Origin of the sequence: Chryseobacterium sp. ISL-6 (assembly GCF_018613715.1) — a bacterium.
GTDB classification, from domain to species: Bacteria; Bacteroidota; Bacteroidia; order Flavobacteriales; family Weeksellaceae; genus Chryseobacterium; species Chryseobacterium paludis.
Genome location: NZ_JAGGPT010000006.1, coordinates 865,074 through 922,744 on the forward strand (window position 1 = coordinate 865,074; position 57,671 = coordinate 922,744).

The window sequence follows — 57,671 nt, forward strand, 5'->3', positions numbered from 1 at the left end:
GATTCTTTCTCTCATGCATTGAGAAAAGGAACTGAAATCTTCCATAGTTTAAAATCTATTCTTCATTCAAGAGGTTTATCTACTGCAGTAGGTGATGAAGGAGGTTTTGCGCCTACTTTCAAAGGAACTGAAGATGCTCTGGACACATTGCTTCAGGCTATTGAAAAAGCTGGATATAAGCCTGGTGATGACATTATGTTAGCTTTAGACTGTGCCGCTTCAGAATTCTATAAAGATGGAATTTATGATTATAGAAAATTCCAGACTCCTGATGCAGCTCAGTTTACAAGCAGTGAGCAGGTTTCTTACTTAGCAGAATTGGCTGCTAAATATCCGATTATCTCTATTGAAGATGGTATGCAGGAAAATGACTGGGATGGTTGGAAAATGCTAACAGATAAAATAGGAGACAGAGTTCAGTTGGTTGGAGATGATTTATTCGTAACCAATGTTGAAAGATTAGCAAGAGGTGTTAAAGAAGGAATAGCAAATTCAATCCTTGTAAAAGTAAACCAGATCGGTTCTCTTTCTGAAACAATGGATGCTGTACAAATGGCTCAGCACAATAAATTCACTTCTGTAATGTCTCACAGATCAGGAGAGACAGAAGATTCTACAATTGCTGACTTAGCTGTGGCAATGAATTGCGGACAGATCAAAACTGGTTCAGCTTCAAGATCGGATAGAATGGCTAAATACAATCAGTTATTAAGAATTGAAGAAGCATTAGGTGAAACTGCTATTTTCCCAGGATTAGAAGCATTTAAAATCAAAAGATAATTGAAAATATAAATAACGGCGAACGATAATTTGTTTGCTGTTTTTTTATGGAATTTTAGTAAATTTAAAAAAAAATAAATAATGTCAGACAACAAAGTTATATTGAATTACGACGGTAATTCATATGAATATCCCATCGTGGATAGTACTATCGGAGACAGAGGGATAGATATTTCAAAATTAAGAGACCAAACCGGTCTAATAACCCTGGATTTAGGTTATAAAAATACTGGAGCTACAATTAGCGACATCACTTACTTAGACGGAGATCAAGGAGAATTGCTTTACAGAGGATATCCAATTGAACAGATTGCTGAAAAATCCAATTTTACTGAAGTAATGTACCTTTTATTACATGGTGAATTACCTAATAAAGATCAATACGGTTCTTTCGAAAATAATATTAAAAAATATAACTTCATCGCAGATGAAATGAAAAAGATCATTGATGTTTTTCCTCGTTCTGCTCATCCTATGGGAGTTTTATCTTCTTTAACTTCTGCATTAACTGCCTTTAACCCTAAAGCTGTTAACGTAAATTCTAAAGAAGAAATGGATCATGCTGCTGAATTGATGATCGCCAAATTCTCTCACCTTTGTGCCTGGACTTATAGAAAGACTCAAGGGTTATCTATTAATCATGGTGACAATAGCTTAAACTATGTAGAAAACTTCTACAAAATGGCTTTCAGATTACCAAACGAAGACTTTGAAGTAGATCCGGTAGTTGTGGGTGCTTTAGATAAATTATTAATTCTTCACGCAGATCACGAACAAAACTGTTCTACATCTACAGTAAGAATGGTAGGTTCTGCACATACAGGTCTTTTTGCTTCTATTTCTGCAGGTGTTTCTGCGCTTTGGGGACCACTTCACGGTGGAGCTAACCAGGCAGTAATTGAAATGCTTGAATTAATTGAAAAAGATGGTGGTGATGTATCTAAGTATGTTGCTAAAGCTAAAGATAAAAATGATAACTTCCGTCTAATGGGATTCGGACACAGAGTTTACAAAAACTTCGACCCAAGAGCAAAAATCATTAAGAAAGCAGCTGATGATATTCTTAATGCGTTAGGAATTCAGGATAAAGCTTTAGATATTGCAATGCAGTTAGAAAGAGTAGCTCTTGAAGATGAATACTTCATCGAAAGAAAGCTATATCCAAACGTAGATTTCTATTCAGGTATTATCTACAGAGCTTTAGGAATTCCTACAGAAATGTTTACAGTAATGTTTGCATTAGGAAGACTTCCAGGATGGATTTCTCAATGGAAAGAAATGAGATTGAAAGGAGATCCGATCGGAAGACCAAGACAGGTATATCAAGGAGCTCAACAAAGAGACTATATCGATATGGTAAACAGATAATATCTGTTTAAATAATAAATTAAATCCCAAAGCTTGCTTTGGGATTTTTTATTTTCTGACTAGATCGTTGGAATTGTACCACCATCAATTACATATTCTGTTCCTGTTAAGTAACTTGCTCTTGGAGATACCAGGAAACCGACAAATTCTGCAATATCTTCTGGTTGCGCAGGTCTTCCAATAGAAATGCCACCTAAAGCGTCCATTACACTCTGGGTTGCTTGTTCGATTGTAGTGTTTGAACTTTCTGCTATTCGTTCCATCATTCGCGTTGCGGAAGTGGTCATAATCCATCCCGGAGAAACTGTAAGAACACGTACACCTTTTGATGAAACTTCTTTTGAAAGACCCTTACTGTAATTTATTAAGCCAGCTTTAGCAGCAGCATAAGGTAATGTAGAATCATACAAAGGTAATCTCCCCTGTATAGAGGCAATATGAATAATGACGCCGGATTTTTGTTTTATCATTTGAGGCAAAAGTCCCCTGTCTAAACGAACTGGAGCTAATAAATTAGTTTGTAAAGTAGTTTCCCAATCCTGATCTGTAAGCACCGAAAAACCACCACCCGGGGTTTCCGATCCACCAAGTGTATTCACTAAAATGTCGAGCTTATTAAAGGTTTCCAACACTTCACTTACCACTTTTTGTGTTCCTTCAGAGGTGCTTAAATCTGCAGAAATGAAATGTAGATTTTCATCTGCAAATTCAGGTTTATTTCTTGCCGTGACAATAACTGTAGCACCAGCATTCAATAGTCTTTCTGTAATTGCTTTACCCGCTCCTTTTGTACCTCCGGTGACTAAAGCGATCTTACCAGATAATTCGTTGTTGAAATTGAATTGTTGTATCATATTTTATTTTTATACAAATTTCAGACGTATGATACATTCATACAAGTAGGGAAATACGATTCATATAGGGATTAATTAATCCCCTATTGTAATTTTTATAACATTGAGTAATTTTGTTGAATGTATGAAAGAAAAATTCCTCCTAATTTAAATTGTGGACTGGATCTTATAGCTGAAGTCCTGTATGGCAAATGGAAAATCCGTTTGCTATGGTTCATCAAAGAAGGCTGTAAAAGGCCAAGTGAATTGCAACGGAAGATACCAGATGCTTCCAGAAGAGTTTTGAATGTTCATTTGAAAGAGCTCGAAGAACATGAATTAATTACCAAAAAGATTTATCCTGTAGTACCTCCTAAAGTTGAATATAGTCTTACAGATTTTGGTGAGACTTTAATACCCGTAATTTCTGCTTTAGGACAGTGGGGTGATAAGAATGAAGAACGTTTACGAGCTTCTATTTTAAGTAGATTAAATCAAAAGATAAATGAATAGTTCTTACTTAAATTAATTATATGGTCTTCATCTATCGAATTGAATTTTAATGTTATTAATATAACACGGAATATGATAATTTCATTAAATTTACGGATATAAAAAACTAATTTACAATGACTTTCGGACAACAGTTATTATTCTTCTTTAGTGCAGTGGGAGCTTTTAATGGGCTTTTACTGGGAATTTACCTGCTGTTTGTTAAAAAACTTAAATACATCCCAGATTTCTTTTTAGGATTAATTTTATTGACATTAAGCATTAGGGTCGGAATATCTGTATGCATTTATTTTTATCCTGATCTACCCAGAATTATTCCTCACCTGGGATTATCAGCACTTTTTTTTACCGGACCTGCCTTGTATTATTACATTCGGTCCTCTTTTTTACAAAAACAATTTGTTCTTAAAGACTGTCGAAAACCTTTTGGTATTTTGACAATGATTTTAGGAATCGTTGGTCTTTTGTATTTATTTTTCCCTATTACCTGGGACAGTTATTTTGGAACTTTTATTTATTCTGTCTGGACAATTTTTGTTCTTTTATCTGTGTATGAATATTATATTTTGTCAGGGAAGAGTTCAAAAGAACCGCATAAATTTATCCTTCCTGTTTTATTGAGTAATGTGATTATATTTTTAACCTATCAGTTAATTTCTACAGGATGGGTTCAAATATATTGTGCAGGAGGAAGTATTGTATTTTCATTTGTTTTGTATGCAAACTTTCTGATTCTATTTAATAAAAAATATCAGTCGATTGAAGTAAAAGAATCGAACAGATATTCCAATAAAAAGATATCCGATGAACGAGCAGATAACTTTGTTTCAAAACTAGAGAGACTGATGAATTCTGAAGAATTGTATAAAAACCCCAATTTGAAATTGAATGACTTAGCAATGAAAATGAATATTTCAGCGCATCAGCTCTCACAATTATTGAATGATAATCTGGAGAAAAGTTTCTCAACATACATCAATGAATACAGAATTAATGAAGCTTGTGAAATAATCGAAAATGGCTCTTATCTAAAAATTGAAGAGATAGGATATGAAGTAGGATTTAATTCTAAATCAACATTTTTCTCAACATTTAAAAAGATAAAAAATACAACACCACTTTTGTATCGACAATCTCAAACACCTTCTGTAAAAGAGCTCCAAGGTTCAAATTTATAATTCCGCACTTCGGAATTTAAACTTCAAAACTCTATTTTTATTCGGGAATTCTACTTTTGGCCCATAAAATATAAAATTTATGAGCCTCAGATTGTGGACTTTAATTATGCTGTTGTTTTTATCATTCTTTGCCAATGCCCAGAAAGTTGTCAACGGAAAAATATTGGATTCGGAAACGAAGGAAAATCTTTATAGGGTAGAGGTCTCCCTCCTAAATAAGTTAAGTAATCAACCTGTCGATAAAAAAATAACCGATTCTTTAGGACGTTTTCAGTTTGAAAAGGTTGAAGATGACTATTATTTTATTGCACAAAAAGCGGGTTATGAAACCAAAATAGTAGATAAGGCCAGCGAGGTTTTTATCATTGAAATGATTCCCGTCAGTAATACCATAGCTGAAGTAGTCATACAGTCTCCATCCCGTAATATAAAATTGAATGATGGAAATATGGTAATGAATGTTGCCAATAATAAAGACTTTAAGACTTCGACCCATGTCCTGGAAGTATTAAGGAAAACACCAGGCGTCACCGTTGATCAGGAGGATGGTATTTTCATTGGCGGAAGAATAAGCCCGGCCATTTTTATTGATGGAAAACCTCTTGTTATGAGTGCTCAGGAAATTCAGGCTTACCTAAGGTCCTTGTCCCCTGAAATAGTTGAATCTATAGAGGTCAATACCAATCCTTCTTCTAAATACGATGCAGAATTCAAAGGTATTATTGATATCAGACTAAAAAGAAATGGAAACCTTGGTTGGAAAGGAACCTATAACGGAAGCATTTCCATTAATAAGTTTAATTATAGAGAAAACACTTTCAATACTTCATACAACACTGAAAAAGTTGCCTACCAAATACAATTTGGATATAACGAAGGGATTTCAACATATCGATATAATGCATTACAACGGCTCGCTAATACTAATGTAATGAGAACTGGTACCTATCAAAAAGATGAGGCAAGAATTCTTACGGTTCAAACAGGAATTGATTATCGGTTAAATGATAAAAACAGATTAGGATTTACTTTAAGAGGTAATTTCAGAAATAGCGATCGTATGCGAACAGGCTCATTATATACCACTAATAAAAATGAGACGCAATTGGTCTTTGATACCGGAAGTGAAAACCCTATTGATTATATTCAGGATAATTATGGGATGACGGCTGATTATACTTTCACTGGCAAAAATTTCAAACTTAATTTCCTTGGAAATTACCTTTCAGTAAGTAATAAACAAAAGGATGATTTTATCAGTAAAGATTTACCAACCTCAGAACTTTTGTCCTATTGGAAATCGGATCTACTCAATACCATAAATATCTATACTGCTCAGATTGATGTTACTCAAAAAGTAAAAAATGCCAATTTTGAAACCGGAATAAAATATAGTGATACCAATACCAACAACAATATCAGATATGATACTTTATCAGTTAATAACCAATTTACTTTTGACCCGACACGCAGCAATAAGTTCTCATATAAAGAACAGGTACTGGCAGGATATTTAGCTTACAGTCAGAAATTTGACAAGCTTCAGATCAATGCGGGAATAAGGTTTGAAAATACAAAAAGCATTTCTAATGCATTTAGTTCAGACTCTATTGTTGCAAGAAGTTATTTAAAGTGGCTGCCTTCTTTAAGTGTAAATTACAATTTTAATAAATCGAACGAGCTATCTATTTCCTATAGCCGTAAAATTACTCGGCCGGCTTTTTCACAACTCAATCCTTTCAGGTTTTATTTCAGTCCACTGAATTACTGGATTGGGAATCCTTATTTACAACCATCATTTACCAGCCAGGTTAAAGCAACTTACCGTTCTAAAAACTGGATAACAAGCTTAAGTATAGGAAAAGAAACCGATGTGATGGTTCGGTATCCACGATATGATCCTAAAACCAATGTTTTAGAATATTTAGGAACAAATTTGCCTTATCGTAATTTTGCTAATTTGGAAGTTAGTTTCCCTTTGAAAATTGCCAGATGGTGGAATATAAATGCACAAATCACAGGTTTTTACAATTATGAGTTTCGACCTTATCTGGATGAAGTATTCGCATTGAAAATTTATAATTATGAGTTAAGGCTTAATCAAGTATTTTCTTTACCAAAAGGATATACAGTAAATCTTTTTGCTAATTATGAATCAAAAACTGGGAATAGCCTTTACATTATAAAACCAAGATATACGGTAGATCTTTCTGTTCAAAAATCATGGTTTGAAAATAAACTAAACACAAAGATCAGCTATAATAATATTTTTGATTCTTATGACCAGCGTGTAGAATTTAGGCATAAACAAATTATGGATAACAGATTTATCCATTGGTGGGATAGTCAGAGATTACTGATTGCGATAAGTTATAATTTCGGGAGTTCCAAATATCAAGGTAAAGAAATTCAGAGATCTGATGAAGAAAATAGGACAAGATAAAAACAAACCTGCTATAAAATTAGCAGGTTTTTGTTTTTAAATATTATGGGCATACGCAGTTTCCGCACGTCCAGATTCTGCAGCTTCCGTCGTCATTCCATTCACAGCAGTATCTTGGCTTAGTTGGGCCAGCACCTCCAATAATTGATTTTTGTTGATCTCTTCCAAGTTTTTGTGCATTTCTTAGCACTGGATTTGTCTTGTTCATGATTTTGATGTTTGATGTTAATAATAAAGTTTTAATTTTTCATGAAAATTATATCACTAATATAGGAAGTTATTTTTAAATAGCATACTCTTTTTTGAGTCGAATATAGATGATAAACAGTCGTTTATAGACTTTATTCTACGCAACTTAGTCATTAGGAGATATTGCTGATGATACCATATTTTAATATAAAACAAATTCTCGGTAGAAACTAAATCAAAAGTTTTCCAGGTAGAGACCTTTACCTATATTTGTATATTGCATAAATCTTTATGAAACTAAATATTAAAAACGAAACGGGGAGGTTAAAATCAGTTGTTCTGGGCCAACCTAATTCTTTGGGACCCGTTCCCACCCTTGAGGAAAGTTATGATGCCAAATCATATTACTCAATCGAACACAACATATATCCTAAAGAATCGGATATTATTGATGAAATGAATGCTTTTGAAGCAGTATTGAAAAAATATGATGTAGAGGTATTGCGTCCAAGCATTATCAATGACTACAATCAGGTTTTTGCAAGAGATGTAGCTTTTGTGATTGACGATAAAATGATTATTTCAAACGTAATTGCAGACAGAGCTGATGAACAGGAAGCTTATAAAAAAGTTTTTGAAAAAGTGGCTTGGAGAAAAATCATTAATCTTCCGGAAACAGCTCATATTGAAGGCGGAGATGTTATTGTTTGGGATGACTTTCTATTTATAGGCACTTGTTTCAGTGAAGATTACAGAAACTATAAGACAGCAAGAACCAACGAATACGCTATAGAAATTCTAAAAGAATATTTTCCAAAAAAAAGGATCATTGATTTAGAGCTAAAGAAAAATGATAAAATTCCGTTCGAGGGAATCCTGCATTTGGATTGTACATTTAATCCCATTGGAAAAGATAAATGTCTTATTTATAAAAATGGTTTCGTAGATGAGAGTGATTATCGTTTGATCATAGATATTTTTGGAGAAGAGAATTGCTTCCACCTTACGGATGAAGAAATGTTTGAAATGTTTCCTAATATCTTCTCTATTTCTCCTGAAATAGTAGTTTCTGATCAGACATTCACAAGAATGAATAACCATTTGAGAAACGAATGGGGAATGACTGTAGAAGAAATCCCATATCGTGAAATTTCAAAAATGGGTGGTCTTCTACGTTGCTCTACAATGCCTTTGATTAGGGAATAGTAATTAATAAGAGAGTGAGGGTAAATGATTTTTCTGATCTTTAAATCTCTCAATCTTTTAATTTTTAAATCTAAAAAACAATGCAAACAACAGATACCGTATTAATGATAGAGCCGATCGCTTTCGGCTATAATGCAGAAACTGCAGAAAACAATTATTTTCAGGTTGAACAGAAAGATTCAGATGTTCAGGCTAAAGCCCTTGGGGAATTCAATATTTTTGCTGAGAAGTTAAGAAACAAAGGAATCAATGTGATCACTATAAAAGATACATTGGATCCCCACACTCCGGATTCTATCTTCCCCAATAACTGGGTAAGTTTCCATAATGATGGAAAAGTAGTTTTATACCCTATGTTCGCTTCAAACAGAAGAGTAGAAAGAAGAGAGGATATTTTAGAAACAATAAAAAATAAAGGTTTTGAAATAACCGAAATTGATGATTGGTCACTTCCTGAAATTCAGGGACATTTTTTGGAAGGAACTGGAAGTATGATCTTCGATCATGATAATAAGATTGCATATGGATCTGTTTCTCTAAGACTTGATGAAAAATTATTCAGAGATTTTTGTGCAAAATATGGATTCGAGCCTATTGTTTTCCATTCTTTTCAAACGGTAGGTTCAGAAAGGCTTCCGATCTATCACACCAATGTGATGATGTGTGTAGCAGATAAATTTGTAGTGATCTGCTTAGATTGCATCGACAGTGAATTGGAAAGAAGCAAGGTAATCGAAACCATTAAAAATTCTGGAAAAGAAATTATTGAAATTTCTGAAGAACAGATGCAGCAGTTTGCAGGAAATATGCTTCAGGTCCAGAATAAAGAGGGACAGAAATTCTTGGTAATGAGTCAGACTGCTTATGAATCATTAACCACAGACCAGATCTCAGCAATTGAAAAATATTGTGAAATCATTTATTCAGATTTAAATACAATCGAAGTAAATGGTGGCGGAAGTGCCCGTTGCATGCTGGCGGAAGTTTTCCTTCCTAGGAAATAATTTATTGTATAAAAAATAATTGCTTGGATTTCCTATCCAAGTTGTAATACTTCTAATTCTGAAAATGGGTTAGAAGTTTTTTTATGAAAAATTGGAGTTTCATGATTCGGTATAAACTGCCCCATTACCTTTTAGACGGCTTTATGTGGGTAAAACCGAAAAAAGTTAGTTAAATTTGTATTTTAAGTAAAAATTATGAAGATGCAGACGTACTTATTTATGATAGCTGTTTTATTGGGAATCAGTTTGAATGCTCAGCAAAAAACATTTTGCAACCCAATTAATATAGACTATGGATATACTCCTTTTGAGTCTTTTTCAAAGCAAGGGAAGCATCGAGCTACGGCCGATCCTGTTATTGTTAATTTTAAAAATAAATTATTTCTTTTTTCCACCAATCAGGAAGGCTATTGGTATAGTGATGATATGCTTGACTGGAAGTTTGTAAAAAGGAAATTTCTTAGAGATAATAAATATACTCACGATCTTAATGCACCTGCAGTTTGGGCAATGAAAGATACCCTATACGTTTTTGGCTCTACCTGGGAACAGGATTTTCCAATTTGGAAAAGTACCAATCCGACCAAAGATGACTGGAAAATTGCAGTAGATACTTTAAAAGTTGGAGCTTGGGATCCGGCTTTTCATTATGATGAAGATAAAAATAAATTATACTTATACTGGGGTTCAAGTAATGAATGGCCTTTATTAGGAACCGAGGTAAAAGTTAAAACTTTACAGTCTGAAGGTTTTGTAAAACCAATATTAAGATTAAAACCTGAAGATCATGGTTGGGAGCGTTTTGGAGAATACAACGATAATGTGTTTCTACAGCCTTTTGTTGAAGGTGCCTGGATGACAAAACATAATAACAAATATTATATGCAGTATGGAGCTCCGGCTACCGAATTTAGTGGTTATTCTGATGGAGTATATGTCAGTAAAAATCCTCTTGAGGGTTTCGAATACCAGCAGCATAATCCATTCTCCTATAAACCTGGTGGTTTTGCAAGAGGAGCCGGACATGGAGCAACTTTTGAGGATAATTATAAAAACTGGTGGCATATTTCAACGATTTTTATTTCCACTAAAAATAATTTTGAAAGAAGGTTGGGGATCTGGCCTGCAGGTTTTGATAAAGATGATGTAATGTATTGCAATACATCATACGGAGATTATCCAACTTACCTTCCGCAATATGCTCAGGGTAAAGATTTTTCCAAAGGTCTTTTTACGGGATGGATGTTGTTGAACTATAATAAGCCGGTTCAGGTTTCTTCGACTTTAGGTGGTTATCACTCAAACTATGCCGTGGATGAAGATATAAAAACATATTGGAGTGCTAAAACAGGAAATAAAGGTGAATGGTTTCAGACTGATCTGGGTGATGTATCTACTATCAATGCTATTCAGATTAATTATGCTGATCAGGATGTAGAGTTTTTAGGAAAGACATTAGGAAAGATGCATCAGTATAAAATCTATGGTTCGAACGATGGTAAAAAATGGAATGTTATTGTAGATAAAAGTAAAAATACCAAGGATGTTCCACACGATTATGTAGAACTTGAAAAACCGGCTAAAGCAAGATTCCTAAAAATAGAAAATTTGAAAATGCCTACAGGAAAATTTGCATTAAGTGGCTTTAGAGTATTCGGAAAAGGAGAAGGCACAAAACCTGCAAAAGTCGAGAACTTTGTTCCTTTACGGGCTGATGCCAAAAAATATGGTGAAAGAAGAAGTATCTGGATGAAATGGCAACAGAATTCTGAAGCTGATGGCTATGTTATCTATTGGGGGAAATCTCCGGATAAATTGTATGGAAGCATTATGGTTTACGGCAAAAATGAATATTTTTTCACAGGGGCGGATAGAACAGATGCTTACTATTTCCAAATTGAAGCGTTTAATGCCAATGGGATTTCTGAAAGAACGGAGATTATGAAATCAGAATAAAACTAAAAATTAACGATATAACCATGGAAAAACTAAAAATTGCATCAATCTCACTATTCTTACTCGCTTTCCTGGGGTGTAAGAGTAGTGAAGTTGAAGACTATCAAACTGATCTCGATACGGCGATAAGGAAGATTCATACAGATCTTCAGAAAGAGTTGAATACAGATGTTCCGTCACTAAGTGTTTATATTGTTTCTCCAAAAGGAACTTATTTTAGTACAGTGACGGGAAATAATGGAACTCTTGTAACTAAGAAAACGAACTTTCGTTTTGCGAGTAATACTAAAAATTTTACCTCTACAGCTATTTTAAAAATGATGCAGGATGGATGGCTTCATCTTGATGATAAAATTACAGCTAATATTCCCGGAACAAATGTTCCTTATGTACCCAATACAGCAGAATGGAATTTTCCGAATAAAAATCAGATTACCATTCGTCAGATTCTACAACATAACGCAGGAATATATGATGTAACAAACGATACCTCTCAATACAATGTAAATGGGGAAACCTATGCAGATTATATGCTTGAGAATTTTCCCGATCATCAATTTACTTCTACGGAATATGTGAAACTTCTAACAGATCATAATCTTACGTATGGCTTACCCAATACAGTATATCATTATTCAAATACAGGATTTTCAATTTTAGGAGAGATAATTTCAAGAGTTTATTCTCAGAAATCAAACACTTCTAAAACGTATGGAAATTATATGTACGATCATATTGTAGGACCTTCTTCGAAGATTCCGTTAGATATTAAATTCCCCGAATTGGCACCTGATCAGCAGTTGCCGATTCCTTATGTAAAGGGCTTTATTAAATATACAGATCATAATGAAATAACCGATCAGAAAAATGCAAGTGCTCATGTTGCAGAGGGAAATGGTGTAGGGACCATGCTTACACTTTCTGATTACATAAGAAGTATGATGAAAAGTCAGAATGTTCTTAATGCATCAAGTGTAGAACAAATGAAAAAAAGTAAAGGACCGGCAACAACTTCTGATTATGCATTAGGATGTTCATATGTTCCGGGAGTGGGATATGGGCATAATGGAGCTACGGAGGGTTATCTTTCAACTATGCTTTACGATCCGGAAACAGATTTTTCCGTTGTAGTTCTTCTACCTTTTTGGGACTTGAGAAATATGGACAATTTTACCAAATGTCTTTCTACTTTGAATACTACAGCCCTTGAAGCTAAAAAAGCTCTTAAATATTAAAGAATCAGAATTAAATATTTAAATAAAAAAACGCTTTGACCTGTTCAGAGCGTTTACTTTTTGTCCACCTGTTTCAGAAACTGATCAATTTTGGTAATTAGAAAAGAGCTGTTATTTTCTTTGTCCCAATCCAAATGTCCTCCTTTAAAGCCAAAAGACTCGTGAAATATCCCGTTTTTGTCTAAAATAGAATCTAAAATTACCTTTTGTGACATTGGGATGACCTGGTCATTTTTTCCGTAATAAGAAAGAGTAGGAGCTGAGGTAGTATTGATCCATTTCACAGGACTGATAAAATTGGTCATAGATGTTCCTGAAGAAAGAACTTTTGGGTTGATTAAATGCTTTTCAACAAATGCATAATCGAAATATTTTTTAAAACCAGAATCTGCCAGATCGGAAGGTCCTACAATATTAATAACAGCTTTTACTTTTTTATCTTTATCAAATTTATAGGCATAGAGCATTGATAAATGACCACCAGCACTGTTACCTAAAAGCACAAATCTTGGTTTATAGTTTAATGTTTTTTCTAAATGCTCAATAGCACTGCTGATGTCATCGGTCTGATTTGGAATGGCAAAATGGGTCGTTGATGCTAATCTGTAATTGATATTCGCAAAAATGGCTTTTGGAAATTTTTGCATCATAGATAAAGCGAAAAATGTGAGTTGAGATTTGTTTCCACTACGCCAGCCACCGCCATGTATAAAAAGAAAGACATCGGGCTTGTAATTTAAATTAGAAGGAATATACAGATCCATTTTCTGCTCAGAATCATTGCCGTAAGAAATATTTTCCTGACTTTCGAAAGAGATTTTATTACCGAGATCTATCGTTTTTTTCTTGCAACCGATACTGAACAGCAGTATTAACGACCAGCTAAAAATGATAATTAAATTTTTCATACAGGCTAAAGATAGAAAACTCGCTGAGAAATCAGCGAGCTTACCATAAAATAATTGATATGAAGAAATGAATGTTTTTTTATCTTGTTCTGCTTTTGATGGCGTCGGAAGCACCCTCGATGTCTCTTACTTTTTTAACTTTTTGATTACCAAAATTGTAAGTGATGCTTAAAGTCATACCTCTTCTGTATTGATCGTTTCTTACATAATTGTAGTTTCCATTGGCTTGATAATCTTCAATTTCTACAATATTTGTTTTTAAAACATCATTTACATTGAGTGCAAAAGTCCATTCGTTCCAGATTTTTTTCAAACTAAGATCCAAGCTCATTAAGTTCTTCAGCATTCCAAGTTCTATTTGCTGTTTATCAACAAAGAAATAATTTACGCCTAAGAACCATGTTTTCTTTTTATCAAGACGTACTGTGTTATTAGTTTGAATGACCATGCTTGTAGATCTGATATTGTTTGTATACGTAATAAACTCACCTTCTTTATTTTTAAATCTCTCTCCGGTTGTTGGATCAGTATCAAGACTGCCATTATTGATGTTATGTTGAAAACCAATGTTGAAGTTAGTGGTCAAGTATTGTTTAAAGAATGATTTTTGAATTCCTAACATTGCAGACATTTCTTGTTTATCCCCGAAATTTGTTCTAATGTAACGCAATACATTTCTTGGTCCAACTGTTCCATCCGGTGCTACGGGATAACCCTGTAATGGAACCTGAGTAATCTGATCTTTATAATATGAATGATTCAAAATCAAGAAATAGGAGCTTTTATACATATAGGTTAATTCCTGGTTATAGGTAGAAGAAGCCTTTACAAACGGATTATTCTGAGTGTAATTATCATCGGTTAAAATATTTCGAACTGGATTTATTTCCCAGAAACTAGGCCTTCTCATTCTACTTGAAAATGAATATGATATATTATTGCTGTCATTAATAGCATAATTGAAACTTAGATAGGGTAAAAAGTTATTATAATTTCTTTTTATTTCTTGGTATTGCATCGTCTTATCCGGATTTAGAGGAGCGTTAGCCGTCCCTAAACTTTTTGTAATTTCATACCTTGCTCCGACTTTCCCAGAAAGCTTATCGGAGAATTTTTTTTCTATTGTTAAATAGGCTCCATAAATATTTTCATCATATATAAAATGATTAGGCATGTGTTCTTCTTTTTTTATTGGAGCAGGGGGATTTACCCTATAAGTGTCATTCTTAGTGTCATTATCCGTTTTCGTTTTATTGTAATTTCCTCCTATGGAAACCGTAAAATCATTTTTTAATTTCTGGATATAATCTACTGTCCCAGAAAAATTATTGATTATCTGTGGAAGGTTCTGATAAATGGTTTGACTTAGACCTGTGTCTTGGCCAAGTGAATTGGCGAGATAAGTTTTATTATCAGTAAACTGAAATCTCTTGTAATTAAGATAAGCAGCATTTACATTCAATTTACTTCCTAAAGAATCGGTTTTTAATTCATAATTTAAGTTGACTGAATTGTTATAAGATCTTGCATCTTCCTTGTTTCTGGAATTAGTATAATTAGTAATGTAATCTTTTTTCTTATCATCATAAGAGCGGATAGTATTAAATAAATTTACTGTAGAATTATAACTTTTATTAGCCCAAGTATTCCAAGATAAAGCTAGATTGCTTTTCTCTGTTAATTGATAATCAATGTTCAAATAACCGCCAAGGTTTTTATTTGGATCATTAATATCACCTACAGATTCATTGGATGATAAACTATTTCCATTTCTTAAAATATAAGATTGTGCACCGATATTTTCGCCACCACTAAGATTAGCGCTGATTCCTAATTTATTCTTTCTGTAATTGGCTGAAAAACTGGCATCGCTTCCGTTGAACTTATTTTGAGAGTTAGACATTCTCATGTTACCACTTAATCCATCACTCATTTTTTTCTTTAAAACGATATTGATGATCCCATCAGATGATTCTACCTGGTACTCACTTCCCGGAACTGTAATAACCTCAATTTTCTGGATATTCTCTGCTGGTGTGTTTTTAAGAAATTGAACTAATGAATCAGCGTCCATATTGGTTTTTCTACCATTGATATAGATTATAGCATTATTCTTTCCTGCAATTTTTAATGTCTTATCATCGGTAGATGAAAGTAATGGAGTTTGTTTTAATAGATCAAATGTTGTATTTCCTTTAGCAACAGGCGAAGCGGCAACATCGTACACAAAGCGATCACTTTGTTTTTTAAATACTTGTTTCGTTAAAGTAACTCCCTCTATACTTTTAGTTTTTACTGAATCTGTTTTTTTTTCCTGAGCAAAAGCTAGTCCGGTAAAAAATATAGCTGCGATGAGTAGTGGCGTCTTCATGAATTTATTTTTTTAAGTTGAGGTTTCGATTCTGAACATGGTTTAAGACAGAATCTTAAAGAAGTTTATTATATTAAGTTCTAGATTTTACAGCATCATTGGCTGATTTCATTTCTCTGGTTTTTTTCAGTTTTTGATTTCCAAAATTATAGGTGACCCCTACACTGAAAATTCTTGGATACTCAAAATTGGTTACATTGTTGAAGCTTCCATCAGGTTGAATACCTTTTATTTTATTGAAGTTTTGATTAAATACATCATATACTTCCACCAAAACGGTCCAATCGCCTACGATTTTTTTGATATTAAGATCCAGGCTTTGTCTTGTTCCTAATTCTCCAATTTCTATTTTGCTTTTTCCAGCATAGAAGTAGTTAATTCCCAGGAACCAGTCTTTTTTAGACGAAAGACGAATGGTGTTGTTGAACTGAGCAGAAAAATTAAAGTTTTTCACATCGATAACATAAGGAGTAAGTACTTCTGTCTGGCCAGGTACGGGTCTTGAAGTTGGATCTTCAGATACGGTGCCGGAATACATAGCATAAGCTAGATTAACTGAGTAATTCGTTGTCCAGATATCTTTGAACCAGGATTTATTCATTCCCAGTGTCAACCCAAGCTGCTTATTATTACCATAATTAGTTCTGATGTATCTTAAAAACTTTGTAGTAACCATAATAGGATCCCCATTAGAATCAAGTTCTATCTTTCCATTCTCATCTTTTTCAGGTTTTGTCACAGTCCCCTGCAGAGGCACCTGGTTTGAGGCATCTTCTACATAGTTAAAACTTAGGTTTGCATAGAAAGCATTCTTAAACATATAATTGATTTCCTGATTATAATATTTAGAAGCTAAAACGAACGGATTGTTCTGAGTGTAGTTGTCTGGTGTAAAATAAGTTCTGGATGGATTTAATTCCCAAAATCGAGGTCTTCTTATTCTGCTGGAAAAAGTATAGCTTATATTATTGTCTGCATTAATTGCATAGTTGAAATTAAGATACGGAAGCAGGTTATTATAGTTTCTATCAAAACCTGTTTTTCCTAATATCTCACCAGTACTTCTGGTCATCTCATAACGGGTTCCTATTTTTCCGGATAATTTCTCACTTAATTTTCTTTCGTAAGTAAGATAAAGACCTAGAATATTTTCTTTATAAATGAAATGATTGGTTTGATCGAAATCATTTACAAAACTGTCGCTTGCTTTTGTATAAACATCCTGTCTGGTATCGTTGTCTGTTTTTGTATTATTATAGCTAATTCCCATTAACCATGAATTCCCTTTTGCTGTTTTTTTGATGTAATCTACATTGGCTGCGTAATTGTTAATGATCTGCGGAACCCATTGTTTAAATGCCCCGTATTTATTATCGTCATCATTATAAAAGGGAAATGTTTCATTAATGCTCGATTTGTCTCTGTTGAACCATAAATAGGAGATATTAGAAGTTAGTTTACTTCCTAACGAATCCGTTTTTATTTCATAGTTTAAATTAAAAGAATGATTTCTTGTCTGGGCATCTTCATTATTTACAGTTCTGTTTTTTAAGACCCCATTTTGAATGTTTGTAATATCCAGAATAGAATTGAAACTTTTATTGTATCTCATATTATATGTGAAACCCAGACTTTGCTTTTTGGTAATTTCATAATCAATATTCACGCTACCACCAAAGTTTTTATTTGGATCATCATTAAATCCAAAAGACTCATTTTTAAAAGTGGAGTTTCCATTAGAAAGTCTATACTTTTCTCTGTCTGTCCAGCTTCCAGTACTGATATTTGTGTTAACTGCTAATTTGTCTTTTCGGAAATTGAAAGAAGCACTTGCAGAAGGATTGTTATAATAAGCCTGCTCATTTTGCATTTTTAAAGTTCCGTTATAACCATTGTTTCTGCTTTTTTTCATCACAATGTTAATTACCCCGTCGTTAGATTCAACTTGAAACTCACTACCTGGAACAGTGATTACTTCAATTTTCTGGATATCTTCAGATGGTGTGTTTTTAAGCATTTCAATTAATGCCTCCGCATCCATATTGGATTTTTTATTGTTGATGTAAATAACAACTTCTGATTTCCCCATTATTTTTAATGTTTTCCCATCAATACTGGAGATCATTGGAGTCTGCTTTAATAAGTTGAAGGTATTTGTCCCTTTAGCAATAGGGGAAGAGGCAACATCATAAATAAAGCGGTCGCTTTGTTTTTTGAAGACCTGTTTCTTTAAGTTTATACCCTCTATATTTTTAGTTTTTAGAGTATCTGATTTCTGTTGGGCAAAAACAAATCCAGTGAAAAATATGGCTGCAAAGAGAATGGGCGTTTTCATGATTCTATTTTTTATTTGTTAATAGCTTGTATTTGTTATTATTTAACATTACAAAGATATATAATAAATCTAGTATTATGCAATACAAAGTACTTAAAATGTTTTTATTTCATCTATAAAGTATTGATTTTCAGTTACTAAAATTTCAATTGAAAATTTTTCCTTCCTTATATTGACTCTATTATTAGACAACTTGACGGCTAAAGTTGTTACATCAAAACTGAAATTTTGAAAAAATTAACATAAAAAGGAGAATGTAATTTCGTATTCTATTTTATGACTACTTTAGTATCAATAAAAAAATTAATAATTTATGAGAAAAATTTATCCTTTATTTTTATTAATACTACTGATCTTATTTTCGTGTATAAGTGATTTTAACATGGAATCTGACATCACGCCAAATCCGCAGTCCAATTTTAATTTCGGAAATACTGCTCAGAGAAATTTTCAGGGATTAGTATTAAGTACGAACGGAAGTCCTATTTCCGGAGCAACAGTTAGTATTGGAACAAGTACAGTGCAGACAAATTCTAAAGGTCTTTTTATAATTAAAAATGCCGAGGTGAAAGAAAACTTTGCTTTTATCAAAGTAACTAAGGCGGGTTATATCAATGCTTCACGTACTTTAGTTCCTACAAATGGAAACAGTAGGGTAAACATTATGATGATCCCTGCGATTACTACAACATCCATTACTTCTGGGGCTACAGCGACAGTTTCTCTTTCGAACGGAACAAAAGTGAAATTTGACGGAAGTTTTAATGATGCTTCCGGAAACGCCTATAGTGGAAATGTAGATGTTGCATTATTCCACTTAAGTCCTTCCAATCAGTATCTGAACGAATTAATGCCTGGATCTTTTTTAGCAACAAATTTGAACGGAAATTCAAGAGTTATGGAAACCTATGGAATGCTTCATGTACAGTTAACAGGAAGTTCTGGACAAAATCTACAGATTGCTACCGGTCATACAGCAGAAATTACTGTCCCACTAGATGCTGCTCAATTAGCAACTTCACCGAATACAATCCCTTTGTGGTCATTTAGTGAAATTACAGGAATGTGGCAGGAAGAAGGTTCCGCAACTAAAGTTGGAAATACGTATGTGGGAAATGTAAGTCACTTTTCCTGGTGGAACTGTGATGCACAATTTCCGCAAGCGGTATTAAAGGTTACAGTGAAAAATGCTGCTGGCCAACCATTGAGTAATGCAATGATAGGATTAAAAAGAAATTCACAGACTTATGAAAGTTATGGAATTACAGATGGGGATGGTATGGTTTCGGGAGTTGTTCCTGCTGGTGAGCCTCTTGAACTAAAAATTTATGACAATTGCAATACGGTAGTTTATAGCTCAACAGTAGGGCCATTTCCCGTAGGAGCTACTACTGTACTGCCCGATATTTCTTTAACAAGTTCAACCAATCAGTATACGATCAAAGGAACATTGAAAACCTGTTCTGGAGCTGATGTCACAGATGGTTTTGCTAGTCTTAGATTTGCCGGAGCAGTAAATTATTTTCAGACTATTGTGGTTCCAGTGACCAATGGAACTTTTTCAATCAATTCTCTCGGATGTTCAAGTAATCAACAGTTTGTATTGGAAGGTATTGATATTACTAATATTCAAACAAGTGGCGAGATTAACTTTACAGGAACTGCGCCTATTACAAATCTTGGAGATATTGTAGTCTGTAATACAGTTTCAGAGTTCATTAGTTATAAAGTAGATAATCAAGCTACCAGGCTTATATTAAGTAATATTAGTGTTTCACCTAACTTAATTAGTTCAGCGCAAAGCCCTGTTCCTGTAGGAACTTATTTTAGATATGAGGGTGCGGATTTACTTGCAGGCAGCGTTCTGGTAAATAATTACTATTTAACCGTTACAAATAATTCGAATGCATACCAAAATATAACTGTTGATGGAACTACTAATCAGATCACATTTACAGTAACCAGCGCTGGAGCTGTAGGAACTTACACAGATTTTACATTTAATGGAACGTACACGGATAGTGCAGGAGCGTCACACACCGTAAATGGAACGGGACATGTGAAAAGAGATTATTAAAAACAAAAAGGGGCTTATCTAAAGCCTCTTTTTTTATTCTCTGTCGAAGCGGGCAAGTTTTTTATCTACCCATATCGTGGCAAAAGGAAAGAATGCTGAAAGTAGTGCAAATACGAAATCTTCATCATCCCATTTGAAAATTTTTCTCACAGGTAAACAAAGCAAAAGATAAATGGTAAAGAAAAGACCATGGATATTCCCAACTACAATAATAAAAATTGTGGGAAGTAATCCGTCGTCGTCATATCTTTTCCAGATCATGGCAACACCATAGAGCAGGAAACAAGAAATTGCCTCTGCAATACAGATTTGTTTAAACCATTTAATGATTTTTTCCTGAGAATATTTTGAGAAAAATTTTTCGATGAAGTTCATTTCTTAAATTATAAATTATAAGTCTAAGCCATAAATCCTCAAACCCATTTCCTGAATTGCAAAATTACTTATAAAAACTGCTACCATCCAAATATTCAAAAACTTCTGGCGGAAGCATAGGTCTGACATTTTTACCTTGCTTGACCATATTGCGAATTTCGGTGGCTGAGATCTCAATAACAGGAGCCTTGATCAATGAAATATTTTCATGCTGTAAATATTCTGAATCTTTTTTCTCACCTTCAAAAACTCTTGGATAAACAATGATATGATGATTCTTGATCAGCAGGTCATAATTCTTCCATTTATGAAGATTATCCAGATTATCTTCACCCATAATTAAACTAAAAGAATAGTCCGGGTGCTTTTCTGTAAGATAGGTAAGGGTGTCGATAGTATAGCTTGGCCTCGGTAGAGAAAACTCTACATTTGAAGCCCTCATGTTGGGATAATTTTTTATGGCAGCCTGAACCATGTCTAACCTGTTATGATCTTTTAATAATGATTTTTTATCTTTAAATGGATTTTGTGGACTTACAACAAACCACAATTCATCCATATCCGAATTTTCTAAAATATAATTGGCTAAAATAAGATGTCCAATATGAATTGGATTAAACGAACCGAAAAAGAGGCCTATTTTTTTCATTATTAAATTAAAGACTAATCTCTAAATTTTACATCCTTTATATTGAGGTAATGCGTTACATTGCCTTTCCAGTGATTTTCTTCTAAAGTAAATGCTAAATCAAAATATTTGTTTCTGAAATCTTCTGAGAACTGCCCTAACTTGAAACCAACACATTCAATATTCCTGCCGGTAGATTCTTGTTTTATATAAAACTTAACATGGTTGTTATCTTTCCCCATTGTTTTTATATATCCTGAAAGCTTCTGATTTTTTAAAGCCAGATTGGGTTTCATATTATGTGGACCAAAAGGAGCTAATTTTCTATGAAAATTAATAAACTCTCTATTAATATCATCGATTTCAATTTCAGAATCTATTATAATAGAAGACTCTTTCTGATGTTCCTGTATTTTCTCAGCGACTACTTTTTCAAACTTTTCTTTGAAAGCTTCAAATTTGGATTTCTCCATTGAAAGTCCCGCCGCAGCATGGTGTCCGCCAAACTTCAGAAAATATTCTGAACAAAGGTCTAATGCTTCATGTACGTCGAAATCCGATACAGATCTTGCTGAAGCTACCATCTCCCCATTATTACCATCTGTAAAAACAAGTGTTGGTTTATAGTAAGTTTCAATAAGTCTGGAAGCTACAATACCAATGACGCCCTTGTTCCACTCCGGGTGGTAAACGATCGTGGTAAGTTTCGTCTCCTGTTGTGATTCAATAATTTGATTCAGTGCAGAAAGCGTAGAGTTCATATCCAGCTCACGCCTTTCATCGTTAAGTCCCATAATATCACTTACGATCTGATGAGCATGTTTCAGATTATCCGAAACCATCAGCTCTACAGCAGCTTTACCATGTGAAATTCTTCCTGCAGCATTAATTTTAGGAGCGATCTCAAAAACAATGTTTGAGATTTCAAAATGGGAAAGTTTATCTTCAGGAATTAAAAGTCTTAATCCTAGATTTCTTGTTTTTCTAAGGGTTTTTAATCCCATTTTAGCTAAAACTCTATTTTCTCCTGTCATTGAAACAATATCAGCAGCAATAGAAATAGCTAAAAGATCCGTTAGTTCAAATAATTCTGCATCCGGAATTTTATAAATTGTATTTAATCCCTGACATAATTTGAAACCCACACCACATCCTGAAAGTTCCTTAAAAGGATACCTGCAGTCATTTCTCTTGGGATCCAAAACAGCAACGGCATTGGGGATTTCATCACCAGGTAAATGGTGATCACAGATAATAAAATCCACACCCAGATTCTGAGCGTAGCTGATCATATCAATCGCTTTTATACCACAGTCCAAAGCAATGATTAATGAAAATCCATTTTCTTTTGCAAAATCGATTCCCTCTGTTGAGATTCCATACCCTTCTGAATTTCTATCCGGAATATAATAATCAAGGTATTTTTTTTGAACTATTTTGCTGAGGTATAAATACATCAAAGCAACGGCTGTAGTTCCATCTACATCATAATCGCCGTAAACTAATATTTTTTCGCCATTTTCAATTGCGGTTGCAATCCGCTCCACGGCTTTTTGCATGTCAGCCATTAAAAACGGACTGTGTATATCGGTAAGATTTGGTTTAAAGAATTCTCTGGCCTTTTGATAATTGTCAATTCCTCTGAGAACGAGAAGCTTAGATTCAAAAGTTCCAAAACCAAGTGACGAACTTAATCTGTCCACAACTTCTTCATCGGGTTCAGGTCTGAAAATCCATTTTTGACTCATTTCACAAAAATAGGGAAAATATATTTTAAAAAGTAATGATAAACTGTTAATATGAGAATATAAAATAAAGAATTTATAACACGAAAATTTGATTTTAGTTTCAATTTATTTTAAATATTCGGACTCATGATTTTTATGTATTTAATAAGTGAAATAAGAAAACTTTAATAAAAATTAATAAAATTTTAGATTTAGTAAATCCAAACTTAATTAATTGTCGTAAATGATATTAAATAACTAAACACTTTAAAATTAATATTATGAAAAAGACAATTAATATTTCTAACCAGGGAACCACCCTGGATACAGGCAGAAGAAACTTCCTGAAACTAGGTGGCATTGGTCTGGCTATGGCAGGCCTTGCATTAGTGGGGTGTGATGATGATGATTTCCAGATGGTGGATAACCAGGTATTCGATCTTGGAAAAGGAGATGTAGGTGTATTAAATTATGCTTATGCCCTTGAACAGTTGGAAGCAGATTTTTATACGAAAGTGGTCAATAATTTTTACTCAGGAATTTCAACCGCTGAAAAAGAATTGTTTACAGATCTGTACCATCATGAAGTGATACACCGTGATTTCTTTAAAGCGGCAATAAGTGGAGTAACAGCTAATGTACTGCCAACACTTGAATTTCAATATCCAAGTGTGAATTTTAATAATAGAAGTTCTGTACTGGCTACAGCAAAAGCTCTTGAAGACACGGGTGTTGCGGCCTATAATGCAGCAGGAAAATATATTACAAATCCAGAATATTTAGTGATTGCAGGGAAAATTGTTTCAGTAGAAGCAAGACATGCATCGGCAATAAGAAATCTTATTAATCCTGGATCAGCAGATTTTTCCGGAGATGATGTGATTGATGCCAACGGATTAGATGTAGCTAAAGAACCAAAAGATGTGGTAATGGCAGCTGGAGGATTTATAAAAACTCCATTTACATGGAAGGAAAGAGGCATTAACTAAATTATTCACTTTTAAAACGTACTATTATGAACATTCTAAAATTACTAGATAAATTTTCTGATGATAAATTTTTTACAACAGAAGCTTCAAGATTAGAAACACTTACCAATATTTCATCATTTGGTAAAAAAGCAGCTATTGCATCAGTCCCTTTAGGATTAGGACTTGCTATGTCGACTCCTGCAAAAGCTGAAACTCAAAATGTAACGGTTCCTGGAAGTTTTTTAAAAAGTGCTTTAACGGAAGCATTACAATTAGCTTTGACCTTAGAGTATTTGGAAAACGAATATTATGCGATCGGACTGTCTACTGCAAGTTTGATTCCTAATGCTGACCGTACAGTTTTTATGCAGATCTCTAAGCATGAGTCTGCGCATGTAGGTTTCTTGAAAAGTACTCTTACCTCTTTAGGCGTAACACCTGGAGCAAAGCCTAATTTTGATTTTACGGCTGGAGGTAATTTCTCTCCATTTACAGATTACAATCAATTTCTTGTCCTGGCACAAGCTTTTGAGGATACAGGAGTAAGAGCATACAAAGGACAGGCTGGAAATGTAATGTCGAATAAAGTGGTCTTACAGGCTGCTCTACAAATTCATTCCGTAGAAGCAAGGCATGCTTCGCAAGTGAGAAGAATGAGAGCTAATAAAGGTTGGATAGAATTAGCAAATGGTGGAAATATGCCTTCCGCTACTAACGCTGTTTACGCAGGTGAAGATAACACAAACCAAGGTGGATATAATACCGCGACTGCATTTGGAGCCGCAGCAGGATCTGCCGCTTATGACGAAGTTTTGAGTGGCAGTGATGCAACATCAATTGCATCATTATTTATTGTGTAAAGTGGTTTCTTAATATTAGGTGTAAGTCCTTTTCTGGAATTTTTCGGAAAAGGATTTTTTTCGTTAAAAAAATGATATATTCGCTGCCTAAACCAAAATTTAATTAAATATGAAAAAAATTATTCTATGTGTATGCTTAATTGGAGCAGTACATACATTTCAAGGGCAAAAGATTAGCCTAGGAAAAATTACAGATGTAGCTACTAAAGGAGCAAAAGCATTAACATTTACGAACGAAGATGCTGTGAAATTATCTAAAGAATCAGTTGATTGGATGGATAAGAACAATGCTGTAGCAGGAGCGAAAGATCCATATACAGTTAGGCTGAACAAGCTTTTTGGTAAACATAAATCACAGGACGGACTTAATCTTAATTACAAAGTATATAAAGTAACAGATATAAACGCTTTTGCCTGTGCAGATGGAAGTGTAAGAGTGTTCTCATCTCTGATGGATGTTATGACGGATGACGAATTACTAGCTGTAATAGGTCACGAAATTGGTCACGTAAAGAATCAAGACACAAAAGACGCTATTAAATCTGCTTATTTAAAAGCAGCAGCATTAGATGCTGCATCTTCAGCTTCATCTACTGTCGCTACTCTTAATGACAGTCAGGTAGGTAAGATGGCAAATGCATTCTTAGATGCTTCCCATAGTAAAAAACAGGAATCAGAAGCGGATGCTTACTCTTATGATTTTATGAAAGCGAATAAATACAATGTAGTAGCAGAATATACAGCATTTAAAAAATTAGCGTTACTTTCTTCAGGAAGTACTCAGTCTGGTTTTCAAAAGATGTTCAACTCTCACCCGGATAGTGAAAAAAGAGCTCAGAATATTAAGAAAAGAGCGGAAAAAGATGGTTTATGGAAAGATCCCGGAACCGTTACTTTGCCAACGACAAAACTTACAAAATAGAATTTGTACCAAACAAAAAAATCCTCAAATTAATTTGAGGATTTTTTTGTTTTTTTATGTTGTCTTATTATTTAAGAATACATTTTTTCTCTTAATTCTTTTACTTTTTTATCAGCAAGATATTCGTCGTAACTCATTTCTCTGTCAATAATTCCGTTAGGAGTTAATTCGATGATTCTGTTACAGACCGTTTGAAGCATTTCGTGGTCATGCGATGCCAGTAAAAGATTTCCTTTGAAATTAGATAAAGAGTTATTCAATGTTGTAATACTCTCTAAGTCTAAGTGGTTGGTCGGTTCATCAAGTAACAAAATGTTGGCTTTCTGAAGCATCATTCTACTGAACATACATCTCATTTTTTCACCTCCTGAAAGTACTTTGCAAGATTTTAAAGCTTCATCTCCTGAGAATAACATTCTTCCTAAGAATCCTCTCATAAATTCTTCATGACGTTCTTCATCATTTTTAGTGAACTGTCTTAACCAGTCAACTAAATTAATATCCTCTTGAAAGAAATTGGTATTATCTAAAGGCATGTGCGACTGATTAGTAGTAACTCCCCAAGCAACTGCTCCTTTATCAGCTTCAACGTTTCCAGCTAAAATTTCGAAGAATTCTGTAATGGCCAAAGAGTTTTTAGAAAGTACAGCAACCTTATCTCCTTTCTTAAGGTTTAGATCAATATTTGAGAAAAGTAATTCTCCGTCTTTTGTTTTTTCAAGACCTTTTACATCTAGAATTTGATCTCCAGCTTCTCTTTCCATCTCGAAAATAATTGCAGGATATCTTCTTGAAGATGGTTTAATATCATCAATGTTCAGTTTGTCGATCATTTTCTTTCTAGCTGTTGCTTGTTTTGCTTTAGCAACGTTTGAACTAAATCTTGCGATGAAATCCTGAAGTTCCTTTTTCTTTTCTTCGGCCTTCTTATTAGCCTGAGCTCTTTGTCTTGTTGCCAATTGAGAAGCTTGATACCAGAAAGAATAGTTACCTGTATAAAGATTAAGTTTTGCATAATCTAAATCTCCGATATGTGTACAAACTGTATCCAGGAAGTGACGGTCGTGAGATACAACAATAACTGTATTTTCATAATCTGCAAGGAAGTTTTCCAACCAAGAGATCGTGTCAATGTCAAGGTCATTCGTAGGTTCATCCAGAATCAATACATCAGGGTTTCCAAAAAGAGCTTGAGCCAAAAGAACTTTTACTTTGTCCTTGTTTTCAAGTTCACTCATCATCTGCCAATGCATATCGTCTTTTACCCCAACATTGGAAAGCATAGTCTGTGCATCAGATTCTGAGTTCCATCCTCCCATCTCATCATAAATAACACCTAGCTCTCCGGCTTTAATACCATCTTCATCAGAGAAATCTTCTTTTGCGTATAAGGCATCCATTTCTGCCTTTATCTCGAATAATTTTTTGTTACCTCTAAGTACTGTTTCAAGAACATTATATTGATCGTATGCAAAGTGATCCTGCTCTAAAACAGACATTCTTTTTCCAGGCTCTAATGATACACTTCCTGTGGTTGGGTCTTGTTTTCCAGTTAATATTTTAAGAAATGTTGATTTTCCCGCTCCATTAGCTCCGATAATCCCATAACAATTTCCTTTAGCAAACATGATGTTTACTTCGTCAAAAAGAACTCTTTTCCCGAATTGTAAAGATAAGTTAGATACTGTTAACATATAGTTTTGTAAATTTGGCGCAAAATTACGAAAAGAATTTGGGTATTTTATAATAATGTAATAGTCAAGTTTTTAAATGAAAGGTATTTTTGTATATTTCAAATGAAATTTTAATCTAATGAAGATCGAAAAAACAGTCAACATATTAAATAGAAGAGCGCGTTTCGAATATGAAATCATGGAAGAAACTGAAGCAGGAATGGTTTTAACAGGGACAGAAATAAAATCTTTACGCTCTTCCAAAGCATCTATTACAGAATCGTTCTGTCAGTTTATTGATGGGGAATTATACATCATTAATATGATGATCGATGAGTACAAATTAGGAACTTTTTACAATCATAAGACAAAAAGGGAACGGAAATTGCTCTTGCACAAAAAAGAATTACAAAAATTCGAGAAAAAGTTAAAAGATGCAGGGAACACTATTATACCTCTAAAGTTATATATTAATGATAGTGGAAAAGCAAAGGTGTTAATAGCCTTGGCAAGAGGGAAAAAGCTTTTTGATAAAAGGGAAGCGATAAAAGATAGAGAAAATAAACGAACCCTGGATAGAATATTAAAGAAAAGTTAAAAATCATTCAAAAAACTTTGTATATAAAGAAAAATTATATTTATTTTGCAATATCAATTATTTAATCATTTAATTCTATGAAAAATCTAAAATTAGGAATTTCAGCATTGGCACTTACTGTTGCTTCTACTGTATTCGCTCAGACTACCAACAATCCGTGGTTGATCGGAGTTGGTGCTCATGCGGAGAACCATAAGGCAGTACGAAGCGACTTTAGTAATACTTTTGCTGCAAAAAATTTAACGAAGACAATGTTCAATATGAACAACTTCTCTATTACTCCTCCATTATCTAAACTTACTGTTGCTAGAAACATCGGTAAAGGTTTAGTAATTGACTGGCAGACTTCCGTAGGAAATGTTGATAATAAAAGATTCAACATGGGGAAAGAATTTATGTTGATGACAGGTCTTGGTTTCCAAGCTAAAGCTGCAGGTCTTTTATGGAACGAGGAATCTTGGTTTGACCCTTACTTAAGAGTTGGTGCCAACTATTTAAGACACGACTATACTGCTCTTACTTTCCCAAGACAATCTGTTGATGGAGAGACAGTATACAACGGAGATGCTGGTAACGAAAATGGTAAAGCTAACTTCTTTACAGTTTCTACTGGTGCAGGTGCTAACTTCTGGGTAACTAAAAACTTCGGTTTAGGTGTTCAAGGAGATTACGTATCAACTCCTGGTGATAAATCTAACGTTGCTAACTTCTGGCAGGCTTCTGCATCTTTATTATTTAGATTTGGTAACAGAGATAGAGATAAGGATGGTATCTTAGATAAAGATGATCTTTGTCCTGATACTCCAGGTTTACCAGAATTCCAAGGATGTCCTGATACTGACGGTGATGGAGTTCCAGATAAAGACGATCAATGTCCAGATGTAGCAGGTCCAGTTGAAAACAATGGTTGCCCTTGGCCAGATACTGACGGTGATGGTGTTATCGATAAAGATGATGCTTGTCCTACAGTTGCAGGTCCAGCTGAAAACAACGGTTGTCCTTGGCCAGATACAGACGGAGACGGTATCTTAGATAAAGATGATGCTTGTCCTACAGTTCCTGGATTACCAGAATACAACGGATGTCCTAAGCCTAAGAAAGAAACTGCTACTGAAGTAGAAAAAGAATTCAGAAATCTTTATTTCGATTTCAACAAAGCTACAATCAAAGCTGAATCTAAACCAGCATTGGATAGAGCTGCTGATATCATCAAAAAAGATGGAGGTCACTATCTATTAGAAGGTAGAACAGATGCTAAAGGTTCTGAAGTTTACAACTTGAAGTTATCTAGAGAAAGAGCTGCTTCTGTAGTTGCTGCTTTAGATGCAAGAGGTGTTGATCCTAACTCTGTTAAATCAGTAGGTGTTGGTAAAGCTAAAGCTACAGTTCCTGCAACGGCTTCTGATGCTGAAAGACAAGCTGATAGAAAAGTAGTTGTAACTGCTATCGAAGATGACAGCCAGTGGAGTACAATCGCTAAGAAAGATTACGCTGATGCTCCAGTTAAGAAAGCTACTGCTAAGAAAAAAGCTACAGCTAAGAAAAAAGCTCCAGCTAAAAAGAAAAAATAATTAATTTTTCTAAATAATGAATACCTCCAATTTTTTTGGAGGTATTTTTTTTTCGTATACTTTTAACTAATTTTGTTGAAAATTTAAAAATAAAAATGGGAAGAGCGTTTGAATATAGAAAAGCTTCTAAAATGGCCCGTTGGGATAAGATGGCCAAGACTTTTTCTAAAATTGGTAAAGACATTGCATTAGCTGTAAAAGCTGGTGGAACAGATCCTGAAGCAAATCCAGCTTTAAGAAGATGTATCCAAAATGCAAAAGGGGCAAACATGCCTAAAGATAATGTAGAGAGAGCAATTAAAAAAGCAAGTGGAGCGGATGCTGAAAACTATGAGGAGGTAACTTACGAGGGTTACGGACAAGGAGGAGTCGCATTTTTTGTAGAGTGTACAACGAATAATACAACAAGAACAGTAGCGAATGTAAGAGCTATTTTTAATAAGTTTGATGGTAACCTTGGAAAGAATGGTGAATTGGCATTTATCTTCGACAGAAAGGGTATTTTTTATATTGATCCTGCTCATGTTAAAATGGACTGGGATGAGTTTGAAATGGAGATGATTGATGGAGGAGCAGAAGATATTGATAAAGATGAAGAAGAAATAATGATTACCACTGCTTTTGAAGACTTTGGTTCTTTATCTCATAAGCTGGATGAGCTTAAAATTGAAGTTAAAAGTGCGGAACTTCAAAGAATTCCAAACAATACGAAAGAAGTTACTGAAGAGCAGTTTAAGGCCAACATGAAGATGCTTGACCGTTTTGAAGAAGATGATGATGTACAGAACGTGTATCACAATATGGAAATTACTGAGGAGTTAATGAATTCTTTATAAAAAATAATATAACATTCATATACAGTTAACTTTCAATTAGTTTCTTTGCATAAAACTATGAAAAGAAATGTTGAGTTAGTTGTTATTTCGGATGTGCATTTGGGAACTTATGGATGTAAGGCTAAAGAGTTACTAAGGTATCTGAATTCAATTCAACCCAAAATTCTGGTTTTGAATGGTGATATCATTGACATCTGGCAATTTAAAAAGTCTTACTTCCCTAAACCTCATTTAAAGGTTATAAAAAAAATCCTCTCGTTTGCCACTAAAAATACAGAGGTATACTATATCACTGGAAATCATGATGAGATGTTCAGGAAGTTTACCGATTTTGAACTAGGTAAGCTCAAGGTCTGTAACAAAATTTGTCTTAATATCGATCAAAAGAAAACATGGATTTTTCATGGTGATGTATTTGATGCGTCAGTTCAACACTCCAAGTGGATTGCAAAACTTGGTGGGAAGGGATATGATATGCTGATTGTTATTAATAATGTTGTAAATTGGGTCTTAGAGAAAATGGGACGAGAAAAATACTCATTTTCGAAAAAAATCAAAAACAATGTGAAAAAGGCGGTAAAATATATTGGAGACTTTGAATTAACTGCTTCTGAACTGGCAATAGACAATCATTATGATTATGTCATCTGTGGTCACATACACCAACCTCAAATCCGTAAAGTTGTCAATAAAAAAGGCTCTTGTACTTATCTTAATTCGGGAGACTGGATAGAAAATTTATCAGCCTTGGAATATCATGACAAGGAATGGAAGATTTTCTATTATGATGATCATAAACATTTGCTTCAAGATGATGAAACAGAAGAAATTCAGGATCTTGATACCAGTGATCTTTTGAAAATAGTAACTAATTTTTCCGAATGAAAATCTTATATGCATTTCAGGGGACAGGAAATGGGCATGTGGCGAGAGCTCAGGAGATTATTCCTATTCTTAAAAAATATGCTTCGGTTGATACATTAATCAGCGGTCATCAATCGCAATTAAAGGCCGATTTCGATATTAACTTTCAGTATAAGGGTATTTCTTTGCTCTATAATAAAACCGGCGGTTTATCCTATAGGAAAACATTTACTGAAAATAAATTTTTTCAGGCCGTAAAAACCATCAATGAATTAGAGTTAAGACAATATGATCTGATCATTAATGACTATGAACCTTTAACGGGTTGGGCCTGCAAGTTGAAAAAACTCCCAATGATTGAACTTAGTCATCAGGCTTCCATGAGTTTTTCTGAGACTCCAAAACCTGAGAAAAAAGATTTTCTTGGGGAACTTATTCTTAAATACTATGTTCCAAGTGCAAGGAAAATAGGTTTTCATTTTGAAAATTATCATCCTCAAATAAAAAAACCTGTTATAAGACATAAGATCCGTAACCTTAATCCTGATAAAAAAGGATATTATCTTGTCTATTTACCGAGCTTTTCGGATGAAAATATTATCAAGATCTTAAAACAGATTCCTGTGCAATGGAAGGTGTTTTCTAAATACAGCAAAAATAAAGCTAAAGTAGAAAATGTAGAAGTTTTCCCAATTGATGAAGTCGAGTATTTGAAGTGCTTTGAAAATTGTGATGGTATTTTGTGTAATGCCGGCTTTGAAGCTCCTGCAGAAGCTCTTTTTTTGGAAAAAAAATTGTTTGTAATTCCTATTCATAATCAATATGAGCAGGAATGTAATGCCTGTGCCTTAGATAAAATGGGAATACTAAACTCTAAAATTTTAAAGCTTGAAGAGATAATGGCTTGGGTAGCTTCCGATGAACATTTCAAAGTAGATTACCCTGATGATATTGAAAAAATATTAGTGAACGAAGTTTTAATTCTTTAAAAATACATCATCTACATCGTTCATTCTCATCATGACAGATCGTGCATAAGAACAGTGTGGGTAAACCTTCCAGTTATTTTCTCTGGAAAATTTTATAGCTTCTTCTACTAAATATTTTCCCATTCCTCGTCCTTCGAATTCAGGATGAACCAATACGAACGAAATAATAAGTTTATTTTCTTCAGGAAAAATAGTATAGGTAAGCCTGCCAATTTCCTTAATTTCATTATTTAGTGTAAGAACTCCGCCATTTCCGGATTTGTTATTTTCAAATTTCATAATTAAAAGCTTAATATAAATAAAAGTACAAAAACTGCACCGACTTGTAAATTGGCTCAAAATGGAATCAACAAAAACCACTTGAGTTAATTTAAAAGAAAAAATAATTAATTATCTTTCCCCGTGTAATAATTATAATCCTTAATAACGATATTGATAAATTGTCTTTCCGTCATTTTTACAGGGTCAATTTCTAATTTTAGAATATTCTTGATCTTATCGGAAAGCTTACTTATGATCTGCCTGTCATCTATTCTTAAGGCTTTTGTATAATTGTCTTTAATAATTCTCATATCATTGTCACTTAGGGCAATAACCTGAGGAAATGAAGGAACATAATCTTCCTGAATATTTTCCAGGATAGTATGAGAAATATTGATGCTGTTCTTTAGTGAAATCACAGCTGTACCTGATGCGATATCTCCCAAACGTTGGTTGTTCTTAGAAACAATCATAGAAATCAAACCAATAACACCAACAAAAGAAGTGTCTATTATTCTGAATACCCAGCGAATCAAATAATCTCCAAAACTTGCCTGATATCCATCAATTTTCACCACCCGTATCTTCATTACTTTTTTTCCTGGCGTCTGCCCTTCCATAAGGCTTTCCAGAACAACAGGATAAATATAAACAGGAAAAGTAATAGCAATATAAATAGCCATCTGAGACCATTGATCCAAACCGTTTAATAAATATCCCAAATCAAAAAAGTTGAAAAATATATAGAAAGTAATGACGATATAAGCGACTTTTATTAGGAGATCAATGATAAATGCAAGCATTCTTTCTCCAACACTGGCAATGTTGAAGTTAATATTTACATTTTGTGAGGTATTAATCGCAATTTGAGACATAATTTTATTATTTTAGCCTTAGATTATGAGAGAAGTTTATTTCATAAAACAAAATAAAGAAAAATGGTTGGGAATTGAACAGGTTATTCAAGGGAAAATAAAAAAAAATCCGGATGACCTGTCTTCGCTATATATTAATCTTGTCAATGATCTTTCTTTTGCACAGACTTATTATCCTAAAAGTAATACGACAGTCTATTTAAATCATTTGTCTTCACAGATATTTCAAAAAATTTATAAAACAAAAAGAGTAGAAGAAAACAGGATTTTGTACTTTTTTAAAACAGAGGTTCCACTACTCATGTTTCAATACAGAAGATATCTCATATATGCTTTTTTATTTTTTGTTCTGTTTACTTCGATAGGAGTTCTTTCAGCAATCTACGATAAAGATTTTGTGAACATTATTCTAGGTGAAAGTTATGTGAACGAGACCATAGAAAATATTAAAAAAGGAAATGCAGTAGGAGTTTATCAGAGTGGATCGACATGGGGAAGTACAATAGGTATAATCTTCAATAATATTGGAGTAGGAGCTAAGCTTTTTATTTATGGTGTTTTCGGAGGTGTAGGGACGTTATATGCTTTGTTGTCAAATAGTATAATGTTGGGAGCTTTTCAATATTTTTTTTATGACTATGGAGCACTAAAAGAAAGCGCAAGGGGCATTTGGCTGCATGGCGTATTTGAGATTTTCGCTATGGTTGTTGAAGCGATGTGTGGATTAATTCTGGGAGCATCAATCTTATTTCCAAAAACACTGTCCAGATTTAATTCTTTTAAAAATGGATTTAAAGATTCATTCAAAATATTTTTAAGTACAATCCCTTTTACTATTTGTGCCGGGATTATTGAAGGCTACATCACAAGGCATGCTTTAAAGATACCGCTTTTTTTGAATTTGATTATTATTTTAGGATCATTTTCAATCATAGGATATTATTATTTTATCTATCCTGCTGTAGTCAATAAAAAAACTAATAAACACATACATGATGCAGTTTTATAAAAAAAGAGACTTTGGAACTTTTATAAGTGATAGTTTCAATTTTTTCAAATTATACGGGAAGAACTATTTTAAAAACTATATTCTACTCAATGGATTACTGTTGATTTTAATGGTTACCATTTTTATATTTGGATATAAAGAACTTTTTTCACAGCTTTTTGGATCCAATATGAGTGGTAATAGTTACTATTTTCAGCAATACTTTGAAGATAATGTGGGTATGCTGATTGTGGTGGGATTATTAACATTTTTACTTTTCCTAATTTTGATGATTGTTAATTATCTCTATCCTGTTTTTTATATGAAAAGGCTCGCCCGTGGAGAGGAAAAGATCAGGACGGATGATATTTTGAGTGATTTCAAAAACAATGCGGGAAGAATAGGTATACTATGTTTGGGAATGGTATTCATTGTTACTCCTTTAGCTTTTATTATTGCGGGAATATCTTATGCTTTGATATTGATCATTATCGGATTATTCATCATGCTGTTGGTTTATCCAACATTATTTAATGTTGTTACATTCTTGATGTATGACTATTTTAATAGTGAGAGAGGATTTTTTGAAAGCTTGAGCTATGCAATACGGTCACAGTTTTCTTATAAGAACGGAAGAGAAAAGTCTCCGTATTGGAAGTATTGGGGGGCTACGACAATTGTCTTTCTTATCATGTATACGATTACTACGATTTTCACATTTATTCCAATGATATTTTTCTATAGTTCAATTCTCACTTCAGCTCCTGATGGTAATTTTGAACAAAATCCTTTTCAGGGAACAATGGGAATATTATTTTTTGTGATCTATGGAATTTCAATGTTATTGTCATTTGTTCTTTCAAATTTATTGTATGTCAATTCAGGATTGATGTATTACGACAGCAGGTCAGACCTTCATCAGAAGGTAGAACTTGCAGAAATAGAAACCATTGGTATTAATGAATAAGATTGTTTTTTTCTTACTGATCTTTTTCTCAATTGGATTTACATATGCTCAGAATGACGATTCTCCCATTGCTGAGGAATATATAGAAGATTCTTTGAGTACCGGACATTATAATAATATGTACCGTGCAGATTCTGTATTGATTGAACATCCGATTTCTGAGAATACAGTTTATCCAAAAAAATTCAAAGAGAATCTTAAAGCCAGATACAAAGGGAAAGAGTTCGATTATACAACTATAAAACCCCGAGAATCATTCTGGCAAAAACTGCAAAGAAAACTTGCCAAAATTATCGAAAGTATTTTTGGTGAGAACAGCTTTGGAACTTCAGCTAAGATCACTACAGTTGTGATTCGTTTGTTTGCTATACTTCTAGTTGGATTCTTATTGTATTTTATTATTAGATACTTATTAGGTAAAGACGGGAATTTTTTCTTTGGACGAAAGAATAAAAAAGTAAATATTAAAGAAGAAGAACTGCACGAAAATATTCATGAGATTAATTTCCCTGAAAGCATCGCAAAGTTTGAAAGAACGGGAGATTATCGTTCAGCGGTTCGCTATCAGTTTTTATTTGTTCTTAAAAAATTGAGCGATAGGAAGTCGATCATCTGGAATCCTGAAAAAACGAATAAAGATTATGTTGCAGAACTTAAAGTTCCACATCTAAAAAATGAATTTTCAAACCTTTCGTATATATTTGATTATGTATGGTATGGAGAGTTCATTATCAATGAGGAGGATTATTTAAAATTTAAAAACCAATATCAGAGGTTTAAACCATAGTTAAATTTTTAAGAATGAATAAAACTTTCAAAATATATGCTATAATTTTCATCATTATCATGGTGATCTTGGCATTGCTTGAAGTTAATAAAAAGGAGGTTACAGATTGGCGTAAAAACTTTGATCCTAATGAAAAATCTCCTTTTGGATTGTTCGTATTTAATAAAGAAGTAAAAGATCTTTTTAAAACACATCTTAAAAAGATTGATGAGACGCCTTATGATTATTACAATGAGAACAAAAAAGATCTTCACAATATTTTAGTTGTCGAAAAAGAAATAGATAAACAATCGTGGCGTAGTATATTAGGTGAAGTTTCCAAGGGTTCTGATGCGATGCTGATCGTAAATAAAATTCCAAAAGAGATTTCGGATAGTATTGGTTATTATATTTCTCAGATCTCTTTTGATGAGCAAAATGTTTTAAAGCTTACAGATAAAAAATATCTGAATGATTTTATGATCCTGGATAAATTCCCGTCGGGACGTGGTTTCTCTTACATTAAACCTAGTGTGGAAGTTTTAGGAAAAACGGTTGAAAAAAATAATTCAGATCAGGCTAATTTTATCAAGGTGAAATTTGGGAAAGGAAATATTTATGTCCACAGCGAGCCACTTTTCCTCACTAACTATTATCTTCTTAAGCCCGGAAATATTAGATACGCACAAGATGTTTTTTCGTATCTTAATGACAAAGAAACACTTTGGTTTGTAGAGGCGGCAAGCGCCAAAGCTTCTTCCCGTTTTTTTATGAGATTTATACTCTCAAAACCAGCTCTTAAATATGCATGGTGGGTATTCCTTGGGGGATTGATCCTATTTATTTTCTTCAATGCAAAAAGAAAACAACGGATTGTTCCAATTATGGAACCTTTAAAAAATACCTCTGTAGATTTTGTGAAAAGTATTGGAAATCTTTATCTTCAGGAAGGAGACTTTCATGATATGATGGCCAAGAAAGCTCAGTATTTCCTGAATAAAGTAAGAATGGATCTTCTTATTGACACACAAAACCTAGATAATGAATTTGCCAAAAAGCTGCAGTTGAAAACAGGAAGAACAATGGAAATGATCAATGAAGCACTGGATCTGATCCGAAAAGCTCAGGATCCGTACGCCAGTGTGATGAAGGAGGATCTTACAAGACTCAATAAAGTCTTGGATGAAATATTACGATAATAATATAACAATGTAATGGTTTATCAATCATTGGTAAATTGATATATTGTCAAATGATAAATTAAAATTTTATGGAAGACCTTGAAAATCAAAATTTAGAAAATCAAAGTTCTATAAATCTTGATAAAAAAGAAAACGATTTTCAGTCGAGAATCGATATGATTGAACTTCGGGTAAGTTTAGAAAAAGTAAAGTCTGAAATTGCTAAAGTAATTGTAGGACAGGAAAGTATGGTAGAACACCTTCTTGCTGCTCTTCTATCAAACGGTCATGTTCTGATTGAAGGAGTTCCTGGAGTTGCTAAGACGATTACGGCAAAATTATTGGCTAAAACAATTGATGTTGATTTCAGCAGAATTCAGTTTACCCCTGATTTAATGCCTTCAGATATACTAGGAACCTCTATTTTTAATGTTAAAAATTCCGAATTTGAATTTAAAAAAGGACCTATCTTCTCACACTTTATTTTAATTGATGAGATTAACAGGTCTCCGGCAAAGACTCAGGCTGCTTTGTTTGAAGTAATGGAAGAGAGGCAGATTACAATGGATGGAATCCGATACACAATGGAAGAGCCTTTCTTAGTGGTAGCTACACAGAATCCTATTGAGCATGAAGGAACATATAGGCTTCCGGAAGCGCAATTAGATAGGTTTTTATTTAAAATAAATGTTGGGTATCCAAATCTTCAACAAGAGATTTTAATTATTAAAAATCAACACGAAAGTAGAACGGAAGATAAAACGGAAGTTGTAGGAAAAGTAATAACAGCCCAGCAATTAAAAAATTATCAGCAGTTGGTAAAGGAAATTATTGTTGAGGCTCAGTTAATGGAATACATTGCTAAAATTATAGTGAATACCAGAGAAAATCAGTTTTTATACTTGGGAGCATCTCCAAGAGCTAGCTTAGCATTGCTAACAGCTTCAAAAGCTTTTGCGGCATTAAGAGGAAGAGATTTTGTAACTCCTGAAGATATTAAAGAGGCAAGCTATGCAGTGCTAAGACACCGGGTAATTGTTTCGCCGGAAAGAGAAATGGAAGGTCTAAGTGCTGATGAAATTATTAGACAAATTTTAGAAGGAATAGAGATACCAAGGTAGGTTAAGAATTAGGGATTAGCTGATAAAAGCTTTAGATCTAATTCCTTAATCATAACAGCTGCAACCCTGAGAAAATGAAAAACTTATACATTAATAACCGTTTTTTCTTCGCACTCATAGGAGTGGGGATACTCTATGTTTTTGCATTTTTCTTTCCATTCATCATCTACATTGCTCATATCCTGTTATTACTTTGTTTTCTAGCATCAATGGTAGATTTTCTTCTTCTTTTTAATCAAAAGGACGGAATTTTAGCACAAAGAATATTGCCGGAGAAATTATCTAATGGAGATGAGAATCCAATAAAGGTAGATATTAAAAATAACTACAGTTTTAAGATCAGTACCAAGATCATTGATGAAATTCCGTTTCAGTTTCAAAAAAGGGATTTTTTGATCCGTAAAGAAATTGCTTCAGGAAGAAATACCTATTTTCAGTATACTTTAGAACCTAAAGAAAGAGGGGAGTATAATTTTGGAAGCTTAAATGTTTATGCGGCTTCACCAATAGGCTTCGTTTCAAAAAGATATAGATTTCAAAAGGATGCAAACCTTGCTGCTTACCCATCATTTATTCATCTCCGAAAATATGAGCTGATGGCGCTTCAGAGTGAGTTTTTGTTGGGTGGTATTAAAAGGATCAGAAAGCTGGGGCATACCATGGAATTTGAGCAGATTAAAGATTATGTTCCGGGTGATGATATTCGAACGATTAACTGGAAAGCAACCTCAAAGACCAATCGTCTTATGGTTAATCAATTTCAAGATGAAAAGTCACAGCGTATTTTTATGTTGATCGATACTGGGAGAACCATGAAAATGCCTTTTAAAGAATTGAGTCTTTTAGATTATTCAATTAATGCAACAATGGCTTTGTCTCATATCATTTTGAAAAAAGGAGATCGGGCGGGAATGATGACTTTCTCAAAAAAAACTGAAAATAAAATAGCTGCTGAAAATAAATCAGGTCAGTTAAAGAAAATTTCTGAATCTCTTTATAACATCAAAACCAATTTTTTTGAAAGTGATTTTAACAGACTTTATCAGGATGTAAAATATTCGATCAATCAAAGAAGTCTGATCTTGCTATTTACTAATTTTGAAACATTAGATGGATTAAACAGGCAGTTGAAATATCTTCGTGGTATTGCGAAGAACCATTTGCTGGTTGTTGTATTCTTTAAAAATTCAGAACTTCAGACTTTAATTCATAGGAATCCTGAAAGTATGCAGGACATCTATGACGAGATTATTGCAGAGAAATTTGAATTTGAAAAGAAACTGATTATCCAGGAACTTCGCAAATATGGGATCTACACGGTATATACCCTTCCTGAAAATTTAAATATCGACGTTATCAATAAATATTTGGAGATAAAAGCGAGGGGAATTTTATAATTTTGTACATCTAAATATTCTACGATTTGTCTGCCTTTTAAATTGCAGACGAATTCTAATGATCTTAAATATAAATACGACAATGAAAATAACATTAAACAGAATAAACGACGATTTTTTATTTGAATGCACCAACTCTCAGGGGAATTCTATTCTTTTGGACAATACTTCTCAGTCAGGAGCAAAAGGAGTTTCTCCAATGGAAAGTGTTTTAATGGCAGTTGCGGGATGTAGCGGAATAGATGTCGTTTCTATATTAAAAAAACAAAGACAGGAAATTACTGGCTTTAAAGCTGAAGTTGAAGGTGAAAGAGTTCAGATAGAAGAAGCAAAACCTTTTAAGGCAATTAAAGTTAAATTTTTTTTAGAGGGTACTGTTGATCCTGGTAAAGCATTAAAAGCAGCACAATTATCATTTGAAAAATACTGCTCAGTTTCTAAAACTTTAGAACCTAATGTAGAAATTGGTTATGAAGTTTTTGTAAATGGTGAAAAGATTTAATTCTAGATATAAGACAAAATAAAAAAACCGGATAGTCGATCCGGTTTTTTTATTATTGATGGTTGTTAGTTTTATTTTTTAATCATTTTAGAACTTTTAAAAGAACCGTCTTTCATGGTTGCAGTTAAGATATAAACTCCTGATTTAACTCCGCCTAAATGTATCGTTGAGGAAGGGTTGTAAATTGTTGTTACGGTAATTCCTGAAAGATCAGTAAGGGTAATACGTTTTATATCTGCAAAATTTTCAAGAAAGAGAACATCAGTGAAAGGGTTAGGGTAAGCTAGTCTTTCTTTAGCTTTAGCATTTACTTCATTTACAGCCAGGATAAGAGGTTCCAGTGTTACTGTAACTGTAAATGTGTTATTGTCAACCTTGTTATAATCTGCATTACAATCCGAACTGCCATAAGTTCTCCAGGCTCTAAGTTCAAAATTGACATCTCCGGTAAGGTCATTTGCTAAAGACAGTGCCGTTCTGTTATAAGAATAGGTTCCTGAATTACCACCTGAACCACTTGTTATTGCTGTTTCGGAGGTGTTATTATTTAAACAAACTAGTAAACTTCTTTGCTCAGACATCCACCTGTTTGCGACAGTAGACATTGTATAAGAAACAGCGGTAGATTTTATTTTATAACCAGTAGGTACACTAACGGTTACAGCTCCAGCGCAATTGGTGGTTGCTGTTATTGTTGGGTTTATATCGTACATCGTATTAATATCTCCGATTGTATAAGTAGAAGATATCTGTCCTACCGTAAATTCTTTCATTTTCCAGAATCCTTTAGTTCCACCGCAATTTGATCTCACCCAAAAATAGTAAGTCTCCCCTGTGGTTAATGAGTTCAGGGTTGCGGTAGTAGTACCAGCGGCAACACTTCCTGTAGGAGTTGTAGTTGCAGTTGGTGCCGTTGGTGTGCTGCTGTAATAGTAATCGTAACCTGAAGATGGTGCTGTTGCTGGCGCTGTCCAGCTTAAAGTTGCACTATTCATTGTAGAAGTATACGTAATATTTGAAGGTGAAGGGCAGGAACTATATACATCGGCGGAGAATGCAAAAATATTTGGAATTCCGCCAGTACCGGTTTTTGTGATAGTTACACTTTGGATGTTTTTAGACTGATTAGCAGCATCAATAGCAAGAGGGATTTGATACAATCGGGGTTCTGTTCCACCACCAGATTCCAAATTGTCATTATTGAGGTTAATTCTTCCTATCCCCTGAATGGCAAAATTTGCTGCGTAATACCAATCGGAAATATTGATTCCGGTAAATGACTGTGTTGAGGAGTCGGCGAAGTTAACGCTTACATCTACGGTACAGGCTCCGCTGCCTCCTGTTGCCAGCATATATAAGTTTATTGCCGGGATAGGTGTCGAAAAGGTAAGAGTTCCTGAATCAGCTGTATTTTCAAGTCTTAAAACATTATTGCCACTGTAAGAAGCTAATTGATAACCTAATCCAGGGGTAGAGCTGACGGCAGAATTGAACATTCCACTAATAGGTAAACCATACGTCAATGGTGTGCTGGTAGAAGTTAATTGAAAGTCTCTCGAAACAAAGGCATAATTGACACCATCTACATCATTGTTAGTAGAAGTCGTTGAACTTCCAATTCCATTCGCGATAACATCAGCATTATATCCACTTTGGATGGGAATAGGTTGATATTCCTGAGCATTAATCTGATGAATGAACATGCTTGATAATACCAGGCATGCAGCAGGTAGTAGTTTTCCTTTCATAAAAAATACTTTTAAGTTTGTTATGCTAAGATAAAGATTGTTTTATTAATAATTCATCATAATTTCAAATTGATTATTAAATTTTCATTAAAATATAAGACTAAGTATTTTTATGTAATGTAAGCATATGTGTTCTCATGAATAAGAGAACTTTTTAATAAAGAGGAACGGCAGGGATTGGTGTCTAACTAAAAAAAATACTCCTTTTTGAAAAGAAGTATTTTAGGTGTTTTATCTTATCTTGGTTTCATAAGTTTGGCTACAGTAGCGGTCCAGCCTGTTTGATGTGATGCACCAACTCCACGACCATTGTCACCATGGAAATATTCATAAAAAGTGATATAGTCCTTAAAATGCTCATCATAATTAAACTTATTATTTCCACCATTAAAAGCCCTTTGCCCCTGTTCATCTTTTAAAAATATCGAGCAAAGTCTATTGCTGATATTCTGGGCCACTTCTTCAAGGTTTCTTTTGTCTCCACTTCCCGTTGGTAGTTCCACTTTTAAGCTATTCCCATAATAGAAATGAAATCGCTGAAGACTTTCTACGATTAGAAAATTAATCGGAAACCAAATGGGTCCTCTCCAGTTACTATTTCCTCCGAACATCCTGCTGTCACTTTCTGCCGGTGTATAATAAACAACGTTTTCAGTACCATGAACGGAGAATATAAAAGGATTTTCTTCATATACTTTTGACATCGCCCTGATTCCATAGGAACTTAAAAACTCTTTTTCATCGAGCATTCTGGTAAGAACTTTTGATAATCTGTTTTTGCGTAAAATGCTCATTAAGTGCTTTCTTCCGTGGCCTTCTTCATCCCAATGAGAAACTAATTTTGTAAGTTCTGGTTTGTTTTTAAGAACCCATTCCATTCTTATTTTAAAGTTAGGCATTTTTTCCAGTAACCCGTGATCGATGATCTCTACAGCGAATAGTGGAATAAGCCCAACAATACTTCTCAAGCGAAGGGTTACACTTTCACCATCACCTAATTGGAGTACATCATAGAAAAATCCATCCTCTTCGTTCCATAATCCTTCCTTACCATCACCCATATTTTCCATAGCTTCTGCAATATAAAGATAATGTTCAAAGAATTTAATGGCCATATCCTCATATACCTGGTAATATTGAGCCAGCTCCATAGCTATTCTCATCATATTCAAGGCATACATTGCCATCCAGCTCGTACCGTCTGCCTGTTCCAGATGTTCGCCATCTTTGAGTTCCATATTTCGGTCGAATGCACCAATATTATCGAGTCCCAAGAAACCGCCACCAAAAATATTCTTACCATTTTTATCCTTACGGTTCACCCACCATGTAAAATTCAGAAGTAATTTCTGGAAAACTTTTTCAAGGAACAACAAGTCTGGTTTGCCATTTGTTTTTTCATCAATTTTAAAAACCCTGAAACAAGACCATGCGTGAACAGGTGGATTTACATCACTGAGGTTCCATTCATAAGCAGGAAGCTGCCCGTTGGGGTGCATATACCATTCCTTTGTTAATAGAAGAAGTTGGTTTTTTGCAAATTGTGCGTCGATCAATGCATAAGGAACGCAATGGAAGGCCAGATCCCAGGTTGCATACCAAGGGTATTCCCATTTATCAGGCATGGAAATTATATCCTTATTATGCATATGATTCCACTCTGTATTTCTTACGTAGTTATAGAAATCCCGTGGTGCATCAAAATTGGGGTCTCCTTTTAGCCATTTTCCAACGTTGTAGTGGTAAAACTGTTTGTTCCAAAGTAATCCTGCGAAAGCCTGCCTTTGAACATTTCTTTCATCCTCATTGGTTACATCGTGCTGAACTTCATTATAGAATTCATTTGCTTCGGCAATTCGGGTATTGAAGATTTCTTCAAACTGGTAAAAAGGCTCATCCGTATCTTCGGGTGATAATCTGAAATCAAAAGTTTTTGACTGGCCACCGCCAATTATTTCATCGATGATAAAAGAAGCTTTTGATCCTCTTTTTTCAGGATTGATACTATTACTTTTATGAATGATATAATCATTTATTCCATCTTTGAAATAGGTGTTTTCAATAAATGGGACTCCATATAATTTCCGTGTATTTGTTTCATTATCACAAAAGGCACTTCTTGCATTTGTATTTCTTGAATAAAACTTTTTAATAGAAACACTGTCGTGATTGATATCAATACAGCCTTCATTTGAAGCATTCAACATGCCTTTATAAGTATTGTAACCCCATTTCCAGTTATTTCTGAACCATGCGGTTGGAGCTACGACTATAGGTGCATCCTGCTGGCTTCTGTTATGGATAGAAACCCGTACCAGAATGTCATTGGTTTCTGCCTTACAATATTCAATAAAAATGTCAAAATATTCATTATTATCAAAAATTCCTGTATCAATAATTTCATATTCAGCCTCTTTTTTGCTGCGTCTTCCATTTTCAGAAACCAGATGGTCATAAGGAAATTCATTGATGGGATACTTGTATACCATCTTCATATAGCTATGTGTAGGAGTGTTGTCCAGGTAGTAAAAGATTTCTTTGATATCTTCCCCATGATTTCCCTGAGGGTTGCTCAATCCAAAAAAACGTTCTTTTACCATTTTATCTTTCTTGTTCCAGAACGAAAGAGCAAAGCAAAAAAGCTGTTTGGTGTCGGATATTCCTGCAATTCCTTCTTCCCCCCATCGATAAGAATAACTTTCAGCTTTGTCGTGGTTTGTAAAGTTCCAGGCATTGCCATTAGGGCTATAATCTTCACGAACATTACCCCATTGTCTATTGCTTACATAAGGGCCCCAACTTTTCCAGTTGATATCTTGTAATCTTTGTTTTTCTGCGGTCATAAATCATCATTTTCACTACGAAGTTAATTTTTTTGAAAAATAATTCCAATTTTTTCTATCTGAATAATTCTTAACATATCCTTGTAACTCTTATAATTAGAGGGTTTTTGAGAAAAAAATATTTTTTTGTAAAAATTTAAAATAAAATGAACTATCTTTGCAGCTCGATCATTCAAATATTGAAAATGTTATCAAGAAAGGTTGAGGGATTAGACCCTATGAAACCTTAGCAACCCTTTGTGCAAGCGAAGAAGGTGCTACGTTCTACCAAATATTTATTTTGGACAGATAACTTACTGAAGTTCTTCAGCCATTTCTCGTGGCATTTTCAATTGTGTTATAAGTAATATATAATAGAATTGAAAACAGAACTAAAACATATTAATCTTTCGTATCAAACCTATTCCGGAAAGGAATACCATATCCCGTTGAGTTATCAGCTCTTCGGGAAAGAATTGTTTACTGCACCCATTATTTTAATTAACCACGCTTTAACAGGAAACTCAAATGTTTCAGGGAAAAATGGTTGGTGGAAACAGTTAGTGGGAGAAGGAGAAGTTATTGATATTAATTCTTATACCGTTCTGTGTTTTAATATTCCCGGAAACGGTTATGATCATTTTTTAATTGATGAGTATGAGGACTTTACACCTTCAGATATTGCAAATATATTTTTAAAGGGTCTTGAGTTTTTAAATATTAAAAATTTGTACGCCATCATTGGAGGCTCTCTTGGAGGCGGAATAGGCTGGGAAATGTTGGTGAAAAATCCACAACTGGCTGAAATATTCATTCCTATTGCCTGTGATTTTAAAACACACGATTGGCTTCATGCTCAGTGTTTGGTTCAGAAGTTTTTATTGAACGGAAATGATGAACCATTACAAAAAGCCAGAATTCATGCGATGTTGTGTTACAGGACTCCACAATCTTTAAACGACAGATTTCAAAATAAATACAATACAGAAAAACAAAAGCTTGAATCAGAAGATTGGCTTGTTTATCATGGAAAGGCTCTTAATGAAAGATTTAGTTTGAAATCTTACAAGCTAATGAATCATTTACTTATGAACATCAACGCTGAAGAAAATAGGTTGGAGAAAATTCAGGCACGAATGCACTTGATCTCCGTTGATACAGATCTATTCTTTCCTGCTTCAGAAATCCGGATGTGTTTTGAAAAACTGACAGGCAAAAAAGAGAATGTTTCTTATTACGAGATCACCTCAATACATGGGCACGATGCCTTCCTAATGGAGTATAAACAATTAAATAATATCATTAAAAACATCTTGTTACAGACTGAAATTAAGCGAACACAAAATTTCCTGTAGCAACACTAAACAATAAAGAATGAACAGATGAAAAATGCTAACGAAATAAAATTTTTAAAAAATAGATCAATTATCAAATTTGAGGGTGAAGATTTCCTGGGAGAAATCGGTATTGATGGAAGAATTTTTAAAGCACTTACTTTAGCACGGATTAGTGTTGGAGTAATTTCACAACAGGCTATTGAAAACGGATTATCAATTCTGGTTCACGAAGATGATTCTGAAAAGGCTGTAAATTGTCTGATTGATGAATTTGAATCAGAAAGAAAATCCGGGAAAGTTTCTCAGATCTACAGTATTAACAATGTTTCTGTCTTAGGTTTTGTAGCTGAAGACCTTAATAAAGTACTTGCAGAGTTGGCTAGAAATAATGTATTCCCATTACTTCTCAATCAAATAGCAAGCGAAAAAAGAGTAAATATCGTAGTAACTTCTTCACAAGACGAAAAAACTAAAAATATCATCGAATCTGAAATATCAAAAAAACCTAAAACAGTTCATCTGGCAATAATAGGACATGGAAATGTTGGAAAAACTCTGATTGATCAGGTTTTACAATCTTCAGAAGAAATCAAAAGACGAAAAAAAATTGACCTTAAAGTAGTAGCAGTTGCGAACTCAAGGAAAATAGCATTCAATAAAAAAGGTTTCGACAGTAACTGGAATGATGAGGTTTTAATAGCGGAAAGCCCTTCAAATGTTGATGAGCTAATTAATTTTTCAAGAGAAAATCAATTGGAAAATTTAATAGTAGTTGATAATACGGCAAGTAAGGACTTTGTTAAAAACTATCATGCCTTGGCAGAAAATGGATTTGATCTGGTTTCTTCGAATAAAATATTCAATACACTACCTATTGAAGAATATCGTAAACTAAGATATACGTTGAATAAAAACAACAGACGTTATCTTTATGAAACTAATGTAGGAGCTGGTTTACCTTTGATTGATACGATAAAATTATTACACCTTTCAGGAGAAAATATTACAAGAATAAAAGGGGTATTCTCCGGTTCTTTAAGTTATATTTTCAATAATTTCTCTATTAGAAATGATAAGTTTTCAACAGTTATAGGGGAGGCAATGGAAAAAGGTTTTACTGAACCAGATCCTCGTGAAGATCTTTCTGGAAATGATGTAGCAAGAAAACTTTTGATCTTAGCCAGAGAACTTGATCTTATTAATGAATTCAGTGATATAAATATTCAGAACCTAATCCCTGAAGACCTTCTTTCGATCGGGAAAAACGAATTCATCTCCAGACTGGAAGAATTGGATACTGAATATCAGAATATCAAAGATGGTCAGGCTTCGGATCATGTATTACGTTACGTAGGTGATTTACATGGTGATTTACAAAAGGAAAAGGGGCAGCTTGATGTGAAATTGATTTCTGTTCCTGCTACCTCGGCTTTAGGCCAGCTAAAAGGTTCAGATTCCATTTTTGAGATCTACACGGAAAGTTATGGTGAGAATCCGATTGTGATTATGGGTGCAGGAGCAGGAGCGCAAGTAACTGCAAGAGGGGTTTTCGGAGATATTTTAAGAGTAAGCGAAACTAAATAAATTAATGTACGAATGTAGCAGTATAACAATGTACCAATAACTACCCGGAAAAGAAGAATTGCTTTATTGGTAAACTGTTACATTGATATATTGTTACATTATTAGAATTAAAACTATATGGAAAATTTTGAAACATTTGCAATAAGAACTCAGACAGAAAGAACTCAGTTTGATGAACATTCGACGCCTTTATATCTTACATCAAGTTTTATTTTTCAGGATGCTGAAGATATGAGAGCGAGTTTTGCAGAAGAAAAACCAAAAAACTTATACAGCAGATTCTCCAATCCGAACGTTACGGAATTCACAGATAAGATAGTAAAAATGGAAGGTGCAGAAGCGGGATATGCTTTTGCAACAGGTATGGCGGCCATTTATTCGACTTTTACAACATTGTTGGATGCGGGAGATCATATCGTAAGTTGTCAATCTGTTTTCGGATCTACACATACTTTATTTACAAAGTATTTTCCGAAATGGAATATTGAAACAACCTATTTCAAAGCAGAAGATGCAGAAGATGTTGAAAAATTAATTAAGCCTAATACAAAGATTTTATATCTGGAGACTCCAACAAATCCAGCCATTGAAATTTTAGATTTAGATTTTTTTGGAAAGATTGCTAAAAAACATAATCTTATCTTTATTGTAGATAATTGTTTTGCAACACCTTACCTTCAGCAACCTATCAAGTATGGTGCTGATGTTGTCGTTCATTCGGCGACAAAATTAATTGATGGACAGGGACGTGTTTTAGGAGGAGTAGCAGTAGGAAGAGAAGACCTGATAAGAGAGATCTATCTTTTTGCAAGAAATACAGGACCTGCAATGTCTCCTTTTAATGCGTGGGTTTTATCTAAAAGTTTGGAAACATTGGCGATCCGAGTAGAAAAGCATTGTGAAAATGCTCTGAAAGTTGCTGAGTTTTTAGAAAACCATCCAAATGTGGAATTGGTGAAATACCCATTTTTACCTTCTCATCCGAGTTATGAAGTGGCAAAAAAACAAATGAAGTTAGGAGGTAATATTGTTGCTTTTGAAATAAAAGGAGGAATAGAGGGTGGTAGAAAGTTTTTAGATAAAATAAAAATGTGTTCACTTTCCGCAAACCTTGGAGATACAAGAACAATTGTTACGCATCCGGCCTCTACGACTCATTCGAAGTTAACGGATGAAGAGAGAAATGAAGTCGGAATTACAGCAGGTCTCGTTCGTTGTTCAGTAGGGTTGGAAAATGTAGAAGATGTGATTGCGGATCTACAACAGGCCTTAGATTAATTCAATAGAATAATAGGTTTTAACCAAAATTTACAAATGAGAAACTCAGAACAATTATATAAAGCGCTTTCAGAAAGAATTTTAATTCTTGATGGAGCTATGGGGACGATGCTTCAACGATATAAGTTTGAAGAAGAGGATTATCGTGGCGAACGATTCAAAGATTATCCGCATTTAGTAAAAGGAAATAATGATCTACTTTCTCTTACACAGCCATATGCTATAGAAGAGGTTCATAAAAAATACCTGGAGGCCGGAGCAGATATCATCGAAACCAATACATTTTCAGGAACGACGATTGCAATGGCAGATTATCATATGGAAGATTTGGTATATGAACTAAATTATGAGTCCGCAAAGATTGCAAGAAGAGCGTGTGATGAATTCACAGCAATTAATCCTGATAAACCCAGATTTGTTGCAGGATCAATTGGACCAACCAACAGAACGGCTAGCTTAAGCCCGGATGTTAATGATCCCGGATACCGCGCCATTACATTTGATGAGTTGAGAATTGCCTATAAGCAACAATCTGAGGCTCTATTAGATGGTGGATCTGATATTTTATTGGTGGAAACTATTTTCGATACACTCAATGCAAAGGCGGCTTTATTTGCGATTGATGAAATCCAGGACGAACGAGGGATAAAAATTCCAATTATGGTGTCTGGAACTATTACAGATGCCTCAGGAAGAACGTTGAGCGGACAGACCGCAGAAGCCTTTTTAATTTCTGTGTCGCACTTAAATCTACTAAGTGTCGGTTTCAACTGTGCACTGGGAGCTAACCAATTGACACCTTATTTGGAAACCCTGGCTCATAATTCAGATTTTTATGTTTCAGCCTACCCTAATGCAGGTTTGCCTAATGCTTTCGGTAAATATGATGAGACTCCTGAATTTATGGCAGAACAGATAAGAGAATATGTAGAAAAAGGATTGATCAATATTATTGGTGGATGTTGTGGGACAACACCTGAACATATCAAGGCTATTGCAGATTTGGTTAATAAATATGAACCACGAAAGGTTAATAAATATAACAATGTATCTATCTAACAATTTATCAGTAATTAATCCATTGCTGAATTGTCAGATTTATAAATTGGTAAATTAAAATATGAAATATTTAAGATTGTCGGGCCTCGAGCCTCTTATCATAACACCGGAAAGTAATTTCATCAACGTTGGTGAAAGAACTAATGTTGCGGGTTCTAAAAAATTCTTAAGATTAATTAAAGAAGAGAAATTCTCTGAAGCATTAGATATTGCCCGCCACCAGGTGGAAGGGGGTGCACAGATTCTTGATGTTAATTTTGATGATGGATTAATTGATGGAAAAGCTTCCATGATCAAATTTCTTAACCTTATAGGCTCAGAGCCTGATATTGCAAGAATCCCAATTATGGTGGATTCTTCCAAATGGGAGATCTTAGAAGCAGGGCTACAGGTTGTGCAGGGGAAATGTGTAGTTAATTCTATTAGCTTAAAAGGGGGAGAAGAAGAGTTTGTTAAACAGGCTAAAGCAATTAAAAGATATGGAGCTGCTGTTATTGTCATGGCCTTTGATGAAGATGGACAGGCGGATACTTTAGATCGTAGGATAGAGATTTCAAAACGGTCTTATGATATTCTGGTTAATCGGATCGGCTTTCCCGCTGAAGATATTATTTTTGATTTAAATATTTTCCCTGTGGCAACAGGAATGGATGAGCACAGAAGAAATGCGCTGGACTTTATTGATGCCACAAGATGGGTAAGACAGAATCTTCCTTATGCTTCTGTAAGCGGTGGGGTAAGTAATGTTTCATTCTCTTTCCGTGGAAATGATACGGTGAGAGAAGCTATGCATTCTGTTTTCTTATACCACGCTATTCAAGCAGGAATGAATATGGGAATTGTAAACCCTGCAATGCTTGAGGTCTATGATGAGATCAACAAAGAGCTGTTGGGATTAGTAGAAGATGTTATTCTTGATAAAAGAGAAGATGCAACAGAAAGGCTTCTTGATTATTCAGAAAGAAATAAATCGGTCAAAAAAGAAAAAGTTGAGGAGTTAGAGTGGAGAACAAGGCCGTTACAAGATAGGATTACCCATTCTTTAGTAAAAGGAATTGACCGTTTTATTGAGGAAGATGTAGAGGAAGCCAGGAAAGCGGCAGCAAAGCCATTACATGTTATTGAAATCAATCTGATGACAGGAATGGGAGTGGTAGGAGATCTGTTTGGAAGTGGAAAAATGTTCTTGCCTCAGGTGGTGAAATCTGCGCGGGTAATGAAAAAAGCAGTTGCTTATTTACAGCCTTATATTGAAGCAGAAAAAGACGGGTCGAGACCTGCGAATGGTAAAATATTAATGGCTACCGTTAAAGGCGATGTTCATGATATCGGAAAAAATATTGTAAGTGTTGTTTTAGGCTGTAATAATTATGAAATTGTAGATCTGGGAGTGATGGTTCCTGCCGAAAAGATTATTCAGACTGCCATCGAACAAAAAGTGGATGTAATTGGATTAAGTGGATTGATTACGCCGAGCTTGGATGAAATGGTATATATCGCTTCAGAATTGGAAAGACAGAATCTTAACTTTCCTTTGTTGATCGGAGGAGCAACGACTTCCAAGGCACATACGGCTGTAAAAATTGATTTAAAATATAAAAATGCTGTAGTCCATGTTAATGATGCTTCCAGAGCAGTGAATGTTGTAAGTTCTTTATTAGGAGATCGAAATAAAGAATACGTTCATGATCTAAAAGATGAATACTCAGACTTCCGTGAAAAATTCCTGAACAGACAGGTTGATAAAGACTATGTATCGATACAGGATGCCCGAAAAAATCATTTTAAAATAGATTGGGAAAACGAGGATATTTTTATACCCAATAATGTGGGAATACAAATTTTCCAGGATCAGGATCTCAATGAATTGGTCCCATTTATCGATTGGTCGCCTTTCTTCAGAAGCTGGGATCTGCATGGTAAGTATCCTAATATTTTTGAGGATGAGGTTGTTGGGGCTCAAGCTAAAGAATTATTCAAAGATGCTCAGGTTATTTTGAAAAAAATTCTTGATGAAAAACTCCTGACGGCAAAGGCCATCTTCGGCGTTTTTAAAGCTAATGCTAACGAAACGGATGATATTATAATTTTTGATGAAAACGATCAGGAACAAGTTAAGTTTTTAACCTTAAGACAACAACTTCAAAAATCAAAAGGAAAAGAATATCTGGCATTAAGCGATTTTATTGCTCCTAAAAGTTCTGGAAAAACTGATTATATGGGAGCTTTCTGTGTTACTACAGGTTTTGGAACAGATGAATTATCATCGGAATATGAAAAAGCTAATGACGATTATAATGCAATTATGGTAAAAGCTCTTGCAGACCGATTTGCTGAGGCTTATGCCGAATTCTTACACAAAAAGGTAAGAACCGAATATTGGGGATATGCTAATCAGGAAGAATTAAGTAATGAAGATTTAATTGCAGAAAAATATAAGGGAGTTCGTCCTGCTCCGGGATATCCTGCATGCCCGGATCATTTAGAAAAGAAAACAATTTGGGATCTTCTAAAAGTAGAAGAAAATATAGGCGTATACCTTACCGAAAGTTTGGCAATGTTTCCAACGGCTTCCGTTTCAGGATATTATTTTGGAAGCCCACATGCAAAATATTTTGGGTTAGGAAAAATCACAGAAGATCAAGTAAAAGATTATGCTGCAAGAAGAGGTTGTAGCATTCAGGAAGCCAAAAAATGGCTGTCACCTAATTTAGCAGATTAATTAAACATGAAGATTACAGAACACATAAAAAATGCAAATGGAAAGGCTTTATTTTCTTTAGAAGTTGTTCCGCCGCAAAAAGGGATTGGTATTGAAGACCTCTATACCAATATAGATCCATTGATGGAATTTAAACCGCCTTTTATTGACGTAACGACTTCGCGGGAAGAATATATTTACCTTGATAAGGGAAATGGACTGGTTGAACGGAAAATAACAAGAATGCGTCCTGGAACTTTGGGTATATGTTCTGCAATCCAGCATAAATATAATGTAGATACCGTACCGCACTTACTTTGTGGAGGATTTACCAAAGAAGAAACAGAATATCTTTTGGTAGACTGTATGTATTTGGGGATTGATAATATTATGGCACTTCGTGGGGATGCAATGAAGGGGCATCAGTATTTTGAAGCAACACCTGGTGGACATGAGAGTGCTATGGATCTTGTACATCAGATCAATGATCTTGGTCGGGGAAAGTATCTTCATAATGAAGACCAGATATGTGATGAACTTAATAAATTTTGTATTGGAGTGGCCGGTTATCCCGAAAAACATATTGAAGCCCCTTCAATGAATTACGATTTGAAATGGTTAAAGCAAAAAGTAGACGCAGGAGCTGACTATATCGTAACTCAGATGTTTTTTGATAATAAAAAATTCATCGAGTTTGTTCAAAAAGCCAGGGAGATGGGAATTACCATTCCTATTATTCCAGGGATTAAACCTATTGCCACAAAAAGACATTTAAAATTACTGCCACAGGTTTTTAAAATCGATTTACCCGAAGAACTTATTAACGAAGTTGAAAGTGCTAAGAACAATGAAGCTGTAAAGCAAATTGGTATAGAGTGGGCTATCAACCAGTGCAGAGAGCTTCTGGATTTTGGAGTGCCGGTTTTACACTTCTATTCTATGGGTAAAAGTGATAATATAAAGAAAATTGCGGGGGAATTATTTTAATGAAGGAGTATAAATGAAAGGAAGTCCCTGTTGTTCATTCAACAGGGGTTTTTATTTTATAGGAAAGGATGTCTTTTAAAAATTTTATTTTGATCAAATAAATAACGGTAGGTTATTAATTTTCGGGTTATGGTTGTATCCAGGGTTTCAGCAATTTTTACCATTTTTGGATTGAAGTCACCGATCCATTGAAGCTCAGTTACTGTAAAATCAGTGTACTTTCTTAGATGCTGAGTTCCTTCCCAGATCATATATCCATCTATGCCCTTTCTCTGCCATTCTGGAATAACTCCAAAAACCAATCCCACCATTTTCTCATTCTTTTTGAATTTTTTATACCATAAAAATTTTAATTTTTCGAGATAACCGAATTTTCCGTTGAGGTATTTTATCCATTGATTCAAATCCGGAATATTCATCCACATTGCAATAGGTTTTTCATTTTCATACACAAACCAGGAAATATGTTCATTGATAATGGGCTTCATTGTCTTGAACATTTTCAGAACCTTACCTTCTTCTAATCTTTTACCTTCACCATGTGCAGCCCAGGCACTATTATAAATTTCAGTAAAATCCTTTGCAAATTTTGACAGATTATTCTTTTTCATAGGTTGAGAAGAGATCGCTGGATTCCGTTTATGTTTTGCGTGCATCACTGTAAAAACACGTGAAACTTCGGCGAAAATTGGTCTTGAAAAACATAGCTGTTCGAAATACAATTGAAATCCGTAATTCTCGAAAAGTTCTTCGTAGTAGGGGAAATTATAGTTCATTCCGTAGAGTGGCGATGAAAAACCTTCGATAAGGAGTCCCCAGAATTTATCCCGTTCACCGAAGTTTATAGGCCCATCCATGGCTTCAATTCCTCTCTCCTGAAGCCACTCCTTACAATAGTCAAAAATAAAATTAGCAGTTTCCTGATCATTAATACAATCAAAAAAACCAATGCCACCAGTCGGTTGGTCTTGTTTATAGGTTCTATTGACAAATACAGCCACTTTACCAATGGTATGGTTGTCTTTGCTCTTAAATAAAAACCTTTTACATTCACCAGTTTTAAAAGTCTTATTTTTAATAGGGTCAAAAATCTCTTTGATGTCTTTATCTAAAGGTCTGATGTAATTTTCGTCATGTTGATAAAGTCGAGCCGGAAACTCTAAAAATTCCTTTTTTTGCTTTTCATTCTGTACTTCTTCAACAATAATCATAAAATTTATAAAAAATAGGGGATGAAAGATAATGTTTTTAGTTTCAATTGAAATAAACAAAAAGATATTATCCGTATTTTTGTTGCAAATTAAATAAAAATGGTTGATTTTACTGATAACGACGATGATATTTTCACAGGAAAAGAACATACGCCTATAAGGGAAGATGCTTTTGATAAATCGCCACAGGAAAAAATAGAAAAGATTACTCAGCTTTTTGGGGAAATCATGGAGACATTGGGAATGGATATGACAGATGACTCCTTAAAAGACTCCCCAAGGCGTGTTGCGAAAATGTATGTAAATGAAATTTTTGGAGGACTGCTGCCAGAAAATAAGCCAGGCATTTCTAAATTTTCCAATAAGTATAAATACCGACAAATGTTGGTGGAAAAAGATATTACAGTATATTCATTTTGTGAGCATCACTTTTTGCCAATTATTGGGAAAGCGCATGTTGCCTACATTTCAAATGGTGATGTAATTGGTCTTTCGAAAATTAACAGAATTGTGGATTATTATGCAAAGAGGCCTCAGGTTCAGGAAAGGCTTACCATGCAGATCGTAAATGCTCTTAAGGAAGCTCTTGGAACAAAAGATGTAGCGTGTATCATAGATGCAAAACATCTTTGTGTAAACTGCCGCGGAATTAAAGATACAGCCAGTTCTACTATTACTGCAGAATTGAGTGGAATCTTCAGAACCAATCCTATTACAAGACAGGAATTCCTGCATTATGTAGGAAGTCATACAACTTTGGATTAATTGTATTAGATTCTAAAATACAGCAAAGAAATATACGTTGGAGTATTTGACTCAGGGTTATCGGGATCATTTATGACATCATTTAAAAACAATTTAATATGGTAAAATTTAAAAAGGTTTCGCATAAAATATTTTTGGTAACAATTATTTGTTGTTGCTGAATATATCGCGTAAAAAACTTAGATTGAATCATTAAATTAAAACAGACACAATGCAATTAAAAATATATAATTCGCTAACCGCAGAAAAAGAGATATTTAAACCCATTTTAGAAGGAAATATTGGAATGTATGTTTGTGGACCTACGGTTTACAGTAATGTACATTTGGGGAATGTAAGAACTTTCCTTTCCTTCGACTTTATTTATCGTACTTTAACTCATCTTGGATATAAAGTACGATATGTAAGAAATATTACAGATGCAGGGCACCTTACAGATGATGGAAATGTAGATAATGATAGATTCGTAAAACAGACCCGACTTGAAAAATTAGAACCTATGGAAATCGTACAGAAATATACAGTTGATTTTCATAAAGTTTTAGACATGTTCAATTTACTGCCTCCTAATATTGAGCCTACGGCAACAGGACATATTGTTGAGCAAATTGAATTGACCCAAAAATTAATCGAAAGAGGTTTTGCTTACGAAAGCAATGGATCTGTATATTTTGATGTTCTTGAGTACAATAGGAGAGGGTTGAATTACGGGGAACTTTCAAAACGTAATATTGAGGAACTTTTTGCTAATACCCGTGATCTTGACGGACAGGGGGAAAAGAAAAACTCACCGGATTTTGCCTTATGGAAAAAAGCCTCTCCAGCCCACATCATGAGATGGAATTCGCCTTGGGGTGAAGGTTTCCCTGGATGGCACCTGGAATGTACAGCAATGAGTACTAAATATTTAGGTGAAAAGTTTGATATTCATGGTGGTGGAATGGATCTGAAATTTCCGCACCACGAATGTGAGATCGCTCAAGGGAAAGCTTGCAATGATATTGCTCCGGTAAATTACTGGATGCATGCTAATATGTTGACAATGAACGGTCAGCGTATGAGCAAATCTACTGGAAATTATATTTTACCAATGCAATTGGTAACTGGAGAAAATGATTTCTTTGAAAAATATTTCCATCCGTCAATTGTGCGTTTTTGCTTCTTACAGGCTCATTACAGAAGTGTTCTGGATATTTCCAATGATGCAATGATTGCGAGTGAAAAGGGATTCATTAGATTAATGGAGGCTGTAAAAGTATTGAATTCCATTACTCCAAACGATGAAAAAGAATCAGGCTTTAATCTTAAAGAATGGAAGACGAAATCCTACGATGCATTAACGGATGATTTTAATTCACCAATACTGATAGCGCATTTATTTGAAGCTGTGAAGTTTATTTTTGCTTTAAATGATGACAAAGAAACGATTTCAACAAATGACCTTGAAGATTTAAAATCTACTTTAAATGCTTTTATTTTTGATGTCTTAGGTTTACAGGCTATTGAAGAAAATAATAATGAAAAGCTGGATCAGACTTTACAGGTTCTCATCGAGCTAAGAAATCAAGCCAGAAAGTCTAAGAATTTTGATCTTTCCGATCAGATCAGAGATAAGTTGCTTGCAGAAGGTATTGAACTAAAAGACGGAAGAGACGGTACAACTTACGTTCTGAATTAAGGCTTAAAATATTTTATAATATCCTCCCGCAGG

General features: G+C 34.2%; 47 protein-coding genes and 1 riboswitch (1 of these 48 only partly in view). Of the genes, 33 read left to right on the forward strand and 14 right to left on the reverse strand.

From position 1 onward, the window contains the following. Together eno and J7E44_RS14855 are read left to right on the forward strand one after the other, a co-directional pair. On the forward strand, positions 1–780 hold the 3' portion of the coding sequence (eno, locus tag J7E44_RS14850; protein WP_214831151.1) for a phosphopyruvate hydratase. 513 nt of this gene lie to the left of the window's left edge; only the last 780 of its 1,293 coding nucleotides appear in the window; the start codon falls outside the window, past its left edge; its stop codon occupies positions 778–780. Between the two features lie 81 nt (positions 781–861). Beyond that, a complete protein-coding gene (locus J7E44_RS14855) occupies positions 862–2,148 on the forward strand; it encodes a citrate synthase (protein WP_214831152.1) in 1,287 nt (428 codons plus the stop codon). Positions 2,149–2,207: 59 nt separating this feature from the next. Here the strand turns inward: J7E44_RS14855 and J7E44_RS14860 are convergent, their stop codons facing one another. Then, the gene (locus J7E44_RS14860; RefSeq protein ID WP_214831153.1) at positions 2,208–3,002 is read right to left on the reverse strand and encodes an SDR family oxidoreductase; all 795 of its coding nucleotides are present in this window, start codon (positions 3,000–3,002) and stop codon (positions 2,208–2,210) included. 120 nt (positions 3,003–3,122) lie between these two features. Between J7E44_RS14860 and J7E44_RS14865 the strand changes: the two genes are divergently transcribed. The 3 genes from J7E44_RS14865 to J7E44_RS14875 all read left to right on the forward strand — a co-directional run bounded on the left by J7E44_RS14865 (position 3,123) and on the right by J7E44_RS14875 (position 7,115). Continuing rightward, complete coding sequence (locus J7E44_RS14865) at positions 3,123–3,494, forward strand: winged helix-turn-helix transcriptional regulator (RefSeq protein ID WP_214831154.1); 372 nt, start codon at positions 3,123–3,125, stop codon at positions 3,492–3,494. 116 nt (positions 3,495–3,610) lie between these two features. Then, complete coding sequence (locus J7E44_RS14870) at positions 3,611–4,672, forward strand: helix-turn-helix domain-containing protein (RefSeq protein WP_214831155.1); 1,062 nt, start codon at positions 3,611–3,613, stop codon at positions 4,670–4,672. A gap of 79 nt (positions 4,673–4,751) precedes the next feature. After that, positions 4,752–7,115, forward strand: coding sequence for a TonB-dependent receptor domain-containing protein (locus tag J7E44_RS14875; protein ID WP_251040585.1), 2,364 nt, complete (start codon positions 4,752–4,754; stop codon positions 7,113–7,115). Positions 7,116–7,158: 43 nt separating this feature from the next. On the opposite strand, the gene J7E44_RS14880 is transcribed toward J7E44_RS14875, so the two are convergent. After that, complete coding sequence (locus tag J7E44_RS14880; protein WP_214831156.1) at positions 7,159–7,323, reverse strand: hypothetical protein; 165 nt, start codon at positions 7,321–7,323, stop codon at positions 7,159–7,161. A gap of 272 nt (positions 7,324–7,595) precedes the next feature. Here J7E44_RS14880 and J7E44_RS14885 point away from each other — a divergent pair, with 272 nt between their 5' ends. From J7E44_RS14885 to J7E44_RS14900, 4 genes are all read left to right on the forward strand, one after another. After that, the gene (locus J7E44_RS14885; protein WP_214831157.1) at positions 7,596–8,510 is read left to right on the forward strand and encodes a dimethylarginine dimethylaminohydrolase family protein; all 915 of its coding nucleotides are present in this window, start codon (positions 7,596–7,598) and stop codon (positions 8,508–8,510) included. An 80-nt stretch (positions 8,511–8,590) separates the two neighbouring features. Continuing rightward, positions 8,591–9,514, forward strand: a complete 924-nt coding sequence (gene ctlX / locus J7E44_RS14890) for a citrulline utilization hydrolase CtlX (protein WP_214831158.1) — start codon at positions 8,591–8,593, stop codon at positions 9,512–9,514. 201 nt (positions 9,515–9,715) lie between these two features. Then, positions 9,716–11,470 (forward strand): discoidin domain-containing protein, encoded by a 1,755-nt coding sequence (locus J7E44_RS14895; protein WP_214831159.1) that lies wholly within the window; start codon positions 9,716–9,718, stop codon positions 11,468–11,470. A gap of 23 nt (positions 11,471–11,493) precedes the next feature. Then, the gene (locus J7E44_RS14900; RefSeq protein WP_214831160.1) at positions 11,494–12,705 is read left to right on the forward strand and encodes a serine hydrolase domain-containing protein; all 1,212 of its coding nucleotides are present in this window, start codon (positions 11,494–11,496) and stop codon (positions 12,703–12,705) included. 53 nt (positions 12,706–12,758) lie between these two features. On the opposite strand, the gene J7E44_RS14905 is transcribed toward J7E44_RS14900, so the two are convergent. From J7E44_RS14905 to J7E44_RS14915, 3 genes are all read right to left on the reverse strand, one after another. Continuing rightward, complete coding sequence (locus J7E44_RS14905; protein ID WP_214831161.1) at positions 12,759–13,613, reverse strand: alpha/beta hydrolase; 855 nt, start codon at positions 13,611–13,613, stop codon at positions 12,759–12,761. A 79-nt stretch (positions 13,614–13,692) separates the two neighbouring features. Further along, on the reverse strand, positions 13,693–15,984 hold the full coding sequence (locus J7E44_RS14910) for a TonB-dependent receptor domain-containing protein (RefSeq protein WP_214831162.1): 2,292 nt from the start codon (positions 15,982–15,984) through the stop codon (positions 13,693–13,695). Positions 15,985–16,057: 73 nt separating this feature from the next. After that, complete coding sequence (locus tag J7E44_RS14915; RefSeq protein WP_214831163.1) at positions 16,058–18,319, reverse strand: outer membrane beta-barrel family protein; 2,262 nt, start codon at positions 18,317–18,319, stop codon at positions 16,058–16,060. Positions 18,320–18,632: 313 nt separating this feature from the next. On the opposite strand from J7E44_RS14915, the gene J7E44_RS14920 reads away from it, so the two are divergent. Further along, positions 18,633–20,396, forward strand: coding sequence for a carboxypeptidase-like regulatory domain-containing protein (locus J7E44_RS14920; protein ID WP_214831164.1), 1,764 nt, complete (start codon positions 18,633–18,635; stop codon positions 20,394–20,396). A 33-nt stretch (positions 20,397–20,429) separates the two neighbouring features. On the opposite strand, the gene J7E44_RS14925 is transcribed toward J7E44_RS14920, so the two are convergent. From J7E44_RS14925 to recJ, 3 genes are all read right to left on the reverse strand, one after another. Further along, positions 20,430–20,771, reverse strand: coding sequence for a DUF3817 domain-containing protein (locus J7E44_RS14925; RefSeq protein WP_214831165.1), 342 nt, complete (start codon positions 20,769–20,771; stop codon positions 20,430–20,432). A gap of 64 nt (positions 20,772–20,835) precedes the next feature. Further along, positions 20,836–21,420 carry a nicotinate (nicotinamide) nucleotide adenylyltransferase gene (gene nadD / locus J7E44_RS14930; RefSeq protein WP_214831166.1) on the reverse strand — a complete coding sequence of 195 codons (585 nt, stop codon included), beginning with the start codon at positions 21,418–21,420 and terminating at the stop codon, positions 20,836–20,838. 14 nt (positions 21,421–21,434) lie between these two features. Next, the gene (recJ, locus tag J7E44_RS14935) at positions 21,435–23,147 is read right to left on the reverse strand and encodes a single-stranded-DNA-specific exonuclease RecJ (protein WP_214831167.1); all 1,713 of its coding nucleotides are present in this window, start codon (positions 23,145–23,147) and stop codon (positions 21,435–21,437) included. Between the two features lie 260 nt (positions 23,148–23,407). On the opposite strand from recJ, the gene J7E44_RS14940 reads away from it, so the two are divergent. The 3 genes from J7E44_RS14940 (at position 23,408) to J7E44_RS14950 (ending at position 25,879) form a co-directional block, all read left to right on the forward strand. After that, complete coding sequence (locus J7E44_RS14940; RefSeq protein ID WP_214831168.1) at positions 23,408–24,115, forward strand: ferritin-like domain-containing protein; 708 nt, start codon at positions 23,408–23,410, stop codon at positions 24,113–24,115. Positions 24,116–24,141: 26 nt separating this feature from the next. Next, positions 24,142–24,957, forward strand: a complete 816-nt coding sequence (locus tag J7E44_RS14945) for a ferritin-like domain-containing protein (RefSeq protein ID WP_214831169.1) — start codon at positions 24,142–24,144, stop codon at positions 24,955–24,957. A 109-nt stretch (positions 24,958–25,066) separates the two neighbouring features. Then, entirely contained in the window at positions 25,067–25,879 is an 813-nt protein-coding gene (locus tag J7E44_RS14950; RefSeq protein ID WP_214831170.1) for a M48 family metallopeptidase, read from the forward strand. A 71-nt stretch (positions 25,880–25,950) separates the two neighbouring features. Here J7E44_RS14950 and J7E44_RS14955 read toward each other — a convergent pair whose 3' ends face one another. Then, positions 25,951–27,573 (reverse strand): ABC-F family ATP-binding cassette domain-containing protein, encoded by a 1,623-nt coding sequence (locus J7E44_RS14955; RefSeq protein ID WP_214831171.1) that lies wholly within the window; start codon positions 27,571–27,573, stop codon positions 25,951–25,953. 118 nt (positions 27,574–27,691) lie between these two features. On the opposite strand from J7E44_RS14955, the gene smpB reads away from it, so the two are divergent. The 5 genes from smpB (at position 27,692) to J7E44_RS14980 (ending at position 32,410) form a co-directional block, all read left to right on the forward strand. Next, a complete protein-coding gene (gene smpB, locus J7E44_RS14960) occupies positions 27,692–28,150 on the forward strand; it encodes an SsrA-binding protein SmpB (protein ID WP_214831172.1) in 459 nt (152 codons plus the stop codon). Between the two features lie 77 nt (positions 28,151–28,227). Continuing rightward, complete coding sequence (locus J7E44_RS14965; RefSeq protein ID WP_214831173.1) at positions 28,228–29,721, forward strand: OmpA family protein; 1,494 nt, start codon at positions 28,228–28,230, stop codon at positions 29,719–29,721. A 95-nt stretch (positions 29,722–29,816) separates the two neighbouring features. Then, positions 29,817–30,557: a YebC/PmpR family DNA-binding transcriptional regulator gene (locus J7E44_RS14970; protein ID WP_214831174.1), complete on the forward strand. Its 741-nt coding sequence runs from the start codon at positions 29,817–29,819 to the stop codon at positions 30,555–30,557. Positions 30,558–30,614: 57 nt separating this feature from the next. Further along, entirely contained in the window at positions 30,615–31,442 is an 828-nt protein-coding gene (locus J7E44_RS14975; RefSeq protein ID WP_214831175.1) for a UDP-2,3-diacylglucosamine diphosphatase, read from the forward strand. After that, positions 31,439–32,410 (forward strand): glycosyltransferase family protein, encoded by a 972-nt coding sequence (locus J7E44_RS14980; protein WP_214831176.1) that lies wholly within the window; start codon positions 31,439–31,441, stop codon positions 32,408–32,410. Before J7E44_RS14975 ends, J7E44_RS14980 begins: the two co-directional genes overlap by 4 nt. On the opposite strand, the gene J7E44_RS14985 is transcribed toward J7E44_RS14980, so the two are convergent. Together J7E44_RS14985 and J7E44_RS14990 are read right to left on the reverse strand one after the other, a co-directional pair. Next, complete coding sequence (locus tag J7E44_RS14985; protein WP_214831177.1) at positions 32,399–32,689, reverse strand: GNAT family N-acetyltransferase; 291 nt, start codon at positions 32,687–32,689, stop codon at positions 32,399–32,401. The genes J7E44_RS14980 and J7E44_RS14985 overlap by 12 nt on opposite strands. A 107-nt stretch (positions 32,690–32,796) precedes the next feature. Next, a complete protein-coding gene (locus J7E44_RS14990; RefSeq protein ID WP_214831178.1) occupies positions 32,797–33,546 on the reverse strand; it encodes an RDD family protein in 750 nt (249 codons plus the stop codon). A 25-nt stretch (positions 33,547–33,571) separates the two neighbouring features. Between J7E44_RS14990 and J7E44_RS14995 the strand changes: the two genes are divergently transcribed. The 7 genes from J7E44_RS14995 (at position 33,572) to J7E44_RS15025 (ending at position 40,468) form a co-directional block, all read left to right on the forward strand. After that, positions 33,572–34,555, forward strand: coding sequence for a stage II sporulation protein M (locus tag J7E44_RS14995; RefSeq protein ID WP_214831179.1), 984 nt, complete (start codon positions 33,572–33,574; stop codon positions 34,553–34,555). Next, on the forward strand, positions 34,542–35,501 hold the full coding sequence (locus tag J7E44_RS15000) for a DUF4013 domain-containing protein (protein WP_251040586.1): 960 nt from the start codon (positions 34,542–34,544) through the stop codon (positions 35,499–35,501). Before J7E44_RS14995 ends, J7E44_RS15000 begins: the two co-directional genes overlap by 14 nt. Further along, complete coding sequence (locus tag J7E44_RS15005; protein WP_214831181.1) at positions 35,494–36,288, forward strand: DUF4129 domain-containing protein; 795 nt, start codon at positions 35,494–35,496, stop codon at positions 36,286–36,288. The genes J7E44_RS15000 and J7E44_RS15005 overlap by 8 nt, the downstream gene beginning before the upstream one ends. A gap of 14 nt (positions 36,289–36,302) precedes the next feature. Beyond that, positions 36,303–37,466: a DUF4350 family protein gene (locus J7E44_RS15010; RefSeq protein WP_214831182.1), complete on the forward strand. Its 1,164-nt coding sequence runs from the start codon at positions 36,303–36,305 to the stop codon at positions 37,464–37,466. A gap of 71 nt (positions 37,467–37,537) precedes the next feature. Continuing rightward, on the forward strand, positions 37,538–38,569 hold the full coding sequence (locus J7E44_RS15015; RefSeq protein WP_214831183.1) for an AAA family ATPase: 1,032 nt from the start codon (positions 37,538–37,540) through the stop codon (positions 38,567–38,569). Positions 38,570–38,643: 74 nt separating this feature from the next. Further along, positions 38,644–39,966 (forward strand): DUF58 domain-containing protein, encoded by a 1,323-nt coding sequence (locus J7E44_RS15020; RefSeq protein WP_214831184.1) that lies wholly within the window; start codon positions 38,644–38,646, stop codon positions 39,964–39,966. Positions 39,967–40,048: 82 nt separating this feature from the next. Continuing rightward, positions 40,049–40,468: an OsmC family protein gene (locus tag J7E44_RS15025; RefSeq protein WP_214831185.1), complete on the forward strand. Its 420-nt coding sequence runs from the start codon at positions 40,049–40,051 to the stop codon at positions 40,466–40,468. A 71-nt stretch (positions 40,469–40,539) separates the two neighbouring features. Here the strand turns inward: J7E44_RS15025 and J7E44_RS15030 are convergent, their stop codons facing one another. Further along, on the reverse strand, positions 40,540–42,216 hold the full coding sequence (locus tag J7E44_RS15030; RefSeq protein WP_214831186.1) for a T9SS type A sorting domain-containing protein: 1,677 nt from the start codon (positions 42,214–42,216) through the stop codon (positions 40,540–40,542). 236 nt (positions 42,217–42,452) lie between these two features. Then, positions 42,453–45,059, reverse strand: a complete 2,607-nt coding sequence (locus J7E44_RS15035) for an MGH1-like glycoside hydrolase domain-containing protein (protein WP_214831187.1) — start codon at positions 45,057–45,059, stop codon at positions 42,453–42,455. A gap of 185 nt (positions 45,060–45,244) precedes the next feature. After that, a riboswitch (SAM riboswitch) is annotated at positions 45,245–45,354 on the forward strand. Positions 45,355–45,418: 64 nt separating this feature from the next. On the opposite strand from J7E44_RS15035, the gene J7E44_RS24270 reads away from it, so the two are divergent. The 6 genes from J7E44_RS24270 to metF all read left to right on the forward strand — a co-directional run bounded on the left by J7E44_RS24270 (position 45,419) and on the right by metF (position 53,984). Next, entirely contained in the window at positions 45,419–46,393 is a 975-nt protein-coding gene (locus J7E44_RS24270) for an alpha/beta fold hydrolase (RefSeq protein ID WP_214831188.1), read from the forward strand. A gap of 27 nt (positions 46,394–46,420) precedes the next feature. Beyond that, positions 46,421–47,959, forward strand: coding sequence for an ACT domain-containing protein (locus J7E44_RS24275; protein WP_214831189.1), 1,539 nt, complete (start codon positions 46,421–46,423; stop codon positions 47,957–47,959). 117 nt (positions 47,960–48,076) lie between these two features. Then, positions 48,077–49,237 carry an O-succinylhomoserine sulfhydrylase gene (locus J7E44_RS15050; RefSeq protein ID WP_214831190.1) on the forward strand — a complete coding sequence of 387 codons (1,161 nt, stop codon included), beginning with the start codon at positions 48,077–48,079 and terminating at the stop codon, positions 49,235–49,237. Between the two features lie 36 nt (positions 49,238–49,273). After that, a complete protein-coding gene (locus J7E44_RS15055; protein WP_214831191.1) occupies positions 49,274–50,296 on the forward strand; it encodes a homocysteine S-methyltransferase family protein in 1,023 nt (340 codons plus the stop codon). Positions 50,297–50,357: 61 nt separating this feature from the next. After that, the gene (gene metH, locus J7E44_RS15060; RefSeq protein WP_214831192.1) at positions 50,358–53,018 is read left to right on the forward strand and encodes a methionine synthase; all 2,661 of its coding nucleotides are present in this window, start codon (positions 50,358–50,360) and stop codon (positions 53,016–53,018) included. Between the two features lie 6 nt (positions 53,019–53,024). Beyond that, positions 53,025–53,984, forward strand: a complete 960-nt coding sequence (gene metF, locus J7E44_RS15065) for a methylenetetrahydrofolate reductase [NAD(P)H] (RefSeq protein ID WP_214831193.1) — start codon at positions 53,025–53,027, stop codon at positions 53,982–53,984. 56 nt (positions 53,985–54,040) lie between these two features. On the opposite strand, the gene J7E44_RS15070 is transcribed toward metF, so the two are convergent. Next, the gene (locus tag J7E44_RS15070; RefSeq protein WP_214831194.1) at positions 54,041–55,195 is read right to left on the reverse strand and encodes a hypothetical protein; all 1,155 of its coding nucleotides are present in this window, start codon (positions 55,193–55,195) and stop codon (positions 54,041–54,043) included. A gap of 99 nt (positions 55,196–55,294) precedes the next feature. On the opposite strand from J7E44_RS15070, the gene folE reads away from it, so the two are divergent. Further along, positions 55,295–55,960 carry a GTP cyclohydrolase I FolE gene (gene folE, locus J7E44_RS15075; protein WP_214831195.1) on the forward strand — a complete coding sequence of 222 codons (666 nt, stop codon included), beginning with the start codon at positions 55,295–55,297 and terminating at the stop codon, positions 55,958–55,960. A 211-nt stretch (positions 55,961–56,171) separates the two neighbouring features. Continuing rightward, entirely contained in the window at positions 56,172–57,638 is a 1,467-nt protein-coding gene (gene cysS, locus J7E44_RS15080; RefSeq protein WP_214831196.1) for a cysteine--tRNA ligase, read from the forward strand. The last annotated feature ends 33 nt before the right edge of the window (positions 57,639–57,671 follow it).

What these genes read in the sequence shown, in the direction of transcription:
- J7E44_RS14900 (WP_214831160.1), top strand. Translation starts at nt 11,494, where the DNA reads ATGGAAAAACTAAAAATTGCATCAATCTCACTATTCTTACTCGCTTTC.
- J7E44_RS14865 (WP_214831154.1), top strand. Translation starts at nt 3,123, where the DNA reads ATGTATGAAAGAAAAATTCCTCCTAATTTAAATTGTGGACTGGATCTT.
- J7E44_RS14915 (WP_214831163.1), bottom strand. Translation starts at nt 18,319, where the DNA reads ATGAAAACGCCCATTCTCTTTGCAGCCATATTTTTCACTGGATTTGTT.
- J7E44_RS14945 (WP_214831169.1), top strand. Translation starts at nt 24,142, where the DNA reads ATGAACATTCTAAAATTACTAGATAAATTTTCTGATGATAAATTTTTT.
- J7E44_RS14895 (WP_214831159.1), top strand. Translation starts at nt 9,716, where the DNA reads ATGCAGACGTACTTATTTATGATAGCTGTTTTATTGGGAATCAGTTTG.
- J7E44_RS14910 (WP_214831162.1), bottom strand. Translation starts at nt 15,984, where the DNA reads ATGAAGACGCCACTACTCATCGCAGCTATATTTTTTACCGGACTAGCT.
- J7E44_RS14880 (WP_214831156.1), bottom strand. Translation starts at nt 7,323, where the DNA reads ATGAACAAGACAAATCCAGTGCTAAGAAATGCACAAAAACTTGGAAGA.
- J7E44_RS14905 (WP_214831161.1), bottom strand. Translation starts at nt 13,613, where the DNA reads ATGAAAAATTTAATTATCATTTTTAGCTGGTCGTTAATACTGCTGTTC.
- J7E44_RS15050 (WP_214831190.1), top strand. Translation starts at nt 48,077, where the DNA reads ATGGAAAATTTTGAAACATTTGCAATAAGAACTCAGACAGAAAGAACT.
- J7E44_RS14860 (WP_214831153.1), bottom strand. Translation starts at nt 3,002, where the DNA reads ATGATACAACAATTCAATTTCAACAACGAATTATCTGGTAAGATCGCT.
- J7E44_RS14870 (WP_214831155.1), top strand. Translation starts at nt 3,611, where the DNA reads ATGACTTTCGGACAACAGTTATTATTCTTCTTTAGTGCAGTGGGAGCT.
- metH (WP_214831192.1), top strand. Translation starts at nt 50,358, where the DNA reads ATGAAATATTTAAGATTGTCGGGCCTCGAGCCTCTTATCATAACACCG.
- J7E44_RS14995 (WP_214831179.1), top strand. Translation starts at nt 33,572, where the DNA reads ATGAGAGAAGTTTATTTCATAAAACAAAATAAAGAAAAATGGTTGGGA.
- J7E44_RS14940 (WP_214831168.1), top strand. Translation starts at nt 23,408, where the DNA reads ATGAAAAAGACAATTAATATTTCTAACCAGGGAACCACCCTGGATACA.
- J7E44_RS14975 (WP_214831175.1), top strand. Translation starts at nt 30,615, where the DNA reads ATGAAAAGAAATGTTGAGTTAGTTGTTATTTCGGATGTGCATTTGGGA.
- J7E44_RS15005 (WP_214831181.1), top strand. Translation starts at nt 35,494, where the DNA reads ATGAATAAGATTGTTTTTTTCTTACTGATCTTTTTCTCAATTGGATTT.
- J7E44_RS15030 (WP_214831186.1), bottom strand. Translation starts at nt 42,216, where the DNA reads ATGAAAGGAAAACTACTACCTGCTGCATGCCTGGTATTATCAAGCATG.
- J7E44_RS15015 (WP_214831183.1), top strand. Translation starts at nt 37,538, where the DNA reads ATGGAAGACCTTGAAAATCAAAATTTAGAAAATCAAAGTTCTATAAAT.
- nadD (WP_214831166.1), bottom strand. Translation starts at nt 21,420, where the DNA reads ATGAAAAAAATAGGCCTCTTTTTCGGTTCGTTTAATCCAATTCATATT.
- metF (WP_214831193.1), top strand. Translation starts at nt 53,025, where the DNA reads ATGAAGATTACAGAACACATAAAAAATGCAAATGGAAAGGCTTTATTT.
- J7E44_RS14965 (WP_214831173.1), top strand. Translation starts at nt 28,228, where the DNA reads ATGAAAAATCTAAAATTAGGAATTTCAGCATTGGCACTTACTGTTGCT.
- J7E44_RS14990 (WP_214831178.1), bottom strand. Translation starts at nt 33,546, where the DNA reads ATGTCTCAAATTGCGATTAATACCTCACAAAATGTAAATATTAACTTC.
- J7E44_RS15055 (WP_214831191.1), top strand. Translation starts at nt 49,274, where the DNA reads ATGAGAAACTCAGAACAATTATATAAAGCGCTTTCAGAAAGAATTTTA.
- J7E44_RS24275 (WP_214831189.1), top strand. Translation starts at nt 46,421, where the DNA reads ATGAAAAATGCTAACGAAATAAAATTTTTAAAAAATAGATCAATTATC.
- J7E44_RS14855 (WP_214831152.1), top strand. Translation starts at nt 862, where the DNA reads ATGTCAGACAACAAAGTTATATTGAATTACGACGGTAATTCATATGAA.
- J7E44_RS15020 (WP_214831184.1), top strand. Translation starts at nt 38,644, where the DNA reads ATGAAAAACTTATACATTAATAACCGTTTTTTCTTCGCACTCATAGGA.
- recJ (WP_214831167.1), bottom strand. Translation starts at nt 23,147, where the DNA reads ATGAGTCAAAAATGGATTTTCAGACCTGAACCCGATGAAGAAGTTGTG.
- J7E44_RS14985 (WP_214831177.1), bottom strand. Translation starts at nt 32,689, where the DNA reads ATGAAATTTGAAAATAACAAATCCGGAAATGGCGGAGTTCTTACACTA.
- J7E44_RS15035 (WP_214831187.1), bottom strand. Translation starts at nt 45,059, where the DNA reads ATGACCGCAGAAAAACAAAGATTACAAGATATCAACTGGAAAAGTTGG.
- J7E44_RS14950 (WP_214831170.1), top strand. Translation starts at nt 25,067, where the DNA reads ATGAAAAAAATTATTCTATGTGTATGCTTAATTGGAGCAGTACATACA.
- J7E44_RS14920 (WP_214831164.1), top strand. Translation starts at nt 18,633, where the DNA reads ATGAGAAAAATTTATCCTTTATTTTTATTAATACTACTGATCTTATTT.
- J7E44_RS14970 (WP_214831174.1), top strand. Translation starts at nt 29,817, where the DNA reads ATGGGAAGAGCGTTTGAATATAGAAAAGCTTCTAAAATGGCCCGTTGG.
- J7E44_RS15070 (WP_214831194.1), bottom strand. Translation starts at nt 55,195, where the DNA reads ATGATTATTGTTGAAGAAGTACAGAATGAAAAGCAAAAAAAGGAATTT.
- folE (WP_214831195.1), top strand. Translation starts at nt 55,295, where the DNA reads ATGGTTGATTTTACTGATAACGACGATGATATTTTCACAGGAAAAGAA.
- smpB (WP_214831172.1), top strand. Translation starts at nt 27,692, where the DNA reads ATGAAGATCGAAAAAACAGTCAACATATTAAATAGAAGAGCGCGTTTC.
- ctlX (WP_214831158.1), top strand. Translation starts at nt 8,591, where the DNA reads ATGCAAACAACAGATACCGTATTAATGATAGAGCCGATCGCTTTCGGC.
- J7E44_RS14980 (WP_214831176.1), top strand. Translation starts at nt 31,439, where the DNA reads ATGAAAATCTTATATGCATTTCAGGGGACAGGAAATGGGCATGTGGCG.
- J7E44_RS15000 (WP_251040586.1), top strand. Translation starts at nt 34,542, where the DNA reads ATGCAGTTTTATAAAAAAAGAGACTTTGGAACTTTTATAAGTGATAGT.
- J7E44_RS15025 (WP_214831185.1), top strand. Translation starts at nt 40,049, where the DNA reads ATGAAAATAACATTAAACAGAATAAACGACGATTTTTTATTTGAATGC.
- J7E44_RS14875 (WP_251040585.1), top strand. Translation starts at nt 4,752, where the DNA reads ATGAGCCTCAGATTGTGGACTTTAATTATGCTGTTGTTTTTATCATTC.
- J7E44_RS15010 (WP_214831182.1), top strand. Translation starts at nt 36,303, where the DNA reads ATGAATAAAACTTTCAAAATATATGCTATAATTTTCATCATTATCATG.
- cysS (WP_214831196.1), top strand. Translation starts at nt 56,172, where the DNA reads ATGCAATTAAAAATATATAATTCGCTAACCGCAGAAAAAGAGATATTT.
- J7E44_RS14885 (WP_214831157.1), top strand. Translation starts at nt 7,596, where the DNA reads ATGAAACTAAATATTAAAAACGAAACGGGGAGGTTAAAATCAGTTGTT.
- J7E44_RS14955 (WP_214831171.1), bottom strand. Translation starts at nt 27,573, where the DNA reads ATGTTAACAGTATCTAACTTATCTTTACAATTCGGGAAAAGAGTTCTT.
- J7E44_RS14925 (WP_214831165.1), bottom strand. Translation starts at nt 20,771, where the DNA reads ATGAACTTCATCGAAAAATTTTTCTCAAAATATTCTCAGGAAAAAATC.